The 54,951-nt window shown below is 64.3% G+C and carries 56 protein-coding genes, 1 tRNA gene and 1 pseudogene (1 of these 58 only partly in view); 33 read left to right on the top strand and 25 right to left on the bottom strand.

Going from position 1 to position 54,951, the window contains the following annotated elements:
* The 4 genes from pstC to B2W22_RS25690 form a co-directional block, all read left to right on the top strand.
* Positions 1-361 carry the end of a phosphate ABC transporter permease subunit PstC gene (gene pstC / locus B2W22_RS25705; protein ID WP_175126056.1) on the top strand. It extends 656 nt beyond the left edge of the window, so 361 of the gene's 1,017 nt are visible here — the last part of the coding sequence; its start codon lies off the left edge, out of view; it ends in the stop codon at positions 359-361.
* 24 nt (positions 362-385) lie between these two features.
* A complete protein-coding gene (gene pstA, locus B2W22_RS25700) occupies positions 386-1,240 on the top strand; it encodes a phosphate ABC transporter permease PstA (RefSeq protein ID WP_082579045.1) in 855 nt (284 codons plus the stop codon).
* Between the two features lie 49 nt (positions 1,241-1,289).
* Entirely contained in the window at positions 1,290-2,066 is a 777-nt protein-coding gene (gene pstB, locus B2W22_RS25695) for a phosphate ABC transporter ATP-binding protein PstB (RefSeq protein ID WP_175126057.1), read from the top strand.
* 149 nt (positions 2,067-2,215) lie between these two features.
* Positions 2,216-2,292 (top strand) — tRNA-Pro (locus B2W22_RS25690).
* A gap of 189 nt (positions 2,293-2,481) precedes the next feature.
* Here B2W22_RS25690 and B2W22_RS25685 read toward each other — a convergent pair.
* Together B2W22_RS25685 and B2W22_RS25680 are read right to left on the bottom strand one after the other, a co-directional pair.
* On the bottom strand, positions 2,482-3,462 hold the full coding sequence (locus B2W22_RS25685) for a Bug family tripartite tricarboxylate transporter substrate binding protein (protein WP_286940084.1): 981 nt from the start codon (positions 3,460-3,462) through the stop codon (positions 2,482-2,484).
* A 32-nt stretch (positions 3,463-3,494) separates the two neighbouring features.
* On the bottom strand, positions 3,495-4,445 hold the full coding sequence (locus tag B2W22_RS25680) for an esterase (protein ID WP_239215345.1): 951 nt from the start codon (positions 4,443-4,445) through the stop codon (positions 3,495-3,497).
* Positions 4,446-4,528: 83 nt separating this feature from the next.
* Here B2W22_RS25680 and B2W22_RS25675 point away from each other — a divergent pair, with 83 nt between their 5' ends.
* Together B2W22_RS25675 and B2W22_RS25670 are read left to right on the top strand one after the other, a co-directional pair.
* Positions 4,529-5,422, top strand: coding sequence for a LysR family transcriptional regulator (locus B2W22_RS25675; RefSeq protein WP_175125975.1), 894 nt, complete (start codon positions 4,529-4,531; stop codon positions 5,420-5,422).
* Between the two features lie 141 nt (positions 5,423-5,563).
* Complete coding sequence (locus B2W22_RS25670; RefSeq protein WP_175138272.1) at positions 5,564-6,028, top strand: hypothetical protein; 465 nt, start codon at positions 5,564-5,566, stop codon at positions 6,026-6,028.
* 90 nt (positions 6,029-6,118) lie between these two features.
* On the opposite strand, the gene B2W22_RS25665 is transcribed toward B2W22_RS25670, so the two are convergent.
* Positions 6,119-6,409: a hypothetical protein gene (locus tag B2W22_RS25665; RefSeq protein WP_254594381.1), complete on the bottom strand. Its 291-nt coding sequence runs from the start codon at positions 6,407-6,409 to the stop codon at positions 6,119-6,121.
* Positions 6,410-6,541: 132 nt separating this feature from the next.
* Here B2W22_RS25665 and B2W22_RS25660 point away from each other — a divergent pair, with 132 nt between their 5' ends.
* Complete coding sequence (locus tag B2W22_RS25660; protein WP_175186579.1) at positions 6,542-7,624, top strand: flavodoxin family protein; 1,083 nt, start codon at positions 6,542-6,544, stop codon at positions 7,622-7,624.
* Positions 7,625-7,688: 64 nt separating this feature from the next.
* Here B2W22_RS25660 and B2W22_RS25655 read toward each other — a convergent pair whose 3' ends face one another.
* Complete coding sequence (locus B2W22_RS25655) at positions 7,689-8,597, bottom strand: DNA/RNA non-specific endonuclease (RefSeq protein ID WP_286940082.1); 909 nt, start codon at positions 8,595-8,597, stop codon at positions 7,689-7,691.
* A gap of 204 nt (positions 8,598-8,801) precedes the next feature.
* On the opposite strand from B2W22_RS25655, the gene B2W22_RS25650 reads away from it, so the two are divergent.
* On the top strand, positions 8,802-9,131 hold the full coding sequence (locus tag B2W22_RS25650; RefSeq protein WP_286940081.1) for a hypothetical protein: 330 nt from the start codon (positions 8,802-8,804) through the stop codon (positions 9,129-9,131).
* Positions 9,132-9,218: 87 nt separating this feature from the next.
* Here B2W22_RS25650 and B2W22_RS25645 read toward each other — a convergent pair whose 3' ends face one another.
* The 3 genes from B2W22_RS25645 to B2W22_RS25635 all read right to left on the bottom strand — a co-directional run bounded on the left by B2W22_RS25645 (position 9,219) and on the right by B2W22_RS25635 (position 11,318).
* A complete protein-coding gene (locus B2W22_RS25645) occupies positions 9,219-9,560 on the bottom strand; it encodes a hypothetical protein (protein WP_286940079.1) in 342 nt (113 codons plus the stop codon).
* A gap of 81 nt (positions 9,561-9,641) precedes the next feature.
* Positions 9,642-10,244: a LysE/ArgO family amino acid transporter gene (locus B2W22_RS25640; RefSeq protein ID WP_175125981.1), complete on the bottom strand. Its 603-nt coding sequence runs from the start codon at positions 10,242-10,244 to the stop codon at positions 9,642-9,644.
* Between the two features lie 162 nt (positions 10,245-10,406).
* The gene (locus B2W22_RS25635) at positions 10,407-11,318 is read right to left on the bottom strand and encodes a LysR family transcriptional regulator (RefSeq protein WP_286940077.1); all 912 of its coding nucleotides are present in this window, start codon (positions 11,316-11,318) and stop codon (positions 10,407-10,409) included.
* A 114-nt stretch (positions 11,319-11,432) separates the two neighbouring features.
* Between B2W22_RS25635 and B2W22_RS25630 the strand changes: the two genes are divergently transcribed.
* The 3 genes from B2W22_RS25630 to B2W22_RS25620 all read left to right on the top strand — a co-directional run bounded on the left by B2W22_RS25630 (position 11,433) and on the right by B2W22_RS25620 (position 14,746).
* Positions 11,433-12,389 (top strand): hydroxymethylglutaryl-CoA lyase, encoded by a 957-nt coding sequence (locus tag B2W22_RS25630; RefSeq protein ID WP_286940076.1) that lies wholly within the window; start codon positions 11,433-11,435, stop codon positions 12,387-12,389.
* Positions 12,390-12,423: 34 nt separating this feature from the next.
* On the top strand, positions 12,424-13,638 hold the full coding sequence (locus B2W22_RS25625; protein ID WP_286940074.1) for a CaiB/BaiF CoA transferase family protein: 1,215 nt from the start codon (positions 12,424-12,426) through the stop codon (positions 13,636-13,638).
* Between the two features lie 115 nt (positions 13,639-13,753).
* Positions 13,754-14,746 carry a Bug family tripartite tricarboxylate transporter substrate binding protein gene (locus B2W22_RS25620; protein ID WP_218343202.1) on the top strand — a complete coding sequence of 331 codons (993 nt, stop codon included), beginning with the start codon at positions 13,754-13,756 and terminating at the stop codon, positions 14,744-14,746.
* A gap of 18 nt (positions 14,747-14,764) precedes the next feature.
* Here the strand turns inward: B2W22_RS25620 and B2W22_RS25615 are convergent, their stop codons facing one another.
* On the bottom strand, positions 14,765-15,007 hold the full coding sequence (locus B2W22_RS25615) for a YdcH family protein (RefSeq protein ID WP_175125986.1): 243 nt from the start codon (positions 15,005-15,007) through the stop codon (positions 14,765-14,767).
* A gap of 253 nt (positions 15,008-15,260) precedes the next feature.
* On the opposite strand from B2W22_RS25615, the gene B2W22_RS25610 reads away from it, so the two are divergent.
* The gene (locus B2W22_RS25610) at positions 15,261-16,412 is read left to right on the top strand and encodes a sterol desaturase family protein (RefSeq protein ID WP_175125987.1); all 1,152 of its coding nucleotides are present in this window, start codon (positions 15,261-15,263) and stop codon (positions 16,410-16,412) included.
* An 87-nt stretch (positions 16,413-16,499) separates the two neighbouring features.
* Here B2W22_RS25610 and ycaC read toward each other — a convergent pair whose 3' ends face one another.
* The 3 genes from ycaC to B2W22_RS25595 all read right to left on the bottom strand — a co-directional run bounded on the left by ycaC (position 16,500) and on the right by B2W22_RS25595 (position 19,346).
* The gene (ycaC, locus tag B2W22_RS25605) at positions 16,500-17,126 is read right to left on the bottom strand and encodes an isochorismate family cysteine hydrolase YcaC (protein ID WP_056570984.1); all 627 of its coding nucleotides are present in this window, start codon (positions 17,124-17,126) and stop codon (positions 16,500-16,502) included.
* Positions 17,127-17,253: 127 nt separating this feature from the next.
* Positions 17,254-18,225, bottom strand: coding sequence for a LysR substrate-binding domain-containing protein (locus B2W22_RS25600; protein ID WP_175125988.1), 972 nt, complete (start codon positions 18,223-18,225; stop codon positions 17,254-17,256).
* Positions 18,226-18,386: 161 nt separating this feature from the next.
* Positions 18,387-19,346, bottom strand: a complete 960-nt coding sequence (locus tag B2W22_RS25595) for an AraC family transcriptional regulator (protein WP_175125989.1) — start codon at positions 19,344-19,346, stop codon at positions 18,387-18,389.
* 318 nt (positions 19,347-19,664) lie between these two features.
* Here B2W22_RS25595 and B2W22_RS25590 point away from each other — a divergent pair, with 318 nt between their 5' ends.
* From B2W22_RS25590 to B2W22_RS25575, 4 genes and pseudogenes are all read left to right on the top strand, one after another.
* A complete protein-coding gene (locus tag B2W22_RS25590) occupies positions 19,665-20,711 on the top strand; it encodes an aldo/keto reductase (protein WP_175125990.1) in 1,047 nt (348 codons plus the stop codon).
* Positions 20,712-20,896: 185 nt separating this feature from the next.
* Positions 20,897-22,126: an SMI1/KNR4 family protein gene (locus B2W22_RS25585; protein WP_175125991.1), complete on the top strand. Its 1,230-nt coding sequence runs from the start codon at positions 20,897-20,899 to the stop codon at positions 22,124-22,126.
* Positions 22,123-22,809, top strand: a complete 687-nt coding sequence (locus B2W22_RS25580; RefSeq protein WP_175125992.1) for a lysozyme inhibitor LprI family protein — start codon at positions 22,123-22,125, stop codon at positions 22,807-22,809. Before B2W22_RS25585 ends, B2W22_RS25580 begins: the two co-directional genes overlap by 4 nt.
* 74 nt (positions 22,810-22,883) lie before the next feature.
* Positions 22,884-23,636: pseudogene (locus tag B2W22_RS25575) on the top strand (YoaK family protein); the annotation flags it as partial.
* A 44-nt stretch (positions 23,637-23,680) separates the two neighbouring features.
* On the opposite strand, the gene B2W22_RS25570 reads toward B2W22_RS25575, so the two are convergent.
* Both B2W22_RS25570 and B2W22_RS25565 read right to left on the bottom strand, forming a co-directional pair.
* On the bottom strand, positions 23,681-24,436 hold the full coding sequence (locus B2W22_RS25570) for a hypothetical protein (RefSeq protein WP_175125994.1): 756 nt from the start codon (positions 24,434-24,436) through the stop codon (positions 23,681-23,683).
* Positions 24,437-24,458: 22 nt separating this feature from the next.
* The gene (locus tag B2W22_RS25565; RefSeq protein WP_175125995.1) at positions 24,459-25,178 is read right to left on the bottom strand and encodes a tetratricopeptide repeat protein; all 720 of its coding nucleotides are present in this window, start codon (positions 25,176-25,178) and stop codon (positions 24,459-24,461) included.
* Between the two features lie 207 nt (positions 25,179-25,385).
* Between B2W22_RS25565 and B2W22_RS25560 the strand changes: the two genes are divergently transcribed.
* Positions 25,386-26,045 carry a thiopurine S-methyltransferase gene (locus tag B2W22_RS25560; RefSeq protein WP_175125996.1) on the top strand — a complete coding sequence of 220 codons (660 nt, stop codon included), beginning with the start codon at positions 25,386-25,388 and terminating at the stop codon, positions 26,043-26,045.
* Positions 26,046-26,057: 12 nt separating this feature from the next.
* Here B2W22_RS25560 and B2W22_RS25555 read toward each other — a convergent pair whose 3' ends face one another.
* From B2W22_RS25555 to B2W22_RS25530, 6 genes are all read right to left on the bottom strand, one after another.
* Positions 26,058-26,825, bottom strand: a complete 768-nt coding sequence (locus B2W22_RS25555) for an SDR family oxidoreductase (protein WP_286940068.1) — start codon at positions 26,823-26,825, stop codon at positions 26,058-26,060.
* Positions 26,822-27,817, bottom strand: coding sequence for an NAD(P)H-quinone oxidoreductase (locus B2W22_RS25550; RefSeq protein ID WP_175125998.1), 996 nt, complete (start codon positions 27,815-27,817; stop codon positions 26,822-26,824). Before B2W22_RS25550 ends, B2W22_RS25555 begins: the two co-directional genes overlap by 4 nt.
* A 20-nt stretch (positions 27,818-27,837) precedes the next feature.
* Positions 27,838-28,542, bottom strand: coding sequence for an ABC transporter ATP-binding protein (locus B2W22_RS25545; RefSeq protein WP_056570664.1), 705 nt, complete (start codon positions 28,540-28,542; stop codon positions 27,838-27,840).
* A complete protein-coding gene (locus B2W22_RS25540; protein WP_175125999.1) occupies positions 28,535-30,316 on the bottom strand; it encodes an ABC transporter permease subunit in 1,782 nt (593 codons plus the stop codon). Before B2W22_RS25540 ends, B2W22_RS25545 begins: the two co-directional genes overlap by 8 nt.
* Before the next feature lie 22 nt (positions 30,317-30,338).
* The gene (locus B2W22_RS25535) at positions 30,339-31,205 is read right to left on the bottom strand and encodes a branched-chain amino acid ABC transporter permease (protein ID WP_175126000.1); all 867 of its coding nucleotides are present in this window, start codon (positions 31,203-31,205) and stop codon (positions 30,339-30,341) included.
* A 134-nt stretch (positions 31,206-31,339) separates the two neighbouring features.
* Positions 31,340-32,539, bottom strand: a complete 1,200-nt coding sequence (locus B2W22_RS25530) for an ABC transporter substrate-binding protein (RefSeq protein ID WP_175126001.1) — start codon at positions 32,537-32,539, stop codon at positions 31,340-31,342.
* Between the two features lie 330 nt (positions 32,540-32,869).
* On the opposite strand from B2W22_RS25530, the gene B2W22_RS25525 reads away from it, so the two are divergent.
* From B2W22_RS25525 to B2W22_RS25515, 3 genes are read left to right on the top strand one after another with little or no spacing between them, the layout of a single operon-like run.
* Positions 32,870-33,652: an SDR family oxidoreductase gene (locus B2W22_RS25525; protein WP_175126002.1), complete on the top strand. Its 783-nt coding sequence runs from the start codon at positions 32,870-32,872 to the stop codon at positions 33,650-33,652.
* On the top strand, positions 33,652-34,605 hold the full coding sequence (locus B2W22_RS25520) for a 3-hydroxyacyl-CoA dehydrogenase (protein ID WP_286940066.1): 954 nt from the start codon (positions 33,652-33,654) through the stop codon (positions 34,603-34,605). Before B2W22_RS25525 ends, B2W22_RS25520 begins: the two co-directional genes overlap by 1 nt.
* Positions 34,598-35,533, top strand: coding sequence for a 3-keto-5-aminohexanoate cleavage protein (locus B2W22_RS25515; protein WP_286940064.1), 936 nt, complete (start codon positions 34,598-34,600; stop codon positions 35,531-35,533). The genes B2W22_RS25520 and B2W22_RS25515 overlap by 8 nt, the downstream gene beginning before the upstream one ends.
* 65 nt (positions 35,534-35,598) lie before the next feature.
* Here the strand turns inward: B2W22_RS25515 and B2W22_RS25510 are convergent, their stop codons facing one another.
* On the bottom strand, positions 35,599-36,669 hold the full coding sequence (locus B2W22_RS25510; protein ID WP_175186591.1) for a glycerol dehydrogenase: 1,071 nt from the start codon (positions 36,667-36,669) through the stop codon (positions 35,599-35,601).
* A gap of 9 nt (positions 36,670-36,678) precedes the next feature.
* On the bottom strand, positions 36,679-37,383 hold the full coding sequence (locus B2W22_RS25505; protein ID WP_056570648.1) for a GntR family transcriptional regulator: 705 nt from the start codon (positions 37,381-37,383) through the stop codon (positions 36,679-36,681).
* 124 nt (positions 37,384-37,507) lie between these two features.
* Here B2W22_RS25505 and B2W22_RS25500 point away from each other — a divergent pair, with 124 nt between their 5' ends.
* The 9 genes from B2W22_RS25500 (at position 37,508) to B2W22_RS25460 (ending at position 45,492) form a co-directional block, all read left to right on the top strand.
* Positions 37,508-38,365, top strand: coding sequence for a transketolase (locus tag B2W22_RS25500; protein WP_286940062.1), 858 nt, complete (start codon positions 37,508-37,510; stop codon positions 38,363-38,365).
* Complete coding sequence (locus tag B2W22_RS25495; RefSeq protein WP_286940060.1) at positions 38,366-39,352, top strand: transketolase family protein; 987 nt, start codon at positions 38,366-38,368, stop codon at positions 39,350-39,352. It begins immediately after the preceding gene.
* A 13-nt stretch (positions 39,353-39,365) separates the two neighbouring features.
* Positions 39,366-40,169, top strand: coding sequence for a shikimate dehydrogenase family protein (locus B2W22_RS25490; RefSeq protein WP_175138292.1), 804 nt, complete (start codon positions 39,366-39,368; stop codon positions 40,167-40,169).
* 29 nt (positions 40,170-40,198) lie between these two features.
* The gene (locus tag B2W22_RS25485; RefSeq protein WP_286940058.1) at positions 40,199-41,797 is read left to right on the top strand and encodes a GMC family oxidoreductase; all 1,599 of its coding nucleotides are present in this window, start codon (positions 40,199-40,201) and stop codon (positions 41,795-41,797) included.
* A gap of 141 nt (positions 41,798-41,938) precedes the next feature.
* On the top strand, positions 41,939-42,649 hold the full coding sequence (locus B2W22_RS25480; RefSeq protein ID WP_286940057.1) for a glutathione S-transferase: 711 nt from the start codon (positions 41,939-41,941) through the stop codon (positions 42,647-42,649).
* Positions 42,650-42,816: 167 nt separating this feature from the next.
* A complete protein-coding gene (locus B2W22_RS25475) occupies positions 42,817-44,160 on the top strand; it encodes a methyl-accepting chemotaxis protein (RefSeq protein WP_175126010.1) in 1,344 nt (447 codons plus the stop codon).
* Between the two features lie 106 nt (positions 44,161-44,266).
* The gene (locus B2W22_RS25470) at positions 44,267-44,491 is read left to right on the top strand and encodes a DUF1653 domain-containing protein (protein WP_056570982.1); all 225 of its coding nucleotides are present in this window, start codon (positions 44,267-44,269) and stop codon (positions 44,489-44,491) included.
* A 4-nt stretch (positions 44,492-44,495) separates the two neighbouring features.
* Positions 44,496-45,107 carry a 3'-5' exonuclease gene (locus tag B2W22_RS25465; protein ID WP_175126011.1) on the top strand — a complete coding sequence of 204 codons (612 nt, stop codon included), beginning with the start codon at positions 44,496-44,498 and terminating at the stop codon, positions 45,105-45,107.
* A 28-nt stretch (positions 45,108-45,135) separates the two neighbouring features.
* The gene (locus B2W22_RS25460; protein ID WP_175126012.1) at positions 45,136-45,492 is read left to right on the top strand and encodes a nucleotide pyrophosphohydrolase; all 357 of its coding nucleotides are present in this window, start codon (positions 45,136-45,138) and stop codon (positions 45,490-45,492) included.
* 38 nt (positions 45,493-45,530) lie between these two features.
* Here B2W22_RS25460 and B2W22_RS25455 read toward each other — a convergent pair whose 3' ends face one another.
* On the bottom strand, positions 45,531-45,821 hold the full coding sequence (locus tag B2W22_RS25455) for an antibiotic biosynthesis monooxygenase family protein (protein WP_056570634.1): 291 nt from the start codon (positions 45,819-45,821) through the stop codon (positions 45,531-45,533).
* 155 nt (positions 45,822-45,976) lie between these two features.
* Here B2W22_RS25455 and B2W22_RS25450 point away from each other — a divergent pair, with 155 nt between their 5' ends.
* The 3 genes from B2W22_RS25450 (at position 45,977) to B2W22_RS25440 (ending at position 47,845) form a co-directional block, all read left to right on the top strand.
* A complete protein-coding gene (locus tag B2W22_RS25450; protein WP_286940053.1) occupies positions 45,977-46,294 on the top strand; it encodes a hypothetical protein in 318 nt (105 codons plus the stop codon).
* A 337-nt stretch (positions 46,295-46,631) separates the two neighbouring features.
* The gene (locus B2W22_RS25445) at positions 46,632-47,108 is read left to right on the top strand and encodes a hypothetical protein (RefSeq protein WP_175126015.1); all 477 of its coding nucleotides are present in this window, start codon (positions 46,632-46,634) and stop codon (positions 47,106-47,108) included.
* Positions 47,109-47,152: 44 nt separating this feature from the next.
* A complete protein-coding gene (locus B2W22_RS25440) occupies positions 47,153-47,845 on the top strand; it encodes a hypothetical protein (protein WP_175126016.1) in 693 nt (230 codons plus the stop codon).
* A gap of 22 nt (positions 47,846-47,867) precedes the next feature.
* Here the strand turns inward: B2W22_RS25440 and B2W22_RS25435 are convergent, their stop codons facing one another.
* Positions 47,868-50,282, bottom strand: a complete 2,415-nt coding sequence (locus B2W22_RS25435; RefSeq protein ID WP_286940050.1) for a DUF3772 domain-containing protein — start codon at positions 50,280-50,282, stop codon at positions 47,868-47,870.
* A gap of 227 nt (positions 50,283-50,509) precedes the next feature.
* Entirely contained in the window at positions 50,510-51,436 is a 927-nt protein-coding gene (locus tag B2W22_RS25430; protein ID WP_286940049.1) for a LysR family transcriptional regulator, read from the bottom strand.
* A 247-nt stretch (positions 51,437-51,683) separates the two neighbouring features.
* On the opposite strand from B2W22_RS25430, the gene B2W22_RS25425 reads away from it, so the two are divergent.
* On the top strand, positions 51,684-53,201 hold the full coding sequence (locus tag B2W22_RS25425; RefSeq protein WP_175186598.1) for an acetyl-CoA hydrolase/transferase family protein: 1,518 nt from the start codon (positions 51,684-51,686) through the stop codon (positions 53,199-53,201).
* 154 nt (positions 53,202-53,355) lie between these two features.
* On the opposite strand, the gene B2W22_RS25420 is transcribed toward B2W22_RS25425, so the two are convergent.
* Complete coding sequence (locus B2W22_RS25420) at positions 53,356-54,279, bottom strand: LysR substrate-binding domain-containing protein (RefSeq protein WP_175126023.1); 924 nt, start codon at positions 54,277-54,279, stop codon at positions 53,356-53,358.
* Between the last annotated feature and the right edge of the window lie 672 nt (positions 54,280-54,951).

Below are 54,951 nucleotides of genomic sequence, written 5' to 3'. Positions count from 1 at the left end.
GCTCAAGGAATCTGCTTACGGCCTGGGCAGCACGACCTGGGAAGTGATGTGGCGCGTAGTGCTGCCCTTCACCAAGTCGGGCGTCATCGGCGGCATCATGCTCGGCCTGGGCCGTGCCCTGGGCGAGACGATGGCCGTGACCTTCGTCATCGGCAACGCCTTCAAGTGGTCCGGTTCCCTGTTCTCGCCCGGCAACTCCATCGCCTCGGCGCTCGCCAACGAATTCAACGAGGCGGGCGGCATCCAGAAGGCGGCGTTGCTGGAACTGGGCCTGATCCTGTTCCTGATCACGACCATCGTGCTGGCCTTGGCCAAGACGCTGCTGGTCCGCCTGTCCGCCGGCGAAGGCAAGAAGACCTGACGCCCGGAGCACAAGGAAAAAATCATGGCTGAATCCGTACTCAACATGCAGAACGGCATCTATCGCCGGCGCCGCGTGGTCAATCGCATCATGCTCGCCGTGTCGATGACGACGCTGGTCTTCGGCCTGTTCTGGCTGTTCTGGATCATTCTCACGTTGCTGATGAAGGGTGCGCCCGCGCTGTCGTACACGCTCTTCACCGAAATCACGCCGCCGCCGGGCCAGGCGGGGGGCTTGCTCAACGCCATTCTCGGCAGTGTGATGATGGCGGGCGTCGGCACGCTGATCGGCACGCCGGTCGGCATCCTGGCCGGCACCTATCTGGCTGAATACGGCCAGCGCGGCTGGCTGGCGCCGGCCACGCGCTTCCTGAACGACGTGCTGCTGTCGGCGCCGTCCATCATCATCGGCCTGTTCATCTATGCCGTGTATGTGGCGCAGGTCGGGCATTACTCGGGTTGGGCCGGCGCCATTGCGCTGTCCATCCTGGTGATCCCGGTCGTGGTCCGCACCACCGACAACATGCTGCTGCTGGTGCCCAACAGCCTGCGCGAGGCGACCGCCGCGCTGGGCTGCCCGAAGTGGCGCATGATCACGCTGGTCTGCTATCGCGCCGCCAAGTCCGGCATCATCACCGGCGTGCTGCTCGCGATCGCCCGCATCTCCGGCGAAACCGCGCCGCTGCTGTTCACCGCGCTGTCGAATCAGTTCATGTCGCTGAACATGAACGGCCCGATGGCCAACCTGCCGGTCGTCATCTACCAATACGCCGCCAGCCCCTTCAAGGACTGGAACAACCTGGCCTGGGCCGGCGCCACGCTGATCACGCTGCTGGTGTTGGGCATCAACATCATCGCCCGCAACCTGTTCCGCAAATAAAGATCGCTTTGCCGGCGCGCTGGACGCGCCGACATCCAAGGGAAACCCAATGGAAAACACCGCTACCGCAGTCAAGAACAAGCTCGAGGTCAAGAACCTGAACTTCTACTACGGCAAGTTCCACGCGATTCGCAACGTGAACATGTCGATCCAGGAGAAGAAGGTCACCGCCTTCATCGGCCCGTCGGGCTGCGGCAAATCGACGCTGCTGCGCACGTTCAACCGCATGTTCGAGCTGTACCCCGGCCAGCGCGCCGAGGGCGAAATTCTGCTGGACGGCGACAATCTGCTCACGGCCAAGACCGACATCTCGCTGATCCGCGCCAAGATCGGCATGGTCTTCCAGAAGCCCACGCCGTTCCCCATGAGCATCTACGACAACATCGCCTTCGGCGTGCGTCTGTTCGAACGCCTGTCCAAGGGCGAAATGGACGAGCGCGTGGAATGGGCGCTGAGCAAGGCTGCACTGTGGAATGAAGTGAAGGACAAGCTGCACCAGAGCGGCAACAGCCTGTCCGGCGGCCAGCAACAGCGTCTGTGCATCGCGCGCGGCGTGGCGATCAAGCCGGAAGTGCTGCTGCTCGATGAGCCGTGCTCCGCGCTGGATCCTATTTCCACCGCCAAGATCGAAGAACTGATCGCCGAACTGAAGAACGACTACACCGTCGTGATCGTGACGCACAACATGCAGCAGGCTGCGCGTTGCTCGGATTACACGGCGTATATGTATCTGGGCGAGCTGATGGAATTTGGTCAGACTGATCAGATTTTTGTTAAGCCCTCGCGCAAGGAAACCGAGGACTACATCACGGGCCGTTTTGGCTGATCGCGATTTGTCCTGCAGTGCTGGAAGCGGCGCGCCTGGGTGGCGCGCCGTTTTTCATTTGATGGGATGCAGGGCAGGTATTTTGTTACGTCGCCGGATGGCTGAACCTCGGCCGCGAATGATCGCTTTCTGGTATAGTTGCCACCCTTCGGGGCGTAGCGCAGCCTGGTAGCGCATCTGCTTTGGGAGCAGAGGGTCGTGAGTTCGAATCCCACCGCCCCGACCAATATCCATGCGGGTCTTCGGATTTCCGCAGTGCAAGTAAAGACGACAGGTGGTCCAAGAAAATTGGGACCACCATAAAGATGGCCCCAACCTCACCGAGGTTGGGGCCATTTTGTTGGTCTGCCCGACTCGCGATCGGGCTTCTAGCGTGTGAGCTTAGGCGTGTAAGCGCATGCTCCGTCCCTTCCTCCTACTGACGCGGGATCTTCGCTTCTTCGATCAGCTTTTGCCATTGCGCATCGCTGCTTGCCACAAACTGGCCGAACGCAGATGGCGAGGTGGCCGGGCTGACCTTGACACCCAATTCCTTGAACCGTGCCTGGATCTCCGGCTTGGCCATGACACGGCTGAACGCGGCGTTCAACGTCTGGACGATGGGGTCCGGCGTATTCGACGGTGCGAAAATTCCGGTCCAGAAGTAATAGTCCATCCCTTTGAGTTCCGGTGTTTCACCCGCCGACGCCAAGTCCGGGTTGCCGATGTCGCGGTCGCGGCTCATGACGCCCACGCCCGTCACACGGCCGCTTTTAATTAGTTCGAGCAGGGCTGGCAGCCCGGACACCGCGATATCAACATTGCCGCCGATGACATCGGTCGCGATTTTCGACGCGCTGGAGTAGGGAATGAACGTGATGTCCGTACCCGTGGTGAGCTTGAAGCTCTCCATGGCGATGGCGGGCAGCGAGCCGACGCCCGTGGCGCCGTACGTCAGCTTGCCCGGGTTTGCTTTGGCCCGTGCAATCAGGTCGCCGAACGATTTCACGCCCAGATTCGGGTTCGCCACGACGCCAACGCCGCTTGTGCCCAGCGGCGCGACGGCGGCCAGGTCGCGATAGGTGTATTTGGCCGACGATTGCAGGCTGGGCGCGATCACGACATCGGACACGATGCCCATCAGCACCGTGTACCCGTCGGGCTTGGCGTTGACGGCGCGCGTGACGCCGATGATGCCGCCGGCTCCCGCGACGTTCTCGATGACGATGGTCTGGCCCAGCTCGCGGCCCAGTTCGGGGGCGATGATGCGAGCGAACGTGTCCACCGATCCTGCCGGCGCGTAGCCCACGATAAGCTTGATGGGATGGGCGGGGTAGGCCTGCGCATGCGCCGCGCTCGTTCCTCCCAACACAAGGGCTCCCACCAGCGCCGCGCTGGAAAGGGGTCGAATGGTCATGGTTGTCTCCTGTTGTTTTCGTTCGTGTTGCTTCAGCTTTGCAGCCACTTCAAGACGCGTTGGAACACCTCGTCGCTATTGCGGTCCATCATCGGCAGGTGGGAATTGCCCGCGACGCCGTTGGCGGGCAGGTCCAGCACCGACACGTCGGCGCACCCCCGGATGGAATCCAGATAACGCTCGGCTTGTTGGCGGTAGCCGACCCAGTGCGAGCCCGACGCTTCGATGAAGTCGCCCCACACAACAAGATGCGGCGGCAGCGCTTCAATCGGGGCCGCTTGCGGCATACCGCCAGGCTCCACGCCCACCACCCGGCGCACTGCTTGAGGACGGCGGCGCGCAATTTCGGCGGCAAAGCCCGCGCCCTGGCTGTGGGCGACGATATGGCAATGCCCCACCCGGTCGATCAACGCTTCGTACGCCGCCAGAATCATGGATTCATGGCCCGGCCAGCGCGGCACCCATTGATTGGCGAACGCGTCAAACGCCTCGGTGGGAAACTGTTGCCCTGGATAGGCCTTTCGCTGCGGCGGATCCGGGTCGTAGACGGGTCCGATTCGAAACGTCGTCCAGGCCTCGCGCTTGGTGCGAAAGACGGGCGACTCGCGATACACCTGCGGAAAGCGTGCCCAGGACGAACGGCCGCGTTCCACTGCGTCGCTGACCAGGACGTCGTAACCGGCATCCAGGAATTTCCACAGCCAGCCGTTGCGGCCATCTGGGGTCGTTTCCCATGTGCAGCCGGTCATGCCCCCGCCATGCCAAAGCAGCACCGGATCCGGATGCCGGGGCTGTGCCAGGCGGTATTCCTGGACATACATCTGCCCATAGACCTGCTCTCCGTTCGGGTTGACCTCGCGCGGGGAACCGTTCAGGACCATGCTGCGATATTCGACGGGCAGGCCTTCAAGCACGGCGGTCGCGCCGCCCACGAAGAAGCTGTTCATCGATTTCAGGAAAATGCCCTTGCCTTGTGGATTCATGATGGCTCGTTGAAGTGATGCCTGCATGTTCAGGCCGCGCGTATAGTTACGTCTATCGAAAAAATTTCAACGATTCTTGATCCATGCGAATCAATTACGATCTGGAAGATATCCGCGCGTTCTGCTGCGTGGCGCGCATGGGCCAGTACACGTCCGCCGCTGCGCTGCTGTGCGTCACGACGTCGGCTTTGAGCCGGCGTATCGCAAAGCTGGAATCGGAAATCGGCGGACGCTTGTTTGAACGTACGACGCGCAGCGTGGTGCTGACGTCGATAGGCCGCGCGCTGTATGAGCGCGTGCTGCCCATCGTTACCCAGATGGATGCCAGCCTGACCGAGGCCGCCCGCCGCGCGCGGGGGCACGAAGGCACGCTGATGGTAAGCACGGTGGCTTCGGTAGGCTATTCGGTGCTGCCGAATGTGCTGCCCGAATTCTATGCACGGCATCCGCAGGTGTATCTGTCCATCCGCGACGGCAACGCGACCGTCACGACGGGACTGGTCGAAGAGCGCGAGGTGGAATTCGGCATCACCACGCCGGTGTCATTCGGTCCCACCCTGGAGGCCGAGCGCGTCGCCACCTATGGCTACAACCTGGTGTTTGCCGAGGGTTCTGCCCTGGCGCCACGCAGCCGCAAGCTGTCTTGGAAAAAGCTGCCGGGCCTGCCGGTAGTGGGGCTGAATCCGGTCAGTTCCACCCGTTTGCAGATCGACAGTGTCCTGAACGCTCGCGGGCTGGAGTTGCCCTGGACCATCGAAGTCGATCAGCTGGCCACCATGATCGGGCTGGTGCAATCGGGCAATTTCGTGACCATCATGCCCGCGTTGTTCGAAGCGCATGGGTATGGCCTGAAGTCGATCCCAGTGCTGGATCCCGACATCGCGCGGGATGTGTATATCGTGCGCCGCCGTGACAGCACGCCGACGCCGCAAGGTCAGTATCTGATGGAACTCGTACGCGCCTACCTTGCGCGTTGAAACACGCCTATCGAACGCGGCGGTTGACACATCGCGTTACTTCGTTCGCTGCTACTTCTGAACCCCGCGTGGTAGATATATCGCCGGGAGATTCCGTTCGGCGTGTCGCCGGGCGCATGTCCCTATTTTGAGGAGCTGACCATGAATACTGTTCACAAGATGAATGCTGTTCAAGTGCCCCTGAAAAGAGTTTCCGCGATTCTTTGCGTGGCGGGTATGACGTGGGCCACGGGCGCGGCTTACGCCGCTGACACCAGCGCTACCTCGCAAGCGCAGCATCAGCAGGATGTCGCCACCTGCAAGAGCGGCGCCTCCGGCCAACCGCTGGAAACTTGCCTGCGCGAAGCGGCAGCGGCACGGCAAGAGCGTGATCGTCAGAATCTGAGTGCGGAGAGCCCCGAGCAACTTCGGCAGAATGAGCTGGCTCGCTGCAACCGTCTGCCCGAATCGCAGCGTGCAACCTGCGTGGCGAAGATGACCTCGCCCACGAATGTGCAGGGTAGCGTGCAGGGCGGTGGCGTATTGCGCAAGAAAGAGATTCAGGTGCCCGCCACCCCGGCGAACCCGGCTACGCCAGCCAGCACCGCACCGGCGCCGGCCCGCTGAACGGCCTGTCGTAGAACGCACAAACGTAGCGAATTGCAGCCACGCGAGAAACGTTCGCGTGGCTGCGTTTGTCTGTTTGCGCGCGACTGCCTAAAACCGCTGGTCCTTGTCGAACGGCACCTCGGCATCGCTCGGACGTTCGAACGCCGGAGCTTCACCGTTCAGGTCGGCAACATGAATCTGCGCGAGGCGGGTCGCCTCGGCAATTGCGCCATGCGCGGAATGAAACCGCTCGTCGATGGCAATGCGTTCGGACGGCACGCCGGCGATCGGTGAGATCAGCGTGTAGCCGATGCGCCATTCATCGCCTTCCTGCTCTGGCTGCGCGATCTGAAAGTCCCATTTGGCTGTTTGCATAATTCCTCCAGTCGGTCGGTTCATCCTACTGCACTCGATGCGCGCTTGAAAGGTGTGACGCGCCCGCGCAGTCATCAGCCGAATGCAAGCCATGCGGCAAGCTGGCAGGCATGAGAGTTGCTGCCTGGCAGGGTTCATCTTTGCGGAACCACTGCAATGGCCAATCCGAAGCTCGACGTCCGAACAGGACAATATTCCGGCAAGCTGCCCCGCGACACATTCCGCCTGCGTTTCATGCGCCGCTTCTATGACCCGGCGTTCAAGTCTGAAACCGAAGCCTTGGAAAGGCTTGAAGCCATCGCCTGGGATGCCTACGAGAATGGACGCAAGGCGCCCGATACCGTCAAGGCGGGATCAGGTTACGCAGATCCCGATTACGACTTATCTGTGGAATGGAAAGATGCCCGTGACCGCCTCGCGCGCGCGGCGTTGGTGCAGCGCGATCCGGAAACGCGCTCCCGCGTCCTGGTGGTCAACGGCGCGGCGCGCAATGACGGGACCTGTCCTGGCGAGGTCTCAAAGACCTGGCGGCTGTCGGAAATCGTGCGCGACGAACTGGAGTCGGCCAGTGTGCAGGCGGACATGCTGGATCTGAGCCGCCTCACGTCGGAATACCAGTACCTCATCCACCCCTGCAAAGGCTGCGTGTCCACCGCGATGCCGCTCTGCCATTGGCCCTGTAGCTGTTATCCCAACCATTCGCTCGCGCAGGACAACGATGCGATGAACGACATCTACGAGCAGTGGATGGCGGCGCATGGCGTGATCCTGCTCGCGCCGACCTATTGGTATCAGTCGCCCAGCGTCCTGAAGCTGATGATCGACCGGCTGGTCTGTGCGGATGGCGGCAACCCCGATCCGACGACGACGTCAGGCAAAGACGCGAGGAAGGCCAAGCAGATCGAAATGGACGGATGGCCGTTTCCGAAGCATTTGGCTGGCCGCGCCTACGGCGTGGTGGTGCACGGCGACGTGGCGGGCATTGAGGGGCAGCGGCGCGCGCTCTGCGACTGGCTCGAATGGATGGGGTTGGTGGATGCCGGGGCGTCGTCGAAGCTGGATCGCTACATTGGCTACTACAAGCCGTATGCCACGAGTCATGCCGAGCTGGACGAGGACTCGGCGTTGCAGGAAGAGGTGCGCAATGTGGCGAAGGCGATGGTGCTGTGCCTGCCGCGCCTGCGGGCCGGAGAGTGGCCCGCCGTGGATCAGGGGTTGCCATCGCCGCGGCCGAAGTAGGCGCCGCGGGCGATATGCGGTCGACACCTAAACCAAAATCGGGCAGTCAACGCCGACGAGACGTTCAATTCCCCGTCGGCAGCAACTGCATCCCCGTGCGGCGCGCGAACTCTTCATAACTGATCGGCGCGCCCGCCTTGGTGCTCGCGCTGTTCCCCTGCCAATGCACCCACGAGCGCCCCGTGGACGCATCAAACACAACCTTGAACAGATGGCTTGGCACCGCCACGCCGGAGCCAATCTCCTTGGGCTTGTCGCCGTAGTACGGCCCGGTGAACACATACACGTCGCCCGATGCCCGCATTACGTATTTGCGCGTGTCCTGTTCAATCTGGCTCCACGGCCCACCATTGTGGCGCTGGTCCTGCGGCACCATGTTCGCCAGCGAAAAGCTTTGCGCCATGGCCTCGTGCGTGGACATGTCACCCGCCGGCGCCATGTGACCGCGCGAGTAGCCCGACCCCTTGTAGTCCGTCAGTTCAGCGCGTTCGGCGCGCGGCACGCGTGCCTCGGCATAGAACTTGTCGGACCGTTCCATGCCCTGTGCCTGCGTCAGGATCTTGCGGTTCAGACGCTCGGCCACGAACACCGGCGTCTTGGTCTGTCCGTTGTGCAGGATGGCGAAGTTTGAAAAGCACAGCTCGCGCAGCGCCTGGCTGGCGGGCACGACGGGCGGGCGCTGCTGCGGGAAGAATTGCGGGCAGTCGGCAAAGCGCGTGTGCGCCATGCCGCCGGCGGGCACCGCGGCAGGCGCGAACTTTTCCTGGGTCGGCCAACCGACGCGCGCAAGGATGTCGTCGATGGAGAAGTGGGCGCGCCATTGCGGGTTCAGCGCGTACGTGGCCGCGCCGAAAGCGGCCAACGACGTGAGCGTGAACGTTCGCAGGAATCGGTAGATGCGGCCGGAGCTGGCGGCCCGGCTTTTGCTGGCCGGTGCTCTCTTTCTGGGTGCTGATTTCTTCGCGCGGGTCATGCTGCCTGTTTGTTGCGGGCCGGCGCCACTTCGCGCTCGGCAACTGGCGGCATTGTAGATGACCGCAACGTGACAGGCGTTAGCCGGCCATTGCGGCGCACGCCCACGCTGTGCGTGGCAGCGGGCGGAGTATTCTTATGCTCGTTCGGAATTCACAAACACAACGGCCGCGTTTGCCGGCTGACACAGGACTGGGGAAGTTCAATGAGATCGTCCGTGCTTTTCGTGGCCGCCATCGTGGCGGGCTGCGCTGCTCCCGCGCCGGGAGACATGATCACGCAAGATAAGGTGCAAGCCATCAAGATCAACGTCACGACATTCGATGAAATGGTCCGCGACTTTGGTCCCCCTCGCACGCAGCAGGTCAATTCGCAAGGCCTGCGCACCGCGTCATGGTTCTACTTCAACAACAGCGAGTACGGCGCCATGCAGGATCAGCGCACGCTGACGGTGACCTACAACAAGGACGGCACGGTCAAGGACTACATGAACGCGTCCGCGGGCGAAAGGGACGGCGCGCAAAAGAAGCGATAGGGCGCTCGTCGCAAAGACGCGTGGCTTACGCCGCCGAACCCTGGCGGCGCGCCATCACGGACGGCGCCACGTTTCAAGAACGAGTGGTCACTGCGTCGGCGCCGCCTTCAACGCATTGGCCCGAATCTGCTCCGATCGCTGGCGCTGCTCGTTGCGAATCGGAATGCAGTCCACCACCAGCACCTCTTCGCCGGTCCGCAGGTCGATGACCTTCGTGGCGCGGTACAGGTTGCTGGGCGGGCCGCGATCCAGGCAGGCACGTTTGGCGCCGGAGCTTGCCCGGAACAGCTCGGGCACGCCTTCGTATTGCGGGTTGGGCACGCTCCATTTGCCGCTCATGTCCTGGGTCCGCACCACATACTGGCCAAAGGCCGGGCCGCTGCACAGCAGGATGGCCAATGCGCCGGCGGCGCCAGCTGTGATTCTCATGGCGGACGATCCTTCAAGGACGACGGGTAGGGCAGCGTAGCAGCGCGCCGCCGCCTTCGCCGTCCGTCAGAAGGATGAGGATTACCTCACCAGCTGTATGCCGATCACGATCATCAGGATGCCGACGCAGGCATCCAGCACACGCCACGCGGTGGCATTGGCGAAGACGGGTCGCAGTAGCCGCGCGCCATATCCCAACGCAAAGAAAAAGCAGAACGACGCGCAGATCGCGCCGGCAGCAAAGGCCAGCTTGCGCCCTTCGTACTGGCTGGAGATGGAGCCCAGCAGGACGACGGTGTCCAGGTAGACATGCGGGTTTAGCCAGGTGAGCGCCAGACACGTGGCCAGCGCCGCTAACGGGCTATTTGCCTGACGGGACGAGGGTGATAGATGGTCGTGCTGCTTGCGAAACGCCGAGTGCAGGCTGCGCGCCGCGTAGACAAAGAGAAACAAGGCGCCGCCGTAGCGCATGGCGGGCTCCAGCCACGGCAGCAGGCCGACCGCCATGCCAAAGCCCGCCACGCCCGCCGCGATCAGGATGGCGTCGGACAGCGCGCAAGTCAGGCAGATCAGGAAGACATGCTCCTTGCGCAAGCCTTGCCGCAGCACAAAGGCGTTTTGTGCGCCGATGGCGACGATGAGGCTGAGGCCGAGGAGAAATCCAGGGATGAAGGCGGTGGACATACTGCAAGGTCTGGCAGGTCATTAGGGGGCGCTCAGACTAGCGCTGGCTGGAAAATTAGAAAAACTAAATATCCTAATCTTTGATTAGCATGGCTAATCATCCCTGACTTGCCTGCTCCCGGTCGATGCGCACGCCGAAGCCCCGTCCAAGCCCACGCCAGTTCACGACTCGCTGCTCGCGCCCGCCGCCACCAGATGATCCAGCAACAATGCCGCCGCCGCAGGCAGCGCCGCTTCGCTACGCATGCAGATCGCAAAGCGCCGCCGGCTCCAGGCGTCCTTCAGCGGCAGCACCCGCAGCCCGTGCGCCATCGCATAGGGCGTGGCGACTTCAATGGGCGCCACGCTGATGGCCAGTCCCGCCAGCACGACGCGAAACGCAGAATCGAAGTTGCTGACCGTGACGCGGTGCCGCAGCGCCTTGCCGCTGTCGTTGGCTGCCGTCTGCAACATGCGCAGGACGGCGCCGGCGGCCGGCATGCTGACATGCTCGTACTCCAGCGCGTCTTCAAAAAAAACGGCTTCCCGGTCAGCGAGCGGATGGCCCGGCGCGGTGACGATGGCCAGGCGGTCGCCCCGGTAGGGACGCCGTTCCAGCCCATGAAAATCGGCCGCATCCCAGCAGATGCCCAGGCTGGCGATGCCCTCGCGGACGCCGCGCACGACCTCCTGGCTGACGCGTTCTTCCATGTCGACCCGGATGTTGCGGTGGGAAGCGGCCTGAAGAAAGTCCGCGATGTCCTCTGCCAGGGATTCGGCCAGGACCGACGCGGTGGCCAGGATGCGCACTTGCCCCTTTACGCCGCTGGCGTACGCGGACATGTCGCGTTCGATGCGTTCGGAACTGGCGAGGATGGCGCGCGCGTGCTCCAGCAGCGTTTCGCCGGCTTCGGTGGGCTCGACGCCCCGGCGCTTGCGCGTCAGCAGTTTGGCGCCCACGGTGTCCTCAAGCTGCGCGAGCCGCTTGCTGATGGCCGACCCCACGATGTTGGCGCGCTGGCCGGCGCGGGCAATGTTGCCGGTCTCGCAGACGGAGACGAAGAGCCGCAGGGTGGTGATGTCGAGGTCGCGCATGGCGGTCATCCTGTTTGATGTTCCGAAACGGAATTTTAAGCGTTCCAAAATACCGCTTGTGGCTGGTTTGAGAATATCTACACTGGGCTTTGTCTTTTTAGAGGCCTTGTCGCCATGCCCATCCAAGAACCCGCCTGTCGCCCATCGGCCGTCACGGTCCGTGAAGTGGGCCTGCGCGATGGCCTGCAGAGCCTTTCTGTCGTGATGCCCACGCAGATCAAACTCGACTGGATCGACGCGGCCTACGCGGCGGGCCAGCGCGAGATCGAAGTGGGCTCGTTCGTGCCCGCCCGCCTGCTGCCGCAGTTGGCGGATACGGCGGAACTGATCGCGCATGCCACGCAGCTTGCCGGCCTGATGGTGTCCGTGCTGGTTCCCAATCTGAAGGGCGCGGAATTGGCGCTGGCCAGCGGCGCCCACCTGATGCTGGTGCCGCTGTCGGCCAGCCACGCGCACAGCCTGGCGAACCTGCGCAAGACGCCGGACGAGGTGGTGGCGATGGTCGGCCAGATGCGCGCGGCGCGCGACGCGGCGGGTTCGTCCATGCTGATCGAGGGTGGCGTCGGAACGGCCTTTGGCTGCACGTTGCAGGGCGAAGTGCAGCAGGAGGAAGTGCTGCGGCTCATGCAGGCGCTGCTGGATGCCGGCGCCGACCGCGTCAGTCTGGCCGATACCGTGGGATATGCCGATCCGGCCTCGGTGGGACGCCTGTTTGAGGCGGCAAGGCGCATCGCGGGCGATCGCCTGTGCTGCGCGCACTTTCACGACACACGGGGGCTGGGGCTGGCGAACGTGCTGGCCGCGCTGGACACCGGGGTGGCACGCTTTGACGCCTGCCTGGCCGGCATCGGCGGCTGCCCGCACGCGCCAGGCGCCAGCGGCAACGTCAGCACCGAGGACCTCGTGTTCATGCTGCAGAGCATGGGCATCGAGACCGGCGTCGATCTGCCCCGTCTGCTCGCCTTGCGCGAAGCCGCCGTCGGGTGGCTGCCCGATCAGCCCCTGCACGGCGCGCTGTGGCGCGCCGGCCTGCCCAAGACCTATCCTGCACGCAGCGGCCAGTCGGCCTGAGCGCGCGCATCACGCATCGACATCGAGCCTTACCATGCAAAACGCCGCCGTTCCTCCATCCTCCCGTCCCTTGCCGCTGGCCGGCCTGCGCGTCGTGGAGTTCACCCACATGGTCATGGGTCCCACCTGCGGAATGGTCCTGGCCGATCTGGGCGCCGAAGTCATCAAGGTCGAACCTGTGCGCGGTGACCGCACGCGTCATCTGCTGGGCGTCGGCGCGGGCTTTTTTCCGATGTTCAACCGCAACAAGAAGAGCATCGCGCTGGACATACAAAGCCCGGCGGGCGCGGAAGTGGCGCGCAAGCTGGCCGCCAGCGCCGACGTGGTGGCGGAAAACTTCCGGCCCGGCACGATGGCGAAATTCGGCCTGGACTACGCCTCGCTGTCCAAAGCGAATCCGCGCCTCATCTACGTCAGCCACAAAGGCTTTTTGCCGGGCCCTTACGCCATGCGCACGGCCCTGGACGAGGTCGTGCAGATGATGGGCGGGCTGGCCTACATGACCGGGCGGCCGGGCGATCCGGTGCGCGCCGGCACCAGCGTGAACGACATCATGGGCGGCATGTTCGGCGCCATCGGGGCGATGGCGGCGCTGATCCAGCGCGGCATCACCGGGCGGGGGCAGGAAGTGCAGTCGGCGCTGTTCGAGAACAATGTGTTCCTCGTGGGCCAACACATGCTGCAGTACGCGATCACGGGCCAGCCGTCTGCGCCGATGCCGCAGCGCGTGTCCGCCTGGGCGCTCTACGACGTGTTTACGGTCAAAGATGGCGAGCAGATATTCCTGGCGGCAGTGAGCGACGCGCAGTGGGTGACGTTCTGCGATGCCTTCGGATTCGACGATCTGAAGAACGATCCTGCAATGGCCACGAACAATGACCGTGTGCTGTTGCGGCCCACGCTGCTGGCGGATCTGCGCAAGCGGCTGGCACATTACCGCGCCGCCGAACTGGCGGCCGTATTCGAACGCATCGGTCTGCCGTTCGCTCCCATCGTCAAGCCCGAGGAGCTGTACGACGATCCGCACCTGCGCGCCACCGGCGGGCTGGCCGAGATCCGTCTGCCCGACGGCGAGCGTGCCGGGCAGACCGCCGGCGCCGCGCTGTTTCCGCTGATGATGGACGGGCAGCGGCTTGGGGTGAGGCGCGATCCGCCTGTGCTGGGGGCGGACACCAACGACCTTCTGCAAGCGCTGGGCTACGACGCCGGACAGATCGAAGCGTTGCGCGAGCAGGGAGCCGCGGCATGAGGTAACGGCGCGCGCAAGGCGGGCAGCATGCCGCGCCGCGCCAGCGCAATGATTGAAGCCCTTGCAGTAAACGGCCGCGCAAGTCGGCCGATACAAAAACCATCAGGAGACAGACATGAGCAATCAACGTGCGGGCGGGCGCTGGAGCCGCCGCCAGGTTCTGGGTGCGCTGGGCGCCGCCATGCTGGGCGTGCCCGGCGTGACGTGGGCGCAGTCGGACCGGCCGGTGAAATTCATTTTGCCGGTGGGCGTGGGGTCCGGCGTGGACACGATCACGCGGGCGGCGGGGCCAGCGCTGTCCACCGCGCTGGGCCATACCGTCGTGGTGGAAAACCAGCCGGGCGCGGGCGGCATCGTGGGCACGTCGGCGCTGGTGCGGTCGGCACCAGACGGCTACACGCTCAGCATGGTGTCGAACAACCATGTCATCTTCCCGAGCGTCTACAAGAGCCTGCCGTTCGATCCGCTGGCCGACATCACGCCGATCAGCATGGTGGGCATGACGCCGTTCCTGCTGGTCGCCAATCCGCAAAAGATTGCCGCCAACGACATCAAGGCGCTGACCGCGCTCTTGAAGAGCCAACCCGGCCGCTACAACTACGCGTCTTCGGGTAATGGAACGATCCTGCACCTGGCCGCGGAAATGTACGTGCAGCAAGCGGGCGTGAAGGCGCGGCACATTCCCTACAAGGGCGTGGGTCCGATGATGGCCGATCTGATCGGCGGGCAGGTCGACTTTGGCGTGCTGTCGCTGCCGTCCGTGCTGCCGCAGATCAAGAGCGGTGCGCTCAAGGCGCTGGGCGCCTGTGGCGCGGAGCGCATGGCGGCGCTGCCCGACCTGCCGACGCTGCGCGAACAGGGGATGGCGGACTACGAGATCGGCGGATGGTTTGCGGCGGTCGGGCCGGCAAAGCTGCCGCAAGCGGACGTGCGCCGCATCTACGACGCGCTGGGGCGCGCCTTCAACTCGCCGGAGGTGAAGCAGGCGATGGCGACCCAGAACAACCGTATCGTCCTGATGCCGCCGGAACAGACGGTGGCGTACTTCCGTTCGGAGATGACGAAGTACGCCTCCGTCGTCAAGGGCGCGGGCCTGGAACTGATGTAGCCCGCGCCGAGCGGCAGGTCAACTGCCGTTGCTTTTGCCGTGGCCGTTCTGATCGGCCGCGCGGAGCAGGCCGTAGAGCTTGTCTTTCAGGTGCAGTTTTTCTTTTTTAAGCACCTCGATCGCGGCGCCTGAGGACGGCTTGATGCCGTCCTCCATGTTCTGGATTTCCTGGTCCAGATCGTTATGCCGCTGGAACAGCGCCGAAAAGTGAGCGTTTTCGGACTTCAGTTGGGTAATGAGCTCGCGGTATTCAGGGAACATAAAGGCCTCTTGAGGAACCGGTTGACGGGACCGACGATGCGCCTGTCACGACGCGATCATCAGCGTCAAAAGCCATGACACGCCAATGACAACGCCTTGTCAACCTTACGGGTCGAACCACGGCTGTGCGCCGTTGACCCTGCGCAAGGGTGTCAAGAAATGAGCCATTCTGTCGTGAGCGTTCACGTTTCTTTACAGAAGGGTCCGTCCCCGGCGATACACTCGCTTCCCCTTGGACTGTCCCAGATCCCCAATGAAACAGCACGCCCCCGTCTATCGCAGAGTGATGGATCTTTTCAAGCAGGACGGCCGGATTCATCCCGGCACCGGAATGATGAGCGGCGTGATCGCGCTGTTTTTGGCGATTCTTTCTGTGCTGGGCGTGCTGGCGTTTCATTTTCCCGCCTACCTGACCACGCCCGAGCTGCGCAGCTTCTATTCGGTGGAAGCCATGCGCACGCTGCTGTTCGGCGCACTGCTGGTGTCCGGTTCGATCGCGCTGGCCAACACTGTGCTGGGGCGGCAACGCTGGCTCAATATTTCCGCGTTCGTGCTGGTGTGCTGCGCGGTGGCTGCTGGCGGCAGCCAGGTAGCGGTCAATGCCACCAACACCGGCGGCCATCCGTATCTGGGTCTTGATTGGTTCATCCTGGATCTGCTGGCGTCCAGCACCGTCTTCATCATCTTTGAAAAGCTGACGCCGCTGTACCCCGGCCAGCCCGTGTTCCGCGGCGAGTGGCAGGTGGACATGAAGCACTTTCTGTTCAATCACCTGTCGGTGGGCGCGGTACTGCTGTGCATCAACTTCTTCATCCACCGTCTGTTCTCCTGGGCGGCGTACGAACCGCTGCAACAGGCGATCCAGTCGATGCCATATCTGCTGGAGCTGTTCGTGGCCGTGCTGGTGGCGGACCTGGCGCAATACGCCGCGCATCGCATCTATCACGAGGTGCCTTTCATGTGGCGCTTCCATGCCGTGCATCACAGCACGCGCACGCTGGATTGGCTGGCCGGCTCGCGCCTGCACATCGTTGAACTGCTGATCACGCGCGTGGCCGTGTTGGGCGTGCTGTTCGTGCTGGGCTTTTCGAAGGCGGTGCTCGATGCCTACATCATCATCGTGGGATTCCAGGCGGTGCTGATCCATTCCAACGTGAAACTGCCGTGGGGCTGGCTGCGCTACATCATCGTGACGCCGGACTTCCATCACTGGCATCACTCTTCCGACACCGAAGCGATCGACAAGAACTACGCGGCGCACTTTTCCTTCATCGACTATCTGTTCGGCACCGCGGTCCGCGGGGCGGGCAACCGGCTGCCGCAGAACTACGGGATTCTAGACAACGACATGCCCGGGACATTCCTGGCGCAGCAGGCGTATCCCTTCGCCCGCAAGCGGAAATGACAAAGGCAGGCCCAGGCAATTCGCCTGGGCCTTTTTTTCACCGCTGTCTCAGCGTGGTCTGGCCGGCAAGCCGGCCGCGCGGCAACCTTACTTGGCCGCCTTGAAGGCCGAGTACGAGGCCATCAGGTTGCGGTAGTCGGGGATGTGGTTGGCGAACAAGGTGCCCAGGCCTTCCACGTCGTTGCGCCAGTCGCGGTGCAGTTCGCATGCCACGCCGAACCACGACATCAGTTGCGCGCCGGCCTGTTCCATGCGGCGCCAAGCGGCGTCACGCGTCACTTCGTTGAAGGTGCCCGAAGCATCGGTCACCACGAACACGTCAAAACCTTCTTCGATGGCCGACAGCACGGGGAAGGCGACGCAGACTTCGGTGACGACGCCGGCGATGATCAGTTGCTTCTTGCCGGTGGCCTTGACGGCCTTGACGAAGTCTTCGTTGTCCCAGGCGTTGATGTTGCCGGGGCGGGCGATGTAGGGAGCGTCGGGGAACTTGTCCTTCAGTTCCTGGACCAGCGGGCCGTTGGGGCCGTCTTCGAAACTGGTGGTCAGGATGGTGGGGAGCTTGAAGTATTCGGCCAGGTCAGCCAGGGCCAGCACGTTGTTCTTGAATTGATCGGGTTGGAAGTCGCGCACCAGGGACAGGAGGCCGGCTTGGTGATCCACCAGCAGAACGGCGGCTTGGGACTTGTCGAGCTTAACGTAGGGGCGGGTCATGGCTGATTCCTTGGTCTATTCAGGTTGCGCGGTGTTGCGCGGTGTTTTGTGCAACGCTGAGTGCGTAGGAAGGATATTAATTTCAGGACAACCGCGCCGGTAGACGGGAATTTCGACTCTCAGCGTTCTAATTATCGGACAACGATTGGACCGGTTGCAGTGACGGGATGCCGTGGCGCGTCTGGGTCGCAGCTTCGCAGCGCGCGTTTTCACGATACGCGTCTCCCATGAAATCCAACAGCTCCCGCACGGCGGGCAGCAGGCCCCGGCGCGACGGGAACACGGCATGCACGCTGCCGGGCTCGGGTTGCCAGGGGGCGCCCACGGGCACCAGCGTGCCCGCATCGAGTTCCTCGCGGATCATCAGGAGGGGCAGGGCGACGACCCCCACGCCCCGCAGCGCGGCTTGCTTGAGCGCCAGCATGTCGTCCGTGACGAGCCGGGGCATGAACGGCACCGCCAGGCGCGCGTTGTCGGGACCCAGCAGGCGCCATTGGCATTCGCGCTGCTCGGTGCCGAGCGCCATGGTCGGCTGCCGGCTGATGTGCTGCAGATCGGCGGAATCCGGAAGGGTGCGAGCCAGCGCGGGGCTGGCGACCAGGCTCTGGCAGCTCAGGCCCAGGTTCTTCATGACAAGGTCGCTGCTTTCGATGGCGCCAAAGCGCACCCGCACCGCCAGGTCGAAGCCTTCGCGCAGCACGTCCACCGGCCGGCTGAAGCTCTTCAGGTAGACGTTCACCTTGGGGCACTTTTCCATGAAGCGCGCCACCACGTCCCCGAGGAAGTAATAGATGAGCGCGGGCGGTGCGGCGATGCGGATGGTGCCTTGCGGTTCGGCGTGCGTGCGGTCGATGACATCCTGCGCCGCTTCGGCGCCCGCCAGCATCGCCAGGCATTGGTCGTAGTACTCCTGGCCCAGTTCGGTCACCGCGAACGTTCGGGTGGAGCGCTGGATCAGGCGCACGCCAAGGCGTTCTTCCAGCAGGGCGATGCGGCGGCTCAGGCGCGACTTCGGGATGTCCAGCGCCCGGCCGGCCGGCGCGAATCCGCCGTGTTTGACGACCTCGACGAAGTAATAAAGGTCATTCAGGTCGTGCATGCAAATTCCTCGAGAGTCGTCGGTGCCCCGCATGATACGGCGCGTGGCCCAGTTCCCCGCGGGATCAGGCGCACCCGGCTGGATCGGCTGAGCCTGGCGGGACTACGGATCGTATTCGAGGATTTGCGGCAATTGCCCGGAAACCGGCAGATTGCGCGTGGCTAGGCGGCCAGTGCCGTCTCGTCCTTCCAACGCTGTTTGTCGCGCAGCGGCGGCGTGCCGAACAGGCGGCTGTACTCGCGGCTGAACTGCGATGAACTCTCGTAGCCGACGGCATGCGCGGCCAGCGCCACGCCGGCATCGTCCGTCAGCATGAGCCGGCGCGCCTCCTGCAGCCGCAGGTGCTTCTGATACTGCAGCGGGCTCATGGCCGTGGCCTGCTTGAAATGATGATGTAGCGACGACACGCTCATGTGGACGTCGCGCGCAATCTCTTCCACGCGCAGGGGTTGCGCGAAATTGTCCCGCAGGATGCGGATCGCCTTGGCCACGCGGTTCAGTTGGCTGTCCTGCAGCACCGTCTGGCGCAGCACGACGCCCTGGCCGTTCATCAGCAGGCGGTAAAGCAGTTCACGCTTGATCATCGGCGCCAGGATCGGAATGTCCCGTGGCGTGTCCAGCAACCGCAGCAGGCGCAGCACCACGTCCAGCAGCGTGCTGCCCAGCGGATTGACGCAAAGCGCGCGCGAGGCTTCGGCCGGCACCAGCGGCGGCAGGTTCTCGTCGCTGATCAGCGCGGTGATCTCCTCGGGGTTCAGGTCCAGCCGCAAGCCCAGATAAGGCAGGGTCGGGCTGGCCACCGACACCTTGGCCACGAGGGGCAGATCCACCGAAGAGATCAGGAAGTGGAAGGGATCGTATTCATAGGTCTCGTCACCGATGAAAAGCCGTTTCGATCCTTGCGCGATCACAGCCAGTGCCGCTTTCTGCACGACCGGTTTGGCCCCCGACGGCTGCGACAGCCGATGCAGGTACAGGCCTTCGACCGGCGTATCCAGCGCCCCTTCAAGGTTGCCGGTCATGCGCTCGAGCGTGCAGAGCAGCTCGGACCGCGCCAGTTCGCAGGCGGCGTCCTGGGCGGCGATGCCGGGCGCGAGGGATCGGGCAGAATTCAGGGACATCGAGGGGCTCCCGGGGGCGCGCCGCCCGTAAACAAGAGGGGCGACGGCGGCAGAGGATTGGGTGTCCGCCAGTGTATTGCCATCTTGCGCGGTCCGCGCCGGCCGGCATGGGGGAACGGAGGATTAGGCAGGAATTCCGGAGAAAACGACGGGTCGCGTTGAATTGGCTGCCGGGCCGGAGAATCGGGCAAAAAAAGGGCAGGATCAAGCAGCGTGCGCGTGGCTCGCCGGACGCATACTGTCCGCACCCCGGCAGGCTGCCGCAGCGGTGTCCCACTCCGGGGCCCGGCGCGCTCGCCCGCCCCTGAAGGAGCACACATGCGATACAAGAAATTCGGCAGCACGGGCCTGTTCGTCTCGGAGCTTTGCCTGGGCACGATGACCTTCGGCGGCGAAGGCGAGCTCTGGAGCAAGATCGGCAGCCTGCAACAGGAAGACGCCAACCGGCTGGTGGGCCGCGCGCTGGACGCGGGCGTCAATTTCATCGACACGGCGGATGTGTACTCCGAAGGCCGCTCAGAAATCATCACGGGCCAGGCGCTGCGCGATCTGAAGATCCCGCGTGAGGACGTCGTGATCGCCACCAAGGTCTTCGGGCAGACGAGCGCGGGCGTCAATGCCCGCGGCAATTCACGCGTACACATCCTGGATGGCGTCAAGAAGAGCCTGTCCCGCTTGCAGCTGGACCATATCGACCTGTATCAGATCCACGGCTTTGACCCCGCCACGCCGGTCGAGGAAACCATGCGGGCGCTGGACACGCTGGTGCAACATGGCCACGTGCGCTACATCGGCGTATCGAATTGGGCCGCGTGGCAGATCATGAAAGCGCTCGGCATCGCGCAGCGCCTGGGGTTGGCGCGCTTCGAGTCGCTGCAGGCGTACTACACGATTGCCGGCCGCGATCTGGAGCGGGAACTGGTTCCCATGCTGCAGAGCGAGGGCGTCGGGTTGATGGTGTGGAGTCCGCTGGCCGGCGGCCTGCTCAGCGGCAAGTACAGCCGTGATGGCGAGGCCGAGGCGGGCAGCCGCCGCGTCGCGTTCGATTTCCCGCCCGTGAACCGGGAGCGCGCCTACGACAGCATTGATGCGCTGCGGCAGATCGCAGACGCGCGCGGCGTGTCGGTGGCGCAGGTGGCGCTGGCCTGGCTGCTGCACCAGCAGATCGTCACCAGCGTCATCATCGGCGCCAAGCGCGTGGACCAGCTGGAAGACAATCTGGCCGCCACGGATATCCGGTTGACGCAGGACGAACTGGCCGCGCTGGACAAGGTCAGCGCGCTGCCGCCGGAGTATCCGGGCTGGATGCATGTGCGGCAGGGCGAATATCGGCGACAGCAATTGCGCGAGGCCGGCGCCGCCTGACGCGAACCGCGTTCATGGATGGACCGGCGCGCCAGCGCCGGTCCGCACCAGCCAGGCGTCATGCATTCTCGTGTTGAAGGCCAAGGGCAAACTCCGTACACCAACGGCGGTCGGCCATCTTAGTGCGGGGATTCTTCACCCCCCGCTAGTAAAATCGCACCGGTCTCCAACCTTGAAGTTTCAACATGAGCGAGTTTTTCACGTCTGGCGAACTGCTGGCGTTGCGTGAGCACGGCATCGCGGTGTTTGCCGGCCGCCTGCTGATCGATGTGCAACCCCCGATGTCCGACGCCCGCATCGCCGAGATCGAGGCGCTGTGCGAGGGCCCGCTGCCGCCGGCGTTGCTCGACCTGTGGCGGCTGACCGCCGGCGGCGAGCTGGCCTACGATCTGCGCGCGCAGATGGACGGCAACGAAGAGGCCTTGAGCTGGTCCGAGCTGTTCTACGACGGCAGCGACCAGTACCGCGACCTGCAAGGGTGGATCGAGCACGAGCAGGAGTGCGCCGAGGAAGCCGCCGCCGAGGATGGCGCGACGTGGAATGGGAAGCTGCGCTATCTGCCGATAGGCGGTTTCGAATACTGCGACCGCATCTACGTCGCCGTGGAACCGGGGCCGCGAGCAGGCAGCGTGGTCGCGTGGAAGCAGGGCCTGCCGGGCTGGACGCACGCCTTGCAGCAGGACGGCATCGCGACCATCGCGCCGGACCTGCATGCCGCGTTTGCCGCGCTGTGCCTGGAAACCGACCCCGAGGAAGACGAAGACAGCCCCGGCCTGCGCGTTCTGGAGTATCTGGATGAGCGCGTGTCGGGTCACGGCATGCCGCAGTCGCTGGCCGACCGCGTGGCGGTCTTCTACCGGCAGGCGCTGGTCGACTGGCGCGGCCCGCTCGAGGACGGAACGCTGGCCGCCAAGCCTGGCCTGGCCGCGCTGGCCTTGCAGCACGCGTTGTCGCAGGATGACGCGGCCCTTGTGCGCCGTCTGTCGGCGCAGGGCGTGCGCCTGGATGCGCCGCTGCGCGGTAGCGCCCAGGCGCTGGACGTCGCGCTGATGCAGCATGCGTATGCGGCGGCGCAGGCGCTGCTGGACGCGGGCGCGCCGGTCAGCCCCACGGCCATTCACCGCTTCGATCGTGAGCCGCCTGCCGAGCTGGTCGCCGCACTGCTGGCGCGGGGCGCCGACGCCGACGCGCTGGGTGTCGCGCGCTGCGTCGCGTGCGGATCGCCCGATGCCGCGCGTATCGTTGCCCAGGCCTGCGGCGAGGGCATTGCCGAGGCGTACGCGCAGGTCCGCGATTCGATGGCCACCCGCTATCAGGAAGACCTCAAGCGCGTGCGCGCCGGCAAGCTGGGCCACTATCTGGGCGCGGACGGCCTGGCGGCGCGGGTCGAGAATCTGCGGGAGTTTGTCCTGTGAATCGTCTTGCCGCCGGGTTCGCGCTGTTGATCGTGCTGTGCAGTCCGGCGGCCTGGGCCACCGGCAAGCCATCATTCGATTGCGCAAGGGCCCGGACGGCGGTCGAGAAGGCGATATGCGCCGATAGCGGGTTGGCCGAACAGGACGCCAGCATCGCGAAACACTTCGGCAAGGCCAGAATGACCTTCGATCCGGCGACGGGCAAGGCGCTGACGGAAGACCAGCGGTGGTTCGTCAAGGTGCGGGACGAGGCCTACGCGTCGCCGCCCGGCAACGACCCGCCCCAAAAGGAACTGGCGGACCGGTTGAAGTATCGCGACGCCTTTCTGTCGTCGCTGGTGCTCAAGCGCCGTCAAGGCTTTGAAGGCGATTGGGAAAACCTCGCCGGTGGCATTTCGATCAAACGGCAGCCGGATGGCAGCCTGGCATTCGACGGCTCCGCGGCGCATCCGGAAAATGGCCGCTGGGTGTGCGACGTGCGCGGCGCGGGCGCGGTCAAGAACAATGCGGTGGTCATCGAGACGGTCGACGCCGACGGCTGGACGCTGACGTTGTCGCGCAAGGGATACGGTCTCGTGCTGTCCGAAAACCCGCCGGCCGAGGCCGCCGACGCAGCCAGCCGGCCGTATTGCGGCCTGAACGGCGCGCTCGGCGGCGTTTACTATCCGGTTTCAAGGCCTTGATCGGCGCGCCGCCGCCGCGACTAGAATGTCATTCCGAATCGCAGTGAACACGTTCTTGTTTTGAAAGGACAGGCGTGACCATCCCGTATTTGCGCCGGCTGACCGCTGTCAGCCGTAGCCCGCAAGCCAATCGCCATCTTGCCTATCTGCTGACCTTCACCGCCGGCGCCGTCAACGCGGGCGGGTTCCTGGCGGTCCAGCAGTACACCTCCCACATGTCCGGCATCGTGTCCATGATGGCCGACCACATGGCGCTTGGCGGGGTGATCGTGGTGCTGCAAGGGCTGGCGGCCCTGGTGTCGTTCATGGCGGGGGCGGCCAGCTCCGCCTTTCTGATCAACTTCGGGCGCAGGTCCCGGCTGGCCAGCGAGTACGCGCTGCCGTTGCTGCTCGAGGCCGTGCTGCTGCTGATCTTCGGCCTGCTGGGCGCCAACCTTGAGACGCTGCGCTGGTTCTACGTGCCCGGCACGGTGATGCTGCTCTGCTACATCATGGGTCTGCAGAACGCGATGATCACCAAGGTGTCCCGGTCCGAAATCCGCACCACGCACGTGACGGGCATGGTGACCGACATCGGCATCGAGCTTGGCAAGCTGTTCTACTGGAACGTCGCGAAGGGCGACCCGCAGTCAATGCCGCGGGTGCTGGCCGACCGCGGCAAGCTCGTCGTGCTGAGCCTGATGGTGACCTTGTTCTTCGTCGGCGGCGTGACGGGCGCGTATTCGTTTTTCAACTTCGGCTTCGGGTCGACCTGGCCGCTGGCATTGCTGCTGATGCTGCTGGCCGCGGTGCCGATCCTGGACGATATCCGCAGCTTCATGCACCGCGCTTAGCCGGCCGCGCCTGGCCGGCCGCGCGGGGCCCGCCGACATTACCGCTTGGATTTGACCGCGGCGGAATGGCTCAGGAAAACCTGGAGCGCCGCCAGCGTTTCATAGTGCAGACGTTCGAAGCGGGCGTCCTTGACCGGGTCGGTGATGGCGTGCCCCTTGACGTCCAGCGCGTAGGGTTCGCCCAGCAGCCGGCCAATGTCGACCTGGTAGTAACTGGAATTTCCATACGGACGCTTGCCGTCGACGTAGGGCATGGGCCAGAAGCGATCCCCTTCGCGCAAAACCGCGCCCAGCGCCTGATCGTCCACTTCGCGCCAGACCGCGGCGCGCAGCAGGACAAGATGCTCCTTGCGTAGATTGAACATGCCCTGCGCATCCACGCCGCTTTCCGGAAAGTCGAAGGCCTCGCGCATTTCGGCTGGCACGGCGTAACGGCCGGGTTGCAACCTGCCGATGGATTGCACATAGCGCGGGACCAGGCGGCAGACTTCGGCCAGCCGCCGGATGGCCAGCGCATCGTCGGTTGTCTTCAGCGCACCGCGGGCAGTGGCAAGCGTATCGGCGCCGCCAAGCAGCGGTTGCTCGAAATCGATGCCGGGCGCGCCGGATTCGACCGGCATCCATTGCACCCGCAGCAGGCGCACCAAGGCCGCGTGCTGAGGGGTGTAGGACAGGCTGGCGTCCGGCGCCGCATAGACCTTGCGGACGATGGCATCGCGGGCGGGAGAGGCCAGAGCGCGCAGCGGCGCGGCAATCAGGCTGCCCAGCATCAGCAGCAGGGGACGACGGTTCATGGGGTCTCCGGGCGCATTGGCCCTATTGGGGCAGGGTTGCCAACTGGGTTTCGGTGAAGGCGTAGCCGGGCTGCAGGCGTAGCGCGGCCTCGTAGGAGTTGCGGGCGTCCGCCAGACGCCCAAGCCTGCGTTGCAGGTTGCCCAGATTCGTCAGGATCAGCGCGCTGGCCGGCTTGGCGCGCACGGCCTTCTCAAAGGCGCTCAGCGCTTCCTCCGGGCGGTTCAACGCATCCAGCACCGACGCCTGCAGGTTGTAGCCGATGCTCCAGCCAGGAAACTTTGCAGTCAGCACCTGCGTTGTCGCCAGCGCGTTGGGCAGGTCCGCGCGCTCGGCCTGCGCGCCCGCCTTGTTGACGTACGCCCATCTGTTGTCGGGATTCAATGCGATGGACTGCTCGAATAACGCAAGCGCCGCCGCCATGTTGCCTTGCTGACCGTGCAGCTTTCCCAGGAACAGCCTGATGTCGGCGTCGGCGGGCGCCTGCCGCGCCATGTCTTCGGCGATGCGCTGCGCCTCCTGGCGATCGCCGGCTCGCAGCGCCGCGGAGATCTGCGCGTTCTGCGCCTGCAGGGCAGGGGGCCACTGCTGGATGCGCGCACGCAGCGCGTCGTTCTCCGCTCGCAGCTCTGCAAGATAAGCGTCGTCCAGCTGCGACGCGTCCTGGGCATGGGCTGGCTGGCCCATCAGAACGCTGACGAGAAGCAACGGAGAGAGAAGACGGATGCGAAGCGCTGCAAGCATGAGAAGGGCCGCCGGGCGTCATGTCGGGCCCATACGATACCGGAACCATCGCGGACGAAGCGCCGGCGGGGCGGCCGCGCCCGACATTTCAGACCAGCACTACAATGCCCGAGCGCGTATTGCGAACGATCAGGCGCCCCGGCAACGGCTGAAGGTACGCTGATCCCGGCAGTTGCGACACGTATTCATAGGAGGAGCAGACAAGTCATGGACGCGGAATTCTGGCTGGAACGGTGGCGCGAAGGGCGCACGCATTTTCATCAGGCTCGGATCACGCCGCTTTTGCAGAAGTACTGGCCGACGCTTGACGTCCCCAAGGGCGGCAAGGTGCTGGTCCCGCTTTGCGGCAAGTCGCTGGACATGGTGTGGCTGGCCGCGCAGGGCCATCAGGTGCTGGGCGCAGAGCTCTCGCAGCTTGCGGTGGAGCAGTTCTTCACCGAAAACGAATTGCGGCCGGTCAAGCACGAGTCCGCATACGGCACGCACTACGTGGCCGGCAACATCGAGATCGTCTGCGGAGACATCTTCAAGATGGATGCGCAGGTGCTGTCGCATTGCGTGGGCGTGTTTGACCGCGCGGCGCTCGTCGCGCTGCCGGACGCGATGCGGGCAAGCTACGTGCGTCACGTCTACGGGCAGCTGTCGCCGTCCTATCGCGGCCTGCTCATCACCTTGGACTATCCGCAGGAAGAGATGGCAGGCCCGCCGTTTTCCGTGGTCGACAGCGAGGTGCAGGCAATCTTCTCGGACGTTTCGCCCGCCGTCATCATCGACCGCCGCGACATTCTTGATAAGGAACCCAAGTTCCAGTCTGCGGGCGTCAGCCGCCTGGACACGGTGGTTTACCGGCTGGGCGTGCAGGACTGAGCGTGTCGCGGGCTAGGTCATCAGCCAGCCGCCCGCCACGTCCAGCACCTGCCCAGTCACGAACCTGGCCTGATCGGACGCGAAGAACAGGCAGGCATCCGCCACTTCCTCGGGCGTGCCCAGGCGCCGCAGCGCAGTCATCGCCGCCACCGCGTCGTTGATTTCCTGCGGCACGCTTTTCAGCAGCGGTGTGCTGATCCGGCCGGGCGCCAGCGCATTCACGGTCACCTGATGTTCGCCGAGCTCGGCTGCCCAGTGCCGCGTCAGCCCGATCAGCCCGGCTTTGGTGGCCGCGTAATGCGCCGCCACGATATCGCAGTATGCCTTGCCGGCCACCGACGACATGTTGATGACGCGCCCCTGTCGCGCTTGCACCATGAGCGGCGTGGCCAGATGCGTCATGTAGAACACGCCGTTCAAGTTCACCGAGACGACGTTGTTCCACTCCGCCGGCGGCATCTCCCATACCTTCAGCGCGCGGCCGTTCGTCTTGGGCGAGATGCCGACGTTGTTGACCAGGACAGTGGCGGCGCCCAGCTCGCGCGTGATGCGGTCATAGGCGGCCTGGCACTGGTCGAAATGCGCGACGTCGGTGGGCACGAAACACACGTCATGGCCACGCTTCTGGAGTTCCTTCTCGTAGGCTTGCCCGGCCTGCGCATTGAAGTCGACGAGACCCACGCGGCCGCCTTCGGCCAGAAACGCCTCGACGATGGCCGAGCCGATGCCGCCGACCGCGCCCGTGACGATGATGGTCTGGCCGATAAAGCGCGCGTTCATGGCCGCACCTGCAGCATGATCTTGCCGATGTGCTTGCTGCTTTCCATCAATGCGTGCGCGCGCGCGGCCTCGGCCAGCGGGAAGACCTCGTGGATCAGGGGCAGGCACTTTCCCTGATCCATGAGCGGCAGCACCTTCTGCACAAGCGATTGCGCGATGGCGCCCTTGTCCTCGTCGGACCTCGGGCGCAGCGTGGATCCGGTGAATTGCAGCCGTTTGGTCATGATGGGCAGGGCGTCGATCTCGGCCTTGCTGCCCTCCAGGAACGCAATCTGCACCAGCCGTCCGTTCAGGGCCAGCAACCGCAGGTTCTTGTTGATGTAGGCGCCGCCCACCATGTCCAGGATCACGTCGACGCCCACGTTGCCCGTGCCCTCGCGCACGGCGGCCTCGAAGTCTGCGTCGCGGTACTGCACGGCATGGTGCGCGCCGGCTTTCCGGCAGGCATCCGCTTTCTCTACGTTGCCGACGGTGGTCCAGACTTCCGCGCCGAATGCGCGTGCGAGCTGGATTGCCGTCAGGCCGATGCCGCTCGAGCCGCCGTGGACCAGAAACTTTTCGCCTGCGGTGAGGCGTGCTCGGTCGAACACGTTGGTCCAGACGGTGAAGTAGTTTTCGGGAATGGCCGCGGCCGTCAGCAGATCCAGACCGCGCGGCACCGGCAGGCAATGGCGCTCGTCGGCCAGGCAGTACTGGGCATAGCCGCCGCCCGGCGTCAGCGCGCAGACCTGGTCGCCGGCCTTCAAGCCTTGCACCTCGGGACCGGCCGCCACGACGGTGCCCGACACTTCCAGGCCCAGATAGGGCGAGGCGCCCGGGGGCGGAGGATAGGAACCCGAGCGTTGCAGCACGTCCGGGCGGTTGACGCCCGCGAAGGCTACTTCGATCAGCACCTGGCGGCGCGTCGGCGCTTCCATGTCGCGTTCGGCGATGCGCATGCAGTCGGGCGCGCCGCCCTTGCCATGGTCGATGAATGTGCAGCGTAAAGACATGAGACGTTCGTCCTTGGATTTCAGTGGCCCAGATAGGCCTTCTTGACGTGAGGGTCGCTGAGCAGTTCCGCGCCCGTGCCCGTGCGCACGATCGCGCCGTTTTCCAGCACATAACCGCGATCCGCCAGCCGCAGCGTGCGGAACACGTTCTGCTCCACCAGAAGCACCGTCACGCCGTGCGAGGTGACGTCGCGGATGATGTCGAACATCTGCTGCACCAGCAGCGGCGACAGCCCCAGCGACGGTTCGTCGAACACCAGCAGCTTCGGGTCCGCCATCATGCCGCGCGCAATCGCCACCATCTGCTGCTCGCCGCCCGACAGCGACCCGGCGTACTGGCTCAGCCGCTCCTTCACGCGCGGGAAGATGCGCAGCACTTCGTCGAGCTTGCGTTCGACGATCGGCCGCGCGGCGCGCTTGTACGAGCCCATGAGCAGGTTGTCCCGCACGGTGAAGTGCGGGAAGAGCTGTCGCCCTTCGGGAATCATGGTGATCCCGGCGTCCACGATGTCGTAGGGTTCGCGGTTCGTCAGGTCCTGGCCTTCGAACTCCACCTTGCCCTGCGTGGCGGCAATCACGCCGCACAGCGTCTTGAGCGTGGTCGTCTTGCCCGCGCCGTTGGCGCCGATCAGCGTGACGATCTCGCCCGCGTTCACCTCGAAATTCAGGCCGTTGAGCACCTGGCTCTTGCCATAGCCCGACGTCAGATTCGACACCTTAAGCATCCTGATACTCCTTGCCCAGATAGGCTTCGATGACGGCCGGGTTCTCGACCACGTCCTTGGGGGCGCCGCTGACCAGCACGCCCCCTTCATTCAGGACGATGATGCGGTCGGACAGCGCCATCGTGGCCTGCATCATGTGTTCGATCAGCAGCACCGAAACGCCGGAATCGCGGATGCGACGGATCATCTGGATGGATTTCTCGATGTCCGTGGGGTTCAAGCCCGCCATCACTTCATCCAGCAGCAGGATGCGCGGCTTGATCGCCAGCGCACGCGCCACTTCCAGACGCTTCATGCCGCCCACCGTGAGGCTGCGCGCTTCGGTGTTCAGATACTTCACCAGGTCGGTCTGCTCGGCCACCTTCAGGGCGATCTGCTCGGCCTCGTCGCGGTCCGACGTGTGGATGAACGCGCCCAGCATGATGTTTTCCAACACCGTCAGTCCCGTGAACGGTTTGGCGATCTGGAACGTGCGGCCCAGGCCCTTGTGCGCGAAGGCGTCGGGCGTCTTGCAGGTGACCCAGTTGCCTTGCTCGTCGCGCATCGTGATGTCGCCCTTGTCCGGCGACAGAAAGCCCGACAGCAGGTTGAACACCGTGGTCTTGCCCGCGCCATTGGGCCCGATCATGCCCAGGATTTCGTGCTGGTTGAGCGTCAGCGATACGTCGTTCGTGGCGCGCAGGCCGCCGAAGCTCTTGAACAGTCCCTCCGCCTTCAGGACCGGCTGCTCGCTGCGGGTGGCGTTACGGATGCGGATCTCGTCGGCCAGCTTGAGCTTGGCCGGCGGCGTGCCAAGGTAGGGCAGGCGCGCCAGCATGCGCTCGATGAACGGCCCGAACGCACCTGCCAGCCCACGCGGAATGGTTAGCACCACCGCGACCAGGATCAGGCCGTAAATCAACCCGTGCATGCCGTTGCCGACGCTGCTGAGCCAGCCGCGCGCCAGTTCCGCGATGGGCAGCACCAGGAAGGTGCCCGCGATCGGGCCGGAAACGGTGCCCAACCCGCCGATCAGCGCAAACATCGCGACCTGAATGGACAGCTCCAGCGAGAACGCGGAGCTGGGATCGACGAAGGTCAGGTAGGTGATGTGGAACGTGCCGATGATGCTGGTCAGCACGGCGGACACCACGGCGGCGATGATCTTCACGCGCACGGTGTGGATGCCCACGGCCAGCGCGGCATCCTCGCGTTCGCGGATCGCGATCAGGTAGTGTCCGATGCGCGACTTGCGGATGTACCACGAGACCCACGTCACCAGTACGAACAGACCGAACGCGATGATGACGTAGTTGATCTTCTCGCGGAACACGATCCACGCCCAGCCGATGTTCAAGGGCAGGCTGATGCCGCTGGAGCCGCCGGTCCAGCTTTCCTCGTGGATGACCAGAAGGCGAACCACTTCCAGGATGGCGATGGTCGCCAGCGCAAAGAAGGGTCCGCGCAGGCGTAGCGTGGGATAGCTGATCAAGATGGCGACGGCCGCGGAAATGGCGGCTCCCGCGAACATGCCGATCCACGGCGAGATGCCGAAGTTCTGCGTCAACAGCGTGGCCGTGTAGCCGCCGATGCCATAGAACACCGCATGGCCGAGGGACAACTGGCCGGCATAGCCGCCCACGATGTTCCAGGCGACCGACAGCGCGGAAAACACGAACAGCAGGACGAAGAGGTTGGTCCAGAAGGGCGTGCCCATGACGACGGGCACGAGGAACATCGTGATCAGCAGGATGAGGCTGACGTAGGCTTTGGGATGTCGAAAGTCGGGAAACACGTCTTGCTCCTTGTTGTTCTGGTCACTCTGTACCGACACCGAACAGACCGTTCGGCTTCAGGACAAGGATCAAGAGGAAGATCCCGAAATAGACGACCTCTTTCAGGTCGGGCGCGATGTAGAAACCCGCCAGCGTGTCGACGATGCCGATAATCATGGACCCTGCGACGGCGCCATACAGGCTGCCCAGCCCGCCCAGCACCACGATCACGAACGCGGTCAGCACGAAGTAGGTGCCCACCGTGGGGAACACCGGGTACTGTGGCGCAAGCAACCCCGCGGCGATGCCGACAAAGGCGGTGCCCAGCCCGAAAGCAATGGCGTAGACGTTATTGACGTTCACGCCCATCAGCGTGGCGGCGTAGCGGTGCTGTGCCACAGCCCGCAACGCGCGGCCCAGATAGGTGCGGTGCATGAACAGGTGCAGCAGCACAGCCAGCGTCAGGCCGATGATGAACGTGACGACTTGTCCCGTGACCATCGAGAACGGACCGAACTCGATGGCGTTGGTGCCCAATTCGACCGGCGCGCGATAGACGTTTGCGCCAAAGATCACCAGCGCCAGGTTCAAGAGGATGGTGGACACGCCCACCGTGGCGAAGATCTGGATGTGTTGATCCGCATGAAGCAGCGGCTGGATGATGCCCTTCTGCGTCAGCGCGCCCAGCGCGAACAGAATCACGGCCACCGGAATCAGACCCGCGTAGGGGTGGACGCCGAACTGCGCCGCGATCAGATAGACCATGTACATGCCGATCATCAGGAACTCGCCATGCGCGAAGTTCACGACGCGCACGACACCGAAAATGAGCGTCAGCCCCAGGCTGATGATCGTGTATGCGCCGCCCAGCAACAGGCCGTTGATGACCAGTTGAATGAATAATTCCATTGTGCAACCTCTAAGTGCGGGAAGCGCCCCGTCCCTGTCCCGCAGCGTCCAGGGGCGGGGCGCTCAGGCCCCGGGTAAGACCGGACGCGCACCGGGGGCGCAAGGCCCCGGCGCCCGGCCGCTGGCATCGCGCTTTATTTCTTGAAGATGGGCTTGCCGAGAGCGAGGTTTTCCGGGCCGATGGTGACGAGCTTGCCGTCTTGCCACTGCATCACGTAGAAGGTCGAGGCATTGTTCTGCCCGTCTTCGCCGAAGTCGAAGCCCCAGCCGTTAGCCGTCTGGCCGGCGGGCTTCTTGTAGGCCAGCACCGCGGCGCGGATCTTGTCCTTGTCCGTGGACTTGGCGTTGGCGATGGCTTCGAAGAAGGCCTTGGCGCCGACGTAGTTGGTCAGGCTGTGGCCGGATTGCGGATCGCTCTTGTAGGTTGCCTTGTAGGCTTCGAGGAACTTGTCCAGGCCTGGCGCGCCGGCCGGATTGATGGACGCTTGCGGGAAGTCCAGGTCGAACACGCCGTTCATGTCGGCGCCCACGGCCTTGGCGGTGTCGGCCAGCGAATAGCCGCCGCCCGCCCCGATCACGACCTTGGGCTTGAAAGCCGCCGCGCGCGCCTGGCTGAAGAACAGGATGGCGTCGTTCTGGTAGGCCGTCTGCAGCACCACGTCGGTCTTCGCGCCCTTCAGGCGCAGGATCAGCGACGACAAGTCGACGGTCTTGGCCGAATACGGCAAAACCTCCACCACGTTGTAGCCAAGTTCCTGGGCGCGCTTCTTCTCGGTGGCCGCCACGTCGGTCCCATACGGGCCGTCTTCGTGGATGATGCCGATCTTGATGTCCTTCGGGTTCAGGCCCATGCCCGGCGCGATGGTGTCATGCAACGCGTTCACGACCGACACGCCGTACAGCGCGGTGTTGGGGTTGCTGCGGAACAGGTACTTGTAGTTGCGCGTGGTGATCTTATGCGCGGTGGCACCCAGTTCGAAGTAGGGCACGCCCGCCAGCTCCGTCACGGGCGAAGCCGCGTACGAAATGCCCGATGCATAGCTGCCGAACACCCCGACCACGTTGGCCGAGATCAGGCGCTTGGTCTCGGACACCGCCTGGGTCGGATCGACGGCGTCGGCCTTGATGATTTCGATCTTCTCGCCGTTGATCCCCCCGGCCGCGTTGATCTCGTTAACGGCCAGTTCCAGACCGCGATAGCTTTCCTGTCCAAGCAGCGCAAGCGCGCCGCTGAACGGGAATAGCGCGCCTACCTTCATGTCGGCCGCTGCGGTGCCGCTTGCCAGCGCGCTGCATACACCCAGCGCCAAAACAATTTTGTTGAACTTGAACACTGTCTACGCTCCTTTATTGGTATGGAATGCGGACTGGATCTGCGTTCCGTCCGTCTTTTGCTATATATGATATATGCGCCGGCGGGGCGAGGAACCCTCGCCTTGGATTCTAGTGGCGGTCGCTTCATGCCGAATCAGGGAATTCCCTGAAACCGCATGAATAAAGCCTTAGCGGCCGAAATACGAGGAAAATGCGCAGCTGATTCCGTCAGGCGAACGACGCTTTTTGGATGAAGCGGCACACGCAAGACGGATCACAGGATAGCTGGTTTTATCATATATCGTATATGATGGTCCGCACTTATAAGAACGATCCTAGGAGACAAGCGCATGTTCGAGGAAGTGGATTTCACCGGCAAGAAAGTACTCATCACCGCCGGCGCCGATGGGCTGGGCCTGGAAATGGCCAAGGTCTTTCACCACGCGGGCGCTACCGTGTTCGTGTGCGACGTCAACGAGGAACGGCTGGCCGCGTTGCCTACGGAACTGCCCGGTGTGCAGGTGGCGCGGGCCGACGTATCCGACGAAGCCGGTGTTGAACAGCTGTTCGCCGCCGTTCGCCAAACACTCGGCGGCCTGGACATTCTGATCAACAACGCGGGTGTGGCCGGTCCCACGGGTTTCGTCGAAACGCTTTCCAAGGCGGATTGGGACCGAACGCTCGCCGTCAACATCACCGGCCAGTTCCTGTGCGCGCGTCAGGCCATTCCCCTGCTCAAGGAATCGAAGGCCGGCGTGATGATCAATCTCTCTTCGGCGGCGGGGCATCTTGGCTTTGCGGGCCGGTCGGTGTATTCCGCCTCCAAATGGGCGGTCATCGGGTTCACCAAGTCGCTCGCGATCGAACTGGGCGGCCATGGCATTCGCGTCAACGCCATCCTGCCCGGCGCGGTTGAAGGCCCGCGAATTCGCGCCGTCATCGCCGCCAAGGCCGATACGCTGGGCCGGCCGGTCGAAGAGATCGCGGCGCAGTACGAAAACCAGGCCGTGCTCGGCCGCATGGTCACAGCCCGCGACATCGCCAACATGGTCCTGTTCAACGCTAGCGAAGCGGCGCGCAGCGTGACAGGCCAGGCCATCGTCGTGGACGGCTTCACGCAGAAGCTCTACTGATGGCCGCGGACCACATGCCGCGGCGCGCGGCCATCATTGGAACGGGACTGATCGGGCAAGGGTGGGCCATCGTGTTCGCGCGCATGGGCTGGGAAGTGCGGCTTCATGATGTGAACGCTGCGATGCTTGCCGAAGCGCGTGCGCTCATCCTGCAACAGCTTCGCGTGCTGGAAACACAGGGCCTGCTCGACAACGCGGACGCCATCGTCGACCGCGTGCAGGTGTCGGCCAGCCTGCAAGAGGCGCTGCAGGGCGCCAGCTACGTCCAGGAGAATTCCCCGGAAAGCGTCGAGATCAAGCGCGCGCTGTTTTGCGAACTGGACGCGCTGGCCGAACCGCACGCCATCATCGGCAGCTCGACGTCCAGCATCCCGGCCAGCCAGTTCACCGAGCATCTCGCCGGCAGGCACCGGTGCCTCGTGGCGCATCCGGTCAATCCGCCGTACCTGATTCCGGTCGTCGAACTGTGCCCGGCGCCGTGGACCAGCCCCGAAGCGCTGTCCGGCGCGCGCGACGTGATGACTGGCATCGGCCAGAAGCCCGTGCTGGTGCGGCGCGAAATCGAAGGCTTCATCCTGAATCGCCTGCAAGGCGCGTTGCTGCAGGAAGCCTTCCGGCTGGCAAGCCAGGGCATCGCCAGCGCCGAAGACATCGACACCACCGTCAAGGACGGCCTGGGTCTGCGCTGGTCCTTCATGGGACCGTTTGAAACCATCGACCTGAACGCGCCGGGCGGCATCGCGGATTACTGCCGCCGCTATGGCGGACTCTATCAGTCCATTGGCGCAAGCCAGGGCGATTGCGTGGCCTGGGAAGGCGCGCTGGTCGACGCACTATCCGAGGAGCGGCGCGCCCTGCTGCCCGAGGAAGACCTTGCCGCACGCCGCTTCTGGCGCGACGAAAAGCTGATGCGCCTCATGCGTCACAAACAACACGGAGACAACAATGGCTAAGCCCAAACAGAAAGTCGTCATCACTTGCGCCGTGACGGGCGCCATCCACACGCCCAGCATGTCGCCGCACCTGCCGGTCACGGCCGACGAGATCGCCGAGGCGGCCATCGGCGCGGCCAAGGCCGGCGCCGCCGTCCTGCACCTGCATGCGCGGGATCCGCAGACGGGCAAGCCTTCGCAGGATCCGGCGCTGTTCAAGCCTTTCCTTGAGCGCATCAAGCGCGAGACCGACGCCATCATCAACATCACCACCGGCGGCAGTCCGCACATGACGGTGGAAGAACGCATGCGGCCGGCCACTACGTTCCAGCCGGAGCTGGCGTCGCTGAACATGGGCTCCATGAACTTCGGCCTCTTTCCCATGCTGGACCGCTTCTCCGAGTTCAAGCACGACTGGGAGCGGGAGCATCTGGAGAACAGCCGCTCGCTCATCTTCCGCAACACCTACCAGGACATCGAATCCATTCTGACGCTTGGCAACGCCAACGGCACGCGCTTTGAGTTCGAGTGCTATGACATCAGCCACCTCTACAACCTGGCGCATTTCGTGGACCGCGGCCTGGTCAAGTCGCCGCCCTTCATCCAATCGGTGTTCGGCATCCTGGGCGGCATCGGCCCGCACCCGGAAGACCTGATGCACATGAAGCGCACGGCGGACCGCCTCTTTGGCGACGACTACGAATGGTCGATCCTGGGCGCCGGCCGCAACCAGATGCCGCTGGCAACTATCGGCGCGGCGATGGGTTCGAACGTGCGGGTGGGTCTTGAAGATTCGTTGTGGATCGGACCGGGACAACTGGCCGAATCCAATCGCGTGCAGGTGGAGCGCATCCGCGGCATCCTCGAGGCGCTGAATCTGGATGTCGCGACGCCGGACGAAGCGCGGGCCAAGCTGGGATTGAAAGGCAAGGACAACGTCGCGTTCTGATGCCGCGGGCGGGCAGGGCGGCCGGCGGGCATCAAACCCGCCAGCCCTTGCTGGCAGCAGTGGGGTCAGGCGTGACGGCGCAGCGCGGCGGCCAGCGTGGTCACATCCAGCGTACGGTCAAAGTTGGCGGCATGGCGCGCTTTCAGGCTGAGGTCCGCCGCCAGCGACAGTTCCGCATCGGATGGCTCGCCGGCCGCGCCTAGTTCGCGCAGCGTGACCGGCAGGCCGACCTGGGCATACCACTGCTTCAGATCGGCCAGCATGCCGTCGTTGCGGTTCTCCAGGTCAAGCTGCACCAGCAAGCCCACCGCCACCTGCAGGCCGTGCAGCGCGGTGGCGACGCCGTTGATCTTTGGTAGCCCGCGCGTCAGAGCGTGGGCAATGGACAGGCCACCGCTTTCAAATCCAAGACCGCTCATGAGGATCATCGCTTCCACCACGCGCTCGAACGCGGGCGTGGGCTGGCCGCTTCCTGCAACGGCCACGGCATCCGCGCCGTCCGCCAGCAGCGTGCGCAGGCAGCCGTCGGCGATGAGCTGGGCCGTGAGCAGCGGCGCCGCGTCGTACATGTTCTTGCCGCCGTTGCGCTGGCACTGTTCGGCTTCAAACTTCTTGGAGATTGCATCGCCCAGCCCGGCCCGGAAGAAGTGGACCGGCGCGGTCGCGACGATGGCGGTGTCGACCAGCACGATGGTCGGATTGAACAGCATGTGCTCGACGGCCAGGAGATTGTGATGTGCGTCGTAAAGCACGTAATTCTTGCTGGTGGGCGCGTCGTTGGACGCCACGGTGGGCACGGTGATCAGGTGGCAATGCGACGACTTGGCCACGGCTTTGCCGGCATCCAGCGACTTGCCGCCGCCCACCGCAATGACCATGTCGATGTTCGCCGGCGCGGCTTGCGCGCGCAATCCGTCGATGACTTCAGGCGTCAGGTCGCCTTCGACGATCAGCGGCGCAAGTGCCACGCCATGCTGGGCGCACAGCCCCTCGATTCTCGGACCCAACACGCCATGCACATAGCTGTCGATGACCAGCGCGGCGCGCTTTCCGAACAGCGCCGCGTATTGCCCCAGCGCGTCCAGGGCGCCCGATCCCTGGATGTAGCGGCTGGGCGCTCCGAAAATCTTCAGCATGGCGTCTCCCTATTTGCGAGCCCCGGGGGGGCGGTAGTCGAGTTCTTTTTCCCGTTCGACCAGCCAGTCGATCATGATCTTTCCGCCCCAGACCAGATCGGCCTGGATGGCGTTGCGCGCCGCTTCCGAATCACGCGCTTCCAGGGCCTCGATGACGGCCTCGTGGCGATGCTCGTTTTCGGAATAGTCCAGGCCGGCGGTCTTGACGTGAAACACCTTGAGGATGGGACCGGTGATGACCCAGAACGACTCAACGGTGTTGCGCAGGATGGGCTTGTTGCTGGCTTCGAGGATGGCGAAGTGGAATTTGCGGTTCAGGTAGCTGGCGCGCTTGGGGTCGGTGGACGTGCACGAGATGAAATCCCGTTGCAACGCGATCAGGTTGTCGAGCTGCTTGCGCGTGATGTTTTGCGCGGCCTCGGCGGCGCCCATGCCTTCAAGGTGGAAGCGGATCTGCTGGATCTCCCGCAGCTTTTCCGAGTTGACGTACGGCACGTAGACCGCGGTGGCCGCCTGCATCTCGAGCCCTTGCTCGCTGATCAGCCGGAAGATGGCCTCGCGCACCGGCGTGATGGATACGCCCATTTCCTGCGCCAGCTCGCCGATGATCAGGCGCTCGCCAGGTTCGTATTGCCCGTTGATCAGGGCATTACGGATTTCGTTGTAGACCCTGACGGAAAGGTTCTCTTTTTTGACCGGTTTGAGGCTGGGCATGGCGTTTCTGGCTTGCTGTATGGAGGGTGCAGGTGAATCCAGGAGCGATTCTAGCCCGGCGTAGCCAATTCGAGCGCAATGGGTATATTATATATCATATATCCATACGACAGGAGGAGGCGCGATGCGCAAGGATCAGGAGGCCCCTACCGCAGGGGAAATCGCGATGCTGCGGGAAAAGGCCCGCCATATCAGGCTGGAGACCATCCGCCTCATCGAAATTGCCAAGGTCGGACACTACAGTTCCGTCTTTTCGTGCGCCGAGATCTTCGCGGCGCTTTATTTTGATGTGATGCGTCTGCGCCCGGGCGAGCCGCAGTGGCCGGATCGTGACCGCTTCCTCATGGGCAAGGGCCACGCCGCCGTCGGCCTGTTCCCCGTGCTGGCCGATCTGGGCTTCATCGATCACGCGTTGCTGGACGGCTACACGCGGTTGGGCAGCCCCCTGGGCGATCACCCCGACATGAGCAAGGTGCCGGGCGTCGACTTCAGCTCGGGCTCCATCGGTCATGCGCTGTCCAACGGCGTTGGCATGGCCGTCGGCGGCCGCATGAACCAGCGGGACTTCAACGTGTTCGTGATGCTGGGCGACGGCGAAATGCAGGAAGGGCAGGTGTGGGAAGCCGCGTTGTTCGCCGCGCACAACCGCTTGTCCCGCCTCATCTCTATCATCGACCGCAACGGCTATCAGCTCGACGGCAAGGTCGACGACGTCATGGGGGTGGAGTCGCTGAAAGAAAAGTGGCAGGCGTTCGGCTGGGAGGTCCACGAAGTCGATGGCCACAATCTTGCCGAACTGACTGCGCTGCTGCGCCGCCTGCGCGCCGACGATGCGCGCGGCAAGCCCGCATGCGTGATCGCCCGGACCATCAAGGGCAAGGGTGTCTCCTATATGGAAACCGAACCGGGCTGGCACCTGGGCTACCTGGCCCCGCAAGATGCGCAAAGCGCTGTCGAAGAAATCCTCTCCCGCGAGATCTGAATGGCACAGGCACAAGTACTCTCTCCCGATTCCTGGCAGTACCGCGCCCTGAATGCGGTGAACCCCGGGCTGTCCTACCTTTCCGACGGATTGATCGAGCTGGTGAAGGCCGGGCATCCCGTCGTGGCCGGATCGGCCGACCTGCAGTATTCGAACGGGCTGAACCGCTTCGCCGAGGCCTATCCCGACCGCTACGTGCAGTTCGGCATCTCTGAGCAGAACATGGTTTCGGCGGCCGCCGGGCTGGCAACGACCGGCATGATGCCGTTCGTCGCCACGTTCGCGTCGTTCCTCGGGTTGCTGTGCTGCGAACAGATCCGGATGGACGTCGCCTACACGCGCCTCCCGGTCCGCCTGATCGGCCATCACACGGGTATCAGTCTGGGCTTCTACGGCACCTCGCACCACGCCACCGAAGACATCTCCACCATGCGCGCACTGGCGGGCCTGACGGTGGTGTCTCCCGCCGACGGGCCGCAACTGGCGGCGGCCATCAAGGCGTCGGCGGACTGGCCCGAACCGATCTATTTCCGTATCGGCCGCGGGCGCGATCCGCAGGTCTACGAAGACAACACGCCGTTCGAATTCGGCCGTGCCATCGTCCACGAAACCGGTAGCGACCTGACGCTGATCGCCTGCGGCATCACGCTGCACGGTGCGCTGGCCGCGGCTCGCCAGTTGCGCGAAGAGGGCCTGTCGGTTGGCGTGATCGACATGCCGACGATCAAGCCGCTGGACCGCGACGCCATCCTGAAGGCTGCCGGGCAGTCGCGCCTGATGATGACGGTCGAAGAGCACAATGTGCTGGGCGGCCTGGGATCGGCAGTTGCCGAGGTGCTGGCCGACGCGGGCACCGGCACGCGGTTGCGCCGTCATGGCATCTATGACGAATACAGCCTCATTGCGCCGCCCACCACGCTGTACGCCCATTACAAGCTAGACGCCGAAGGCATTGCCGGCGTCGCGCGAGAATTCATCCAGCATTGATCCGGAGACATCCATGAAGGAAATCAGCGGCAACACGCGCCTGTTCGGCATCCTCGCCGACCCGATTCACCATGTGAAGACGCCGCAGCGCATGAACGAACACTTCGCCAAGATCGGTTTCGATGGCGTCTGCGTGCCATTTCACGCGCGGCCCGACAACCTGGCGGCCGTGGTCGACGGCCTGCGCCGCCTGGAAAACCTGGGCGGCGTGATCGTCACGGTGCCGCACAAGACCGCCATCCTGGAACTGGCCGACGACGCCACGCCCGTCGCACGCAAGATCGGCGCGGCCAATGTGTTGCGGCGTGAGGCCGATGGGCGCCTCGTGGCGCACATGCTGGACGGCGAGGGCTTCGTGCGTGGCCTGCGCAGTTGCGGCGTCGCCCCCGAGGGCAAGAGCGTCTACCTGGCGGGCGCGGGCGGCGCAGCCAATGCGATCGGCTTCGCGCTGGTGCAGGCTGGCGTCTCACGCCTGACCATCGCCAACCGCACGCCCGCCAAGGCCGAGGACCTGAAGGCCCGCATCCTGTCGCTGCATCCAGACGCGCAGATCGCGGTGGGCAATGCCGACCCGGCCGGCCATGACCTCGTCGTCAACGGCACGTCGCTGGGCATGAAAGAGGGCGATCCGCTACCGCTGGACGTGAGCCGCCTGACGCCGGACCAACTGGTCTGCGAGGTCATCATGCAGCCCAAGGACACGGCGCTGCTCGTGGCGGCGCAGGCGCGCGGCTGCAAGATTCATTACGGCGCGCCGATGCTGGCCTGCCAGATCGAACTGATGGTGGAAACGCTGGGCGTGACGTCCGCCCGTTAGACGGCGCTGCACACATTCGGTAGACAACGATGGGCGACTACGACTTCATCATCGCGGGTGGCGGAACGGCCGGCTGCATCCTGGCCAACCGCCTCAGCGCGGACGGCAAGTATCGCGTGCTGCTGCTGGAGGCCGGCCACGAGGCGCGCAGCATGTGGATTCCCATTCCGGCGGGCTTTTCCAAGCTGCTGGTCGATCCGCAATACAACTGGCGCTTTGCCACCGAACCCGAGGACAACGTCCACGGACGCGTCATCGCCGTGCCCCGCGGCAAGGGATTGGGCGGGTCCACGCTGATCAACGGCATGATCTACGTGCGCGGCCAGCCCCAGGATTACGACGGCTGGGTGGCCGCGGGAGCCGCCGGTTGGGGACGCGACGTGGCCGAGCGCATCTACCGCAAGATAGAGAACTACGCGCCGGGCGGCGAGACCCGCGGCAAGGACGGCCCGATGCACCTTGAAGAGGTGGCCGAGCGCTTTCCGGTGTCGGACGCCTTCCTGCAGGCTGCGCGCGAAGACGGCCAACCCTTCAATCCGGACTACAACAGCGGCGATCAAGAAGGCGTGGGCTACTACCAGGTGCTCCAGCACCACGGCCGGCGCTGGAGTGTCGTGGACGGCTACCTGAAACCGGCCGCGGGACGGCGCAACCTCAGTGTCGAATGCGGCGCCCATGTCACGCGTCTGGTGTTTGAAGGTAAGCGCTGCGTGGGCGTGGTCTACCGCCAGAACGGGCAGGAACACGTCGTGCGCGCACGCCGCGAAACGCTGGTCTGCATGGGTGCGGTGCAATCCCCGCAATTGCTCGAACTGTCCGGAGTGGGCAATGCAGCCTTGCTGGCCTCGCACGGTATCGGCGTGGTGCACGCGCAGCCGGCGGTGGGCGAAAACTACATCGACCACTTCGCCACGCGCATGAACTGGCGCGTCAAGAACACGGTCACCTTGAACGAAATGTCGCGCGGCTGGCGGCTGGCGCAGCAGGTGGCGCGTTACTACATAAGCCGCAAAGGCATCCTGACCCTGGGCACAGGGTTGGTGCACGGCTTCGTGAAAAGCGCGCCCGGATTGCCCACCCCCGACGTGCAGTTTTTCTTCGTGCACGCCAGCTACGCCAACGCTGCCGAACGCATCCTGGACCGGCATCCCGGCATGACGATCGGGGTGGCGCAGTTGCGTCCCGAGTCCGTCGGGTCCATTCACATTAAGTCGGCCGATCCGCTGGCCGGACCTGCCATCCGGCCCAACTTCCTGTCCGCGCAAGTCGACCGCGACAGCCTGGTAGGCGGGATGCAGGTGGCACGCCGCATCGTGAGTCAGCCCGCCCTCAAACGCTACGTGGAGGCCGAGGTCAGCCCCGGCGTGCAGGTGGACAGCGATGACGAATGGCTGGACTTTGCGCGGCGCAACGGACAGACCATCTACCACCCCATCGGCACCTGCCGCATGGGAACGGACGCCGCGGCCGTCACGGACGTGCGGCTGCGTGTCAACGGGCTGACGGGCCTGCGCGTGGTGGATGCCTCGGTCATGCCGAAGATGGTTTCCGGCAACACGCAGGCCGCCGTCATGATGGTGGCCGAGCGCGGCGCGGAGATGATCCTCGAAGACGCGGCGCAGGCGTAGGGAACTTCCTGTCAGTAAAAATGGCGCGCTTGCTTACGACCGGCGCGCCATTTTTCTTGAAGGCGCCCGGCATGCGCCTTGCTAACGCGCTGTTCCGACTGCAGACTGCAGGTTAGGCTGCACCAACTGAAAGGAGACCGTATGACCTACGACCTTTGGTATTGGGATGGCATTCCCGGGCGGGGAGAATTCGTGCGCCTGGCGCTGGAAGCGGGCGGTATTTCGTATCGGGAACGCGCCCGCGATCCGGGCGCCGACGAAAGCGCGTTGATCGACGACATGCAATCGGCCCGCAAGCACCCGCCTTTTGCGCCGCCTTATCTGGTGGCCGGAAAAATGACGTTGGGGCAGACCGCCAATATTCTGCTTTTCCTCGGCGAGAAGCATGGCCTTGCGCCCGAATCGCGTGAAGGCCGGTTGTGGGTAAACCAGTTGCAACTCACCATTGCCGACATGGTGGCCGAAGCGCACGACACCCATCACCCCATTTCCGCCAGCGATTATTACGAAGACCAGAAAGAAGAGGCCGCCCGCCGCGCCAAGGTATTTCGCGAAGCGCGTATTCCGAAGTTCCTGGGATATTTCGAACGGCTGCTGGATGGGCCGCAGGCGTGGTTGGCGGGCGGCGCCAAATGGACCTACGTGGACTTGTCCCTTTATCACCTGGTCGATGGCTTGCTGTTCGCGTTTCCCAAACGCATGGCGACCGTTGCCGCACATTATCCAAATGTGTTCGCCCTGCACGAGCGCGTGACCGCTTTGCCTGAACTGCAGGCCTATTTTTCGAGCGGCCGGCGCTTGCCGTTTGGCGAGGGCATTTTCCGCCAATATCGCGAGCTGGACGCCGCTTGAATCCGGGATTTCCCGAGTGTGCGTCGTGACGACGCTTTGAATTCTTTTTAAAAGGGACATTCAGAAATACATCGGGCCATGATAATTTCTGGGATTAAGTAGTTTCCATTAGATACATAAAAATTACGTGTACCAGGCACGCCGGCAAACACACCCTGGAGGTTTCCATGCTTTGGCATACTCTTGGCCGCTTCATCCGTGGATATCGCAGTACCGATAAAAACGACCTGCTGGGACAGATCGACGCCATTCACAAATCCCAGGCGGTCATTGAGTTTGATCTGAACGGCCACATCTTGATGGCCAATCAGAACTTCCTGGACACCACGGGCTATTCGCTCGAAGAAATCCAGGGGCGTCACCACCGCATGTTCATCGATCCCGATGAACGCGGGTCGCCGCAATATGCAGCCTTTTGGGAAAGGCTGGGACAGGGCGCACATGATTCCGGCCGTTATCGGCGGATTCGCAAAGATGGCTCGGACGTCTGGCTGCAGGCGTCGTACAACCCCATCTTTGACAAGCGCGGACGGCCGGTGAAGGTGATCAAGTACGCCACCGACATAACCGATCAGCAAAATCGCCAGGCAGATTCCGAAGGGCAGCTCGCGGCGATTTCCAAGGTCCAGGCGATCATCGAGTTCAATCTCGACGGCACCATCCTGCGTGCCAACGACCTGTTTCTCGGTGCGGTGGGGTATCGCGCCGACGAGGTGCTGGGCCGGCATCACAGCCTCTTTGTCCCGCCCGAAGAAGCCCGAAGCACGGCGTACAAGGATTTCTGGCGCCGGCTGCGCAATGGCGAGCACGACACCGGCCAGTACATGCGCTTGGGCAAGGGCGGACGCCAGGTCTGGATCGAAGCCAGCTACAACCCCATTCTCGATGCGCAGGGCCGGCCATTCAAGGTGGTGAAGTTCGCTACCGACATCACCAAGCGCTTTACCGCCGCGCAGACGCTGCAAGTGGCCGTCCAGGGCCTGACCGAAAACGCCGAACGCGCGCGACAGGCCAACAGCCTCGCCCAGGACGCCAGCCGCATCGCTGAAACGGGCGGCGATACGATGCGCGACGTGGTGACGACCATGGAAGCCATCACGGGCAGTTCGCGCCGCATTTCCGAGATCATCGGGGTCATGGACGGCATTGCATTCCAGACCAACATCCTTGCGCTGAACGCGGCCGTCGAGGCCGCGCGCGCCGGCGAGCACGGCAGGGGCTTCGCGGTCGTGGCATCAGAGGTCCGCAATCTGGCGCAAAGCAGCGCGGCGGCCGCGAAGGAAATCAAGGCGCTCATTACGACCTCCGTGGCGCAGGTCGAAGGCGGCGCGGTGCAGGTCCAGTCCGCCGGCGGCACGATGGAGGGGATCGTCGCGTCGTCTCGCCGCGTGACCGAAATCATGGCCCAAGTCGTTGAAGTGTCGCTGGCGCAATCGGACAAGCTGGCCGGCGTGACCGAAGATCTCACCGATACCCACGCCGAACCCACAAGACGATTGCGCGCCGCCTAGCGAGCGGGGCATCTGCGCGCGAGTGCGCTATAAAGACGGCATTGCCGATCATCTGTGGCCCGCGCGGGCAATTTCCGCCGCGGGCCATGCCTTTTGCCCGATGTCCATGACTGAATCCGAAGCCCTCGCGCTTGCCACGCACCGCCACTACAAGGGTGGCCTTTACCGCTACATAGGCACTGCCCGCCATTCCGAAACCGAAGAGTCCATGGTGGTGTACGAACACCTCTGGCCGCACGCGCGCGGGCTGTGGGTGCGCCCGGCCGATCTGTTCTTCGGGCAGCTTGCCGACGGTTCGGCCCGGTTCGCCGCCCTGCATCCGGCGGAGTAAGCGCGTGACGTATTTCTATCGGCGCACGCGTGCGGCCAGCGCATCGCCGGCCCGTCCCACGGCGCGTGCGCAAGCGGCCTTGACGCACGCGCTTGAAGCGTTGGGCCGCCCCTTCATCGTGGCCGACCTGGAAACGACCGGCCTGTCCACCGCAAGCTGCGAAATTCTTGAATTTGCGGCGGTCAGAGTGGGCGAGGGCGGGGCGGTCGTCAACGAATACACGCAGGTCGTTCGCACTTGCGGCCGTGTCCCTTCCTTCATATCCCGTCTTACCGGCATTACGCAGGCTGAAGTCGATCGCGACGGCATTCCCGTCGCGCAGGCCTTCTCGTCGTTCCTGGATTTTGTCGAGGATCTGCCGGTGTTCTTCCATAACGCCTCGTTCGACCGGCGCTTCCTGAGCGCGGCCGCTGACCAGACGGGGCTGCCTTTTTCGAACGCCACGCACTGCACGTTGGCATTGGCGCGCCGCGCGTGGCCGGAGTTGCCGTCGCACAAGCTCGACATCCTGGCGCGGCACGTCGGCGCCTCGCAGCCGACCCACCGTGCGTTGGCAGACGTGCGGACGACGGTCGCGGTCGCGCTTGCAGCCAGCGCTCGGCTGGCCTGCGCGTAAACGAGGCGCCATTTCTTTGGGAGTTCCCATGTCAGACCTGGAAGCAATCCGCCTCGCCGTGCGCCAGTTCACGGCTGAACGCGAATGGCAGCAATTCCATTCGCCCAAGAATCTGGCGATGGCGCTGGCGGGGGAAACGGGCGAACTCGTCTCGTTGTTCCAGTGGCTGGATGAAGACGAGTCGCGCAATCTGCCGGCCGCCCGGCTTGCGGACGCCGCGGACGAGATCGCCGACGTGCAGATGTATCTGGTGGCCCTGGCGGATCAGCTTGGCATTGATATCGCGCAGGCGGTTGCCGGCAAGATGGTGAAGAACGCCAACAAGTATCCCGCCGATGCGTTCCGGCGCAGCGCTCGCAAATACAACGAGCCCCCGGAAGAATAAGCGCCGGTCCGCGCAGCCGCTGGACCGGCGCCGAAAGTTCAAATCACTTTTTGCTCGTGGTGCACTTGGGGCGGCTCAACGAAAAAGCCGCCGACCAGCTTGCGCCATTCCTGGAAGTCGGCCGATTCCCGGAAATCCACCATGTGGTTTTCGACCGTTTCCCAATCCACCACCAGCGTGTAGCGCTGCGGCTGCTCGATGCTGCGGTACAGTTCCATGCCATGGCAGCCCTTGGCGCGCAGAAAAAGCGGCTTCGCCTGGGTAACACCGGCTTCAAACAGCGCTTCCTGTCCTTCGCGGACGTGGATGCTGGCAATCTCCTGAATCATGGCTTGGTCTCCGATTGATGGGGGTAGGCAAGGCGGGAGTAGTATGGCCGAAAACCTCGATTCCAGCCCGCTTCATGAATTACCGAGCCGTCACATTGACTCGTCTCATTTCCGTCCGCCTACTCTGGTATGTCGCCGTCGGCATCATTGCTCTGATGTCCCTGTACCTGCATACGCAATTCGGCGTTGTGGTGCTGCTGTCTGCCATCGCCATCTACATTCCTTTGTCGATGCTTGGATTGCCGCTCGTTGCGTGGCTATGCCTGTCGCGCCGCACAAGCGGCGTTGCGGCCGGGCTGCCGCCCGCCTGGCCCGCGTATCTTGCGGGCGTTACCGGCATTGTCCTGCTGGGCAGCTATCAGGTGCTTGCCAATCTGTACGTGGCCGAATGCGGCTTCCTGCTTGTGCTGGTGGCCGTGGACCTGATGCTGGCGCGACGCGAGACCGGCTGGCTGCTACGCCTGGCGCGTTAGATATCACGCGTGAGCCTCACGCGCGCGGCCCCATCCTTTGAGTTGAAACCCACCCGCAAGCGGGGCTTGACGGACGCATTGCGTCATCCATACGCATGGCCGCGCGAAGCCGGTATCTCCGCTTTCAGGTTTGTGTAATTCGCGAGTCCATCCTCCAGATAGACCCGGTCGTTCGTTTAACCGATACCGGCCTGCCTAGGACGGCGCAATCATTCCGTACCAATACGAAAGTCCCACGCCCTGCGAATGCAAGGGCGCAGTTCCTGGGTAGTAACGGTCCGCGCCGGTCGGTCTCCGGCACCTGTGCATCCGTGCAGACGGATCAGGAGGAGCTCAAATGAAAAAGCTCGCAGCAGTCGCCGCGTTGTCATTGTTTGCCGCATCGGCTTACGCCACTGGCCCGGGCCAGGTCGGCGGTTCGGTGACCGGTCACGCCGGCGCCATCAACGGTACCGCTTCGTCCATCTCCACCGGCAGTTCGGTGGTGGCCACCCAGGTGAACGGCTACGGCTCGTCGAGCCAGACGTCGTTCGGCAGCACGGGCGGCATCGCGGAAGTCGGCGGATCGTTCAGCCGCGACGGCACGCAAGTCGTCACCAGCACGCGGCAGTACGCCAATAGCGAGTCGTACGGACATGTGACGGGCAACGCCCCAATCATGGTCGGCGACAGCATCGCCAACGGCGGCGCAACGTTCGGCAAGACGGATACGAGCGCCTCGGCGACGGGCTCGTTCCACGCGGCAAATATCGGCGCGTTCGGGTCGATACACGGCGTCGGCCCGGTGGGCCATGTCGTTGGGTTCAATCGCTGACCCAATTATCCGGACGGCTTCGGCCGTCCGGGCGAGGGGACATCATGAAGAGCATCGTTCTAGCCATCTCCCTGTCGCTCGCCGCCATGTCGGCGGGGGCGCAGACCAGCACGTCCAGTTCCACGACGTCGGCATCGTCCGGGTCGACCAACGCGGGCAACAACCAGGGCATCACACTCAACTCAAGCAACAGCGGGACCAGCACGTTGCGCAGCGCACCGCCGGTTGGCGGCCAGAGCTTCTACGGCTCGTTCTCGTCGGACAGCTGCATGGTGTCAGCGGGCGGCGGCGGGTCCGTGGTGGGTTTCGGGATGAACGTCGCGATTCCGATCGAGGACCAGAAATGCAGTCTGCGCCGCAACTTCGAGCGCACGATGCAGGCTGCGGCATCGACCAAGGACGCGGATCGCTCGCGGCGTCTGGAAACCGCGGCCATCGATATCCTGTGCCAGACCGACGATCGCACCAAGGCGGCGCTGGTGGCGCAGGGGCTCTGCACCAATCCTGCGCTGACGACGGCGGACCATCGGTTCGACAGCGGCGCCGTGGCGCAGGTCGCGCCGCAGACGCCCGTCCAGACTGCAGCCACGGCGCCCGCGCTGCCGCAGGCGGCGGCAACGCCGATGGTGCAGGGCTATCCGGTTCTGTCAGCCCGCAGCGCCGCGTTCACCGCGCCGCCACTGCGCAACCCTCGCGTGGAGCGGCAACAGTTCGCCGACCTGTACTCTCCCGGCTGAAGCGGCCTGTGCATGACGGCAATCAGGGCGTGGCGGGCGGCGGGACCGCGACGGGCGCGGGCGCCTGCGCGGGTTCCGGCGCCGACGCGAGCAGCATGGTCGGCGGGGACGACACTTCAAGCTTGGCCTCGTCCAGGCGCTTGAGCACGGTGAACAGCAGCGCGCTGCGCACGCCGTACGCGGCACGCGGCGACGACACATAGCCCCTAGCATTGAAGATCAGGTGGCCTGCGTCGATACCGTCCAGGAAGACGTTGGGCGCCGGCGACTCCAGCACGTCTTCGTGATCCGCCAACGCCTGCAGCATCAGTTCACGCACCTGCTCGGCATCCGTCGACAACGGCATGGGCAGCTTGATCTGCACCAGGCCAAGCGGATTGGACCGCGTCACGTTGCGCACCGTTTTCGTCACGAATTCGGAGTTGGGCACGATCACCGTCGACCGGTCTCCCATCTGGATCTCGGTGGCGCGCACATTGATGCGCAGGATGTCGCCTTCGACGCCGCCCAGCGAAACCCAGTCGCCCACCTTCACCGGCCGCTCGGCCAGCAAAATCAGGCCCGACACGAAGTTCTGCACCACCGCCTGAAGGCCAAAACCGATACCCACCGACAGCGCGCTCGCGATCCACGCGACCCGCTCCAGTCCGATTCCCGCGGCCGACAGCGACAACGCCACGGCCAGCACGAAGCCGCCGTACCCAAACAGCGTCGCGGCCGACAACTGCATGCCCGGGTCCAGCTCCGTGGTGGGCAGATAGCGGTTGGATAGCCAGCGCTTGAGCATCTTCACGCCCAGCAGCGACAGCGCCAGCACGATCAACGCCTGCAGCACCGCGCCGGGCCGGATCTGCGCCTCGCCGATGGCCAGGCCCTTGCGGAGCTGGTCAAAGCGCTGCACCAGGTCCATCGGCGCTTCGCCGAACGGCGCCAACACCAGAATGATGGCAAGCAGCGCGATGGCCACGCGACCCAGTCCGGACAGCAGCACCGCGGCCTGATCGCGCATGCTGGGCCCTTCGCCTTCACCGCCTTCGCGGTGCGCCGTGCCCAACAAGGTGCTGAAACCGTCCTCGACCAGCGTCGAGGCCAGGTAGGCCGACGCCAGCACGATCAGCACCCACAACACCTGCTTGACCAGGAAGCTGCCGAACGCCACGTAGCCGAGCAGCAGGCTGGCGAAGCTGACGATCAGCACCGTCCAGATGGCGGCCAGCATCAGCGAGACCCACAGCGGAATCGGCGCTTCGCTGTCCTGCATGACCTGCCGGCGCAGGCGGCGGCCGATGAACAGCACGGCGGCAAGCAGCGCCATGCTCAGAACGCCCACGATGCCGGTCAGGGTGATGGTCGTGGTCAGGCTGGCGTCCAGCAGGACGGGCAACCGTTCCGCGAGCCAGATCAGGACCACCAGCACGCCCAGCGTGCCGGGAAGCCAGCGCAGCCGGTTCGCCACGATGTCGCTGACCGGCGGCAGGCGCCAGGACGGACGATTGGTGGACAGCAAGGCGTAGCCCATCCCCGACACGAAGCCGCCGAAGCAGACCGTGGCTACCAAGTTGGTCAGGAGCGAATCGGTGCTGTCCGACAGTTGCGATCTCCAGTCCAGGCCGGTCTGGATGAGCAAGGCGATCACGCCAGGCGTGGCGACCGAAAGCGCCACGAGGGCCACCGCCAGAAACGATCGGCGCAGCCGTCCGGGCGGTACTCGGGTTGCCGTGAGCCGCAGCAGATACCGGCCAACCCAGACGCGCAGTGCAATTGCCAGACCGGCAACGACCGTCAGCAGCAGCCAACCCCATTTCGGCGTCTGTCCCACGGCGGTGGACAGGTCATCGCGCAACGCTTCAAGCCGTTCCAGATCCCGGGGAAACTCCTGGCGGAATTCGGCCCAGAACTGGCCCGACAGGAAGGAGTCGCGACGCTCGCCCAAGCGTGCCTGAAACTGCTTGCGCCGCTGGGCTGAAATCTGTTCAGCCGTCTGGCCGGCATCCACTGACAGCAGCCGCGCCAACTTGATCTGCGCGTCCAGCGCGCGGCTGTTCTTTTCCAGCTGGGCGCGCTGCGCCGCCACATCCGGCGCTTCCTTCGCGCCGTCCGGCGGCGTGCCCAGTTCGCTCAGGCGTGCGGTCACGCTGGCCAGTTGCGGCGTCAGCGCTTCAGTTGCGGCGTCTGCCTTGGACTGGATGTCCAGCGCCTCGCCCCGCTGCTTGAGCAGCACGGCGTCGTCCGTTTCGTCGGGGACCCGCTTGCGGATCTCGTCAATCTGCTTGCGGGCCGCACCCAGAACGGCTTCGGTGTCGGCGGGGGCGGCGGGCGGCGCCGCAAAGGCGGGCAGGAAGCAGAAGACCAGCAGCAGCGCAGCAAGCAGCGCCGCCAGGTTGGGCGCGCGGGGTAGGCGGGCGCGAAAGGGCTGAGTGGGCGTGGTGGGGATCATGTTTTTGGGGCGAGTTGCTCGCGTGGAGGCGGCAGCATAACAAGCCGCCGCCTCACCCGTTGCAACAAAAACTGGTGTTGCGTCCCTGTATTTTTAGAGGTGCTAGTTCGTGGGCTTGACCTCGCTAGCGGGCCGGGAAATTGGGGCCGGATTTGGCCGGCCAGATCAGCATGCCGACCGGCCATGACGGCTGTCGCAACGCCTGTTTACCAGCCGAACGTTTGGATTCACTTCAACTGGCGTCCGGACGCCAGTGCAGCCCGCGTGCGAGGCTTGCCCAGCACCGCGTCGCAGACCTGCAACCATGCACGCGCGGCAAACGACAGATAGCCGGACTGCAGCCAGATATGGCCAACCTCCCACTGGATGCCCGACTTCGCAAGCTTCGCGGTACTCAGGCCGCGGGTCTTCATCCGCTGCATCAGCGGTTCGGGCAAGAGGGCCACGCCAAGTCCTGCCGAGGCCATTGCCACCAGAAAATCCCAATGCGCGCTTTGCGCCGCGATGCTGGGCTGCAGACCCGCATCGGCAAACGCCTGCCGCAACCGCCGGGTGATTGCGAAGTCGTCGGTGGGGATCAGCAGCCGCGCCTCGCGCAGTGCGCTCAGCGGGAGCGACGTTTTTCCGGCCCACGGCGCGTCTGGCGGCCCGATCACCCAGATCGGATAGCTGCCAAACGCCTGCGCGGCCAGACCGCCGTCGGGGGCGACAGGCAGGATGGTGGCGCCGACCTCCAGTTCGCCGCTGGCCACCAGGTTTTCCACCGCCTGGCCCGTGCCTTCGCGCAGGGTCAGGTGGATGCCGGGATGCAATTCGCGGAACCGCTTCACAACGGGCGTGAACAGCAGATTGATCATGGGCGGGATACCGACCTCGAGAGACCCGCGTCCCAGCTCCGCGGTCTGGCGCATTTCCTCCGACAGTTGGCGCATCGTCTCCAGCACTTGAAGGCCACGCTGGTACATGACCCGGCCGGTATCGGTAGGGCGGGCGGTGTGCCCGTCGCGGATCAGAAGCGGCGCGCCGGCTTCTTCTTCCAGTTGCCGGATCATCTTGCTGACTGTGGACTGCGTGACGAACAGCGCCTTGGCCGCCTGCGTGAAGCTGGCATGCCTGACGGTTTCCACGAAATACCGCAATGCGCGCACGTCCATGGGAAAGCTGACCCTCCGCGCCGTGCGCGAGAAAAATTCAAATGATGAAAAAAACGACTGGAACGGATGATTTTAAGTCATTACGAGATTTGCCCTCGGCTTCCTATACTGCCGAAAAATCGTCCCGGCGCCCGTATCCACGGCCTTCGGGACTTCGGGAAACGCCGCGTCAGACGGTGCCCGGGCGCTGCAGACCCCAGCCGCTACGCCCGGCCCTAAGCCGCCAGCCTTTGAATTTGGAGACACCATGCCTTTCGACCGGATCCGTAACGCCGACCTGCACGCCAGGATCACTTCAGCCGAGCAGGCCGCTTTACTGGTTCAGGACGGAATGACCGTCGGAATGAGCGGATTCACTCGGGCAGGCGACTGTAAGTCGGTGCCGGCCGCGCTGGCAGCGCGCGCAGAACGCGAACCGCTCGCCATCACGTTGATCACGGGCGCATCACTCGGCCACGACACCGACAAGATGCTGGCGCAGGCCAATGCGCTGGCACGGCGTCTGCCGTTCCAGGTCGACACGACCCTGCGCCGCAAGATCAATCAGGGTGAAATCGCCTTCATCGACCAGCATTTGTCCGAAACCGTGGAGCAGTTGCGGGCGGGCCATCTGGGCCCCATCAACGTGGCCATCATCGAGGCCGCCGCCATCACGGAATCCGGCGCGATCGTGCCGACCATGTCCGTGGGCAACTCCGCGTCGTTCGTGCAGCAGGCCGACAAGATCATTGTGGAACTGAACATGAGCGTGCCTGCCGCCATCGAAGGCCTGCACGATATCTACGTTCCCGGCGACCGTCCCGCCCGACAGCCCATCGGCCTGGTGTCTGCGGACCAGCGCATCGGTCAGACCTGCATCGAGGTCGATCCTGCCCGGATCGCCGCCATCGTCATCACGCAAGAGCCCGACAGCCCCTCCAACGCGCTGCCGCCCGATACCGAGACCAACGCCATTGCAGGTCACATCAACCAATTCCTGCGCGGCGAGGTGGATGCTGGTCGCCTGACCAACGCGCTGCTGCCGTTGCAGGCAGGCATAGGCACCATCGCCAACGCGGTCTTGCACGGGTTCGAGTCGTCTGATTTTGAGAACCTGGTCATGTATTCCGAAGTGCTGCAGGACAGCGCGATCGAGTTGCTCGACCAGGGCAAGCTGGCATTCGCCTCGGCGTCGTCCATCACCGTATCCAAGCCCGTGTACGAGAAGATCCTCGCCAACATGGAGCACTACCGCCAGCGCATCGTGCTGCGTCCGCAAGAAATCAGCAACGCACCCGAGATCGTGCGGCGCCTGGGCATCATCGCCATCAACACGGCGCTGGAATTCGACATCTATGGCAACGTGAACTCCACACACGTTGGCGGCACGCACATGATGAACGGCATCGGCGGCTCAGGCGACTTCGCCCGCAATGCCCATCTTGCCATCTTCGTGTCCAAGTCGATGGCCAAGAACGGCGACATCTCCAGCGTGGTGCCAATGGTGTCCCACGTCGACCACACGGAGCACGACGTTGACGTGCTCGTCACGGAATGCGGTCTGGCTGATCTGCGCGGCCTTGCGCCACGTGAGCGCGCCCGCGCCATCATTCAGAACTGCGTGCATCCGTCGTACCGCGACGCGCTACAAGACTATTTCGATCGTGCTTGCGCCCGTGGCGGCCAGACGCCGCATCTGCTGGAAGAAGCGTTCTCCTGGCACCAGCGGTTCAACGAAACCGACTCGATGCAGCCCGTCGCGGCATCGGCGCGCAAGGCGGCCTGAAGCACGACTACAGATTGACTGCCGCCGTCGCGGCGTCCGCCTGGTCTTTCGAGCGAAGCGAACTCAGGCTTTTTAGGCAATGTCCTGCCGGGCGCCGCGTTTTGGTCAAGGTAAAGCTGCTGCCCGCCGCTTTACCTTTTTTTTCGCCTGCGCTCTAACTTTCGTCCTCGGGCTTGGAGGTCACCAGGGTCTGGCGCGACATTTCCAGTTCGTCGCGCAGCCATTGCTTGAACGCATTCAGCGGCGCCCAATCCCGCAAGCTCGGCCGGTACACCAGGTGGTAGGTCTGCCCCAGTTCGTAATGCACGCGCACGGGCGACACCTGCACTAGCCGCCCCGCACAAAGCGCGTCGGCCGCCAGCAGTTCACGGCCAAGCGTGATGCCCAAACCCTGCTCGGCAGCCTGCAGCATCATCCCCGCATCATTGAACGAAGCCACGGGCGTGACCGGCGTCGGAAAACCGGCCGCCGTGAACCAATGCTGCCAAAGCTCGCGCTCGCCGAGCAAAGGCTGCCGCGCCAGCGTTTCGGGCGAATTGTCGGGCAGGGCCGCCAACGTCTCAGGCGACGCCAGCACGATGAGCGGCAGCGGCACATCAAACAGCGGCTCTGACTCCACCCCGGCCCACGGCCCTTGCCCGATCCGAAGCGCGGCATGGAATCCGTCCCGCGCCAGATCGACCACCTGCTGGGAAGTCTCGATCTCCAATGCCAGTTCCGGATGCCGGGCGCGCCACCGCGCCATGCGCGGCAACAGCCAGCGCTGCGCAAACGATGGCAATACCGACACGCGCAACCGTTGTTCGCGCCCGCTCGCGGCCGCGTTCGCCGTCATCAGCCCTTCGTCGAGCAACGCCATGGCGCCCTGCACGCTGCACAGCAACGCCGCACCGGCCGAGTTCAACACGATGCCACGGCCGCTACGCTCGAAAAGCGGAAAGCCAATTTGCTCTTCAAGCACCTTGATTTGCTGGCTCACGGCGCTGTGCGTCAAGTGCAGCCGCTCAGCGGCGGCGCGCAGATTCTGCAGTTCCGCAACAACGCGAAAAGCGGGGAGGGTATTCAGCGGCAACCGCATGGCAGGCCTATTCAAGAAATATTGGTCATCGTAGCTTACCGAAAGGGCCAAAACAATTCGATTTTCAGCGGGTCTTTGGGCGCTTAAGCTTACCAAAACGAAACAAAAGGAGCCCGTTATGACCGCGCAACCTCTCACACCCACGTCTTCCTTGGTCGGCACGCCCCGCGGACCCCTGCCCACGGCCGGACCTGTCGCGTCCGTAACAATCGCGTCCATCCCCGTCGCACCCATACCTTCGCGTTCTGCAGCCGTCGGCCTATCGCCCGCACTCCCTGCAACGCCTGCCGTGTTGGAGGCCGCGCAAGCACCGGACCGCAGCTTCCTCACGCGCATTTGGCACGCCTATCGCGCTTGGCGCAACACGGCGCGGATGCGCAACATGGCCCAGGACATGGAGCCGCACCTGCTCTGCGACGTGGGCGCACCCCCATGGCTGATCAACGAAGCCAGCGTGAGGCGCGAACTTTCCCGCCTTCGCCACATCGATTACATCCGATGGTAGTCCGGCATGCACCAGCCGCGACGCGCGGAAATCCTGCCCGAAGGCTCGGGGATACGTCCACTTGCGGCGCGTATATATATAGAGCGTCTATATATACAGCGCCAAGGTCGCCTCTCCAGAGAGAGCAACATAATTTGCGACACCCACATGACAGCGCAAAATTCTGT

It is taken from the genome of Achromobacter sp. UBA4530, assembly GCF_002388205.1.
GTDB lineage: Bacteria > Pseudomonadota > Gammaproteobacteria > Burkholderiales > Burkholderiaceae_B > Achromobacter > Achromobacter animicus.
This window is presented reverse-complemented; position numbering and strand designations above follow the sequence as displayed.

Coding starts and splice junctions, on each gene's coding strand:
- B2W22_RS25635 (WP_286940077.1), bottom strand. CDS start 11,318: ATGCGCGACCTCGACATCACCACCCTGCGGCTCTTCGTCTCCGTCTGC.
- B2W22_RS25510 (WP_175186591.1), bottom strand. CDS start 36,669: ATGCTGAAGATTTTCGGAGCGCCCAGCCGCTACATCCAGGGATCGGGC.
- B2W22_RS25660 (WP_175186579.1), top strand. CDS start 6,542: ATGGCCAATCCGAAGCTCGACGTCCGAACAGGACAATATTCCGGCAAG.
- B2W22_RS25425 (WP_175186598.1), top strand. CDS start 51,684: ATGCCTTTCGACCGGATCCGTAACGCCGACCTGCACGCCAGGATCACT.
- B2W22_RS25475 (WP_175126010.1), top strand. CDS start 42,817: ATGCTTTGGCATACTCTTGGCCGCTTCATCCGTGGATATCGCAGTACC.
- B2W22_RS25600 (WP_175125988.1), bottom strand. CDS start 18,225: ATGCACGACCTGAATGACCTTTATTACTTCGTCGAGGTCGTCAAACAC.
- B2W22_RS25440 (WP_175126016.1), top strand. CDS start 47,153: ATGAAGAGCATCGTTCTAGCCATCTCCCTGTCGCTCGCCGCCATGTCG.
- B2W22_RS25515 (WP_286940064.1), top strand. CDS start 34,598: ATGGCTAAGCCCAAACAGAAAGTCGTCATCACTTGCGCCGTGACGGGC.
- B2W22_RS25655 (WP_286940082.1), bottom strand. CDS start 8,597: ATGACCCGCGCGAAGAAATCAGCACCCAGAAAGAGAGCACCGGCCAGC.
- B2W22_RS25455 (WP_056570634.1), bottom strand. CDS start 45,821: ATGATTCAGGAGATTGCCAGCATCCACGTCCGCGAAGGACAGGAAGCG.
- B2W22_RS25505 (WP_056570648.1), bottom strand. CDS start 37,383: ATGCCCAGCCTCAAACCGGTCAAAAAAGAGAACCTTTCCGTCAGGGTC.
- B2W22_RS25550 (WP_175125998.1), bottom strand. CDS start 27,817: ATGTCTTTACGCTGCACATTCATCGACCATGGCAAGGGCGGCGCGCCC.
- B2W22_RS25675 (WP_175125975.1), top strand. CDS start 4,529: ATGCGAATCAATTACGATCTGGAAGATATCCGCGCGTTCTGCTGCGTG.
- B2W22_RS25585 (WP_175125991.1), top strand. CDS start 20,897: ATGAGCGAGTTTTTCACGTCTGGCGAACTGCTGGCGTTGCGTGAGCAC.
- B2W22_RS25520 (WP_286940066.1), top strand. CDS start 33,652: ATGGCCGCGGACCACATGCCGCGGCGCGCGGCCATCATTGGAACGGGA.
- B2W22_RS25680 (WP_239215345.1), bottom strand. CDS start 4,445: ATGAATCCACAAGGCAAGGGCATTTTCCTGAAATCGATGAACAGCTTC.
- ycaC (WP_056570984.1), bottom strand. CDS start 17,126: ATGACCCGCCCCTACGTTAAGCTCGACAAGTCCCAAGCCGCCGTTCTG.
- B2W22_RS25490 (WP_175138292.1), top strand. CDS start 39,366: ATGAAGGAAATCAGCGGCAACACGCGCCTGTTCGGCATCCTCGCCGAC.
- B2W22_RS25480 (WP_286940057.1), top strand. CDS start 41,939: ATGACCTACGACCTTTGGTATTGGGATGGCATTCCCGGGCGGGGAGAA.
- B2W22_RS25645 (WP_286940079.1), bottom strand. CDS start 9,560: ATGAGAATCACAGCTGGCGCCGCCGGCGCATTGGCCATCCTGCTGTGC.
- B2W22_RS25525 (WP_175126002.1), top strand. CDS start 32,870: ATGTTCGAGGAAGTGGATTTCACCGGCAAGAAAGTACTCATCACCGCC.
- B2W22_RS25630 (WP_286940076.1), top strand. CDS start 11,433: ATGCCCATCCAAGAACCCGCCTGTCGCCCATCGGCCGTCACGGTCCGT.
- B2W22_RS25555 (WP_286940068.1), bottom strand. CDS start 26,825: ATGAACGCGCGCTTTATCGGCCAGACCATCATCGTCACGGGCGCGGTC.
- pstA (WP_082579045.1), top strand. CDS start 386: ATGGCTGAATCCGTACTCAACATGCAGAACGGCATCTATCGCCGGCGC.
- B2W22_RS25535 (WP_175126000.1), bottom strand. CDS start 31,205: ATGGAATTATTCATTCAACTGGTCATCAACGGCCTGTTGCTGGGCGGC.
- B2W22_RS25610 (WP_175125987.1), top strand. CDS start 15,261: ATGAAACAGCACGCCCCCGTCTATCGCAGAGTGATGGATCTTTTCAAG.
- pstB (WP_175126057.1), top strand. CDS start 1,290: ATGGAAAACACCGCTACCGCAGTCAAGAACAAGCTCGAGGTCAAGAAC.
- B2W22_RS25640 (WP_175125981.1), bottom strand. CDS start 10,244: ATGTCCACCGCCTTCATCCCTGGATTTCTCCTCGGCCTCAGCCTCATC.
- B2W22_RS25450 (WP_286940053.1), top strand. CDS start 45,977: ATGTCCCTGTACCTGCATACGCAATTCGGCGTTGTGGTGCTGCTGTCT.
- B2W22_RS25430 (WP_286940049.1), bottom strand. CDS start 51,436: ATGGACGTGCGCGCATTGCGGTATTTCGTGGAAACCGTCAGGCATGCC.
- B2W22_RS25470 (WP_056570982.1), top strand. CDS start 44,267: ATGACTGAATCCGAAGCCCTCGCGCTTGCCACGCACCGCCACTACAAG.
- B2W22_RS25685 (WP_286940084.1), bottom strand. CDS start 3,462: ATGACCATTCGACCCCTTTCCAGCGCGGCGCTGGTGGGAGCCCTTGTG.
- B2W22_RS25670 (WP_175138272.1), top strand. CDS start 5,564: ATGAATACTGTTCACAAGATGAATGCTGTTCAAGTGCCCCTGAAAAGA.
- B2W22_RS25420 (WP_175126023.1), bottom strand. CDS start 54,279: ATGCGGTTGCCGCTGAATACCCTCCCCGCTTTTCGCGTTGTTGCGGAA.
- B2W22_RS25650 (WP_286940081.1), top strand. CDS start 8,802: ATGAGATCGTCCGTGCTTTTCGTGGCCGCCATCGTGGCGGGCTGCGCT.
- B2W22_RS25460 (WP_175126012.1), top strand. CDS start 45,136: ATGTCAGACCTGGAAGCAATCCGCCTCGCCGTGCGCCAGTTCACGGCT.
- B2W22_RS25560 (WP_175125996.1), top strand. CDS start 25,386: ATGGACGCGGAATTCTGGCTGGAACGGTGGCGCGAAGGGCGCACGCAT.
- B2W22_RS25590 (WP_175125990.1), top strand. CDS start 19,665: ATGCGATACAAGAAATTCGGCAGCACGGGCCTGTTCGTCTCGGAGCTT.
- B2W22_RS25545 (WP_056570664.1), bottom strand. CDS start 28,542: ATGCTTAAGGTGTCGAATCTGACGTCGGGCTATGGCAAGAGCCAGGTG.
- B2W22_RS25445 (WP_175126015.1), top strand. CDS start 46,632: ATGAAAAAGCTCGCAGCAGTCGCCGCGTTGTCATTGTTTGCCGCATCG.
- B2W22_RS25615 (WP_175125986.1), bottom strand. CDS start 15,007: ATGTTCCCTGAATACCGCGAGCTCATTACCCAACTGAAGTCCGAAAAC.
- B2W22_RS25620 (WP_218343202.1), top strand. CDS start 13,754: ATGAGCAATCAACGTGCGGGCGGGCGCTGGAGCCGCCGCCAGGTTCTG.
- B2W22_RS25565 (WP_175125995.1), bottom strand. CDS start 25,178: ATGCTTGCAGCGCTTCGCATCCGTCTTCTCTCTCCGTTGCTTCTCGTC.
- B2W22_RS25485 (WP_286940058.1), top strand. CDS start 40,199: ATGGGCGACTACGACTTCATCATCGCGGGTGGCGGAACGGCCGGCTGC.
- B2W22_RS25500 (WP_286940062.1), top strand. CDS start 37,508: ATGCGCAAGGATCAGGAGGCCCCTACCGCAGGGGAAATCGCGATGCTG.
- B2W22_RS25435 (WP_286940050.1), bottom strand. CDS start 50,282: ATGATCCCCACCACGCCCACTCAGCCCTTTCGCGCCCGCCTACCCCGC.
- B2W22_RS25570 (WP_175125994.1), bottom strand. CDS start 24,436: ATGAACCGTCGTCCCCTGCTGCTGATGCTGGGCAGCCTGATTGCCGCG.
- B2W22_RS25665 (WP_254594381.1), bottom strand. CDS start 6,409: ATGAACCGACCGACTGGAGGAATTATGCAAACAGCCAAATGGGACTTT.
- B2W22_RS25625 (WP_286940074.1), top strand. CDS start 12,424: ATGCAAAACGCCGCCGTTCCTCCATCCTCCCGTCCCTTGCCGCTGGCC.
- B2W22_RS25495 (WP_286940060.1), top strand. CDS start 38,366: ATGGCACAGGCACAAGTACTCTCTCCCGATTCCTGGCAGTACCGCGCC.
- B2W22_RS25595 (WP_175125989.1), bottom strand. CDS start 19,346: ATGTCCCTGAATTCTGCCCGATCCCTCGCGCCCGGCATCGCCGCCCAG.